At 39.3% G+C, this 57,671-nt stretch carries 58 protein-coding genes, 1 other RNA gene and 1 pseudogene; 35 read left to right on the forward strand and 25 right to left on the reverse strand.

Features of this window, described 5'->3' with window-relative positions; genetic code table 11:
* Positions 1–326: 326 nt before the first annotated feature.
* From M9R32_RS14615 to M9R32_RS14630, 4 genes are all read right to left on the reverse strand, one after another.
* Positions 327–1,733, reverse strand: coding sequence for a cryptochrome/photolyase family protein (locus M9R32_RS14615; protein WP_269927486.1), 1,407 nt, complete (start codon positions 1,731–1,733; stop codon positions 327–329).
* A gap of 5 nt (positions 1,734–1,738) precedes the next feature.
* The gene (locus tag M9R32_RS14620) at positions 1,739–2,320 is read right to left on the reverse strand and encodes a TetR/AcrR family transcriptional regulator (protein ID WP_269927487.1); all 582 of its coding nucleotides are present in this window, start codon (positions 2,318–2,320) and stop codon (positions 1,739–1,741) included.
* Between the two features lie 103 nt (positions 2,321–2,423).
* On the reverse strand, positions 2,424–2,912 hold the full coding sequence (locus tag M9R32_RS14625) for a universal stress protein (RefSeq protein WP_269927488.1): 489 nt from the start codon (positions 2,910–2,912) through the stop codon (positions 2,424–2,426).
* Between the two features lie 17 nt (positions 2,913–2,929).
* Positions 2,930–3,082 carry a hypothetical protein gene (locus M9R32_RS14630; protein ID WP_269927489.1) on the reverse strand — a complete coding sequence of 51 codons (153 nt, stop codon included), beginning with the start codon at positions 3,080–3,082 and terminating at the stop codon, positions 2,930–2,932.
* Between the two features lie 548 nt (positions 3,083–3,630).
* Between M9R32_RS14630 and M9R32_RS14635 the strand changes: the two genes are divergently transcribed.
* From M9R32_RS14635 to M9R32_RS14650, 4 genes are all read left to right on the forward strand, one after another.
* A complete protein-coding gene (locus M9R32_RS14635) occupies positions 3,631–5,373 on the forward strand; it encodes an ABC transporter ATP-binding protein (RefSeq protein ID WP_269927490.1) in 1,743 nt (580 codons plus the stop codon).
* On the forward strand, positions 5,370–7,127 hold the full coding sequence (locus M9R32_RS14640) for an ABC transporter ATP-binding protein (RefSeq protein WP_269927491.1): 1,758 nt from the start codon (positions 5,370–5,372) through the stop codon (positions 7,125–7,127). Before M9R32_RS14635 ends, M9R32_RS14640 begins: the two co-directional genes overlap by 4 nt.
* Before the next feature lie 324 nt (positions 7,128–7,451).
* Positions 7,452–8,705: an MFS transporter gene (locus M9R32_RS14645; RefSeq protein ID WP_269927492.1), complete on the forward strand. Its 1,254-nt coding sequence runs from the start codon at positions 7,452–7,454 to the stop codon at positions 8,703–8,705.
* A gap of 85 nt (positions 8,706–8,790) precedes the next feature.
* Entirely contained in the window at positions 8,791–9,033 is a 243-nt protein-coding gene (locus M9R32_RS14650; protein WP_418936254.1) for a metal-sensitive transcriptional regulator, read from the forward strand.
* A gap of 75 nt (positions 9,034–9,108) precedes the next feature.
* Here the strand turns inward: M9R32_RS14650 and M9R32_RS14655 are convergent, their stop codons facing one another.
* On the reverse strand, positions 9,109–9,315 hold the full coding sequence (locus tag M9R32_RS14655) for a YheE family protein (protein WP_269927494.1): 207 nt from the start codon (positions 9,313–9,315) through the stop codon (positions 9,109–9,111).
* A gap of 70 nt (positions 9,316–9,385) precedes the next feature.
* Here M9R32_RS14655 and M9R32_RS14660 point away from each other — a divergent pair, with 70 nt between their 5' ends.
* The 4 genes from M9R32_RS14660 to M9R32_RS14675 all read left to right on the forward strand — a co-directional run bounded on the left by M9R32_RS14660 (position 9,386) and on the right by M9R32_RS14675 (position 12,296).
* Positions 9,386–9,775, forward strand: coding sequence for a ferritin-like domain-containing protein (locus M9R32_RS14660; protein ID WP_269927495.1), 390 nt, complete (start codon positions 9,386–9,388; stop codon positions 9,773–9,775).
* A 77-nt stretch (positions 9,776–9,852) separates the two neighbouring features.
* Positions 9,853–11,001 (forward strand): DUF445 domain-containing protein, encoded by a 1,149-nt coding sequence (locus M9R32_RS14665; protein ID WP_269927496.1) that lies wholly within the window; start codon positions 9,853–9,855, stop codon positions 10,999–11,001.
* 10 nt (positions 11,002–11,011) lie between these two features.
* Entirely contained in the window at positions 11,012–11,359 is a 348-nt protein-coding gene (locus M9R32_RS14670) for a YlbF/YmcA family competence regulator (protein WP_269927497.1), read from the forward strand.
* Between the two features lie 214 nt (positions 11,360–11,573).
* The gene (locus tag M9R32_RS14675; RefSeq protein ID WP_269927543.1) at positions 11,574–12,296 is read left to right on the forward strand and encodes a hypothetical protein; all 723 of its coding nucleotides are present in this window, start codon (positions 11,574–11,576) and stop codon (positions 12,294–12,296) included.
* Between the two features lie 198 nt (positions 12,297–12,494).
* Here the strand turns inward: M9R32_RS14675 and cspC are convergent, their stop codons facing one another.
* Positions 12,495–12,695: a cold shock protein CspC gene (cspC, locus tag M9R32_RS14680; RefSeq protein WP_016429181.1), complete on the reverse strand. Its 201-nt coding sequence runs from the start codon at positions 12,693–12,695 to the stop codon at positions 12,495–12,497.
* Between the two features lie 569 nt (positions 12,696–13,264).
* On the opposite strand from cspC, the gene ssrS reads away from it, so the two are divergent.
* Positions 13,265–13,459: non-coding RNA, 6S RNA (gene ssrS / locus M9R32_RS14685), on the forward strand.
* A gap of 43 nt (positions 13,460–13,502) precedes the next feature.
* On the opposite strand, the gene M9R32_RS14690 is transcribed toward ssrS, so the two are convergent.
* A complete protein-coding gene (locus M9R32_RS14690; RefSeq protein ID WP_269927498.1) occupies positions 13,503–14,165 on the reverse strand; it encodes a CPBP family intramembrane glutamic endopeptidase in 663 nt (220 codons plus the stop codon).
* Positions 14,166–14,403: 238 nt separating this feature from the next.
* Between M9R32_RS14690 and M9R32_RS14695 the strand changes: the two genes are divergently transcribed.
* Entirely contained in the window at positions 14,404–15,186 is a 783-nt protein-coding gene (locus M9R32_RS14695; protein ID WP_269927499.1) for an enoyl-CoA hydratase, read from the forward strand.
* A gap of 43 nt (positions 15,187–15,229) precedes the next feature.
* Here the strand turns inward: M9R32_RS14695 and M9R32_RS14700 are convergent, their stop codons facing one another.
* Positions 15,230–15,415, reverse strand: a complete 186-nt coding sequence (locus tag M9R32_RS14700; RefSeq protein ID WP_269927500.1) for a YhzD family protein — start codon at positions 15,413–15,415, stop codon at positions 15,230–15,232.
* A gap of 226 nt (positions 15,416–15,641) precedes the next feature.
* Between M9R32_RS14700 and M9R32_RS14705 the strand changes: the two genes are divergently transcribed.
* The 5 genes from M9R32_RS14705 to yhaM all read left to right on the forward strand — a co-directional run bounded on the left by M9R32_RS14705 (position 15,642) and on the right by yhaM (position 23,038).
* Entirely contained in the window at positions 15,642–16,541 is a 900-nt protein-coding gene (locus tag M9R32_RS14705) for an ABC transporter ATP-binding protein (RefSeq protein ID WP_269927501.1), read from the forward strand.
* A complete protein-coding gene (locus M9R32_RS14710) occupies positions 16,534–17,802 on the forward strand; it encodes an ABC transporter permease (RefSeq protein ID WP_269927502.1) in 1,269 nt (422 codons plus the stop codon). The genes M9R32_RS14705 and M9R32_RS14710 overlap by 8 nt, the downstream gene beginning before the upstream one ends.
* A 167-nt stretch (positions 17,803–17,969) precedes the next feature.
* A complete protein-coding gene (locus tag M9R32_RS14715) occupies positions 17,970–19,190 on the forward strand; it encodes a metallophosphoesterase family protein (protein WP_269927503.1) in 1,221 nt (406 codons plus the stop codon).
* Between the two features lie 9 nt (positions 19,191–19,199).
* Positions 19,200–22,097 carry an ATP-binding protein gene (locus tag M9R32_RS14720; protein WP_269927504.1) on the forward strand — a complete coding sequence of 966 codons (2,898 nt, stop codon included), beginning with the start codon at positions 19,200–19,202 and terminating at the stop codon, positions 22,095–22,097.
* A complete protein-coding gene (yhaM, locus tag M9R32_RS14725; protein ID WP_269927505.1) occupies positions 22,094–23,038 on the forward strand; it encodes a 3'-5' exoribonuclease YhaM in 945 nt (314 codons plus the stop codon). The genes M9R32_RS14720 and yhaM overlap by 4 nt, the downstream gene beginning before the upstream one ends.
* Before the next feature lie 70 nt (positions 23,039–23,108).
* On the opposite strand, the gene M9R32_RS14730 is transcribed toward yhaM, so the two are convergent.
* Positions 23,109–24,002 (reverse strand): peptidylprolyl isomerase, encoded by an 894-nt coding sequence (locus M9R32_RS14730; protein ID WP_269927506.1) that lies wholly within the window; start codon positions 24,000–24,002, stop codon positions 23,109–23,111.
* Positions 24,003–24,132: 130 nt separating this feature from the next.
* On the opposite strand from M9R32_RS14730, the gene M9R32_RS14735 reads away from it, so the two are divergent.
* A complete protein-coding gene (locus M9R32_RS14735; RefSeq protein ID WP_269927507.1) occupies positions 24,133–24,234 on the forward strand; it encodes a YjcZ family sporulation protein in 102 nt (33 codons plus the stop codon).
* Positions 24,235–24,447: 213 nt separating this feature from the next.
* Here the strand turns inward: M9R32_RS14735 and M9R32_RS14740 are convergent, their stop codons facing one another.
* From M9R32_RS14740 to M9R32_RS14765, 6 genes are all read right to left on the reverse strand, one after another.
* On the reverse strand, positions 24,448–24,633 hold the full coding sequence (locus M9R32_RS14740) for a hypothetical protein (protein WP_269927508.1): 186 nt from the start codon (positions 24,631–24,633) through the stop codon (positions 24,448–24,450).
* A 68-nt stretch (positions 24,634–24,701) separates the two neighbouring features.
* On the reverse strand, positions 24,702–25,247 hold the full coding sequence (locus tag M9R32_RS14745; protein WP_269927509.1) for a DUF3267 domain-containing protein: 546 nt from the start codon (positions 25,245–25,247) through the stop codon (positions 24,702–24,704).
* 113 nt (positions 25,248–25,360) lie between these two features.
* Positions 25,361–25,933 carry an HTH-type transcriptional regulator Hpr gene (locus tag M9R32_RS14750; protein ID WP_269927510.1) on the reverse strand — a complete coding sequence of 191 codons (573 nt, stop codon included), beginning with the start codon at positions 25,931–25,933 and terminating at the stop codon, positions 25,361–25,363.
* A 173-nt stretch (positions 25,934–26,106) separates the two neighbouring features.
* On the reverse strand, positions 26,107–26,490 hold the full coding sequence (locus M9R32_RS14755; protein ID WP_269927511.1) for a YtxH domain-containing protein: 384 nt from the start codon (positions 26,488–26,490) through the stop codon (positions 26,107–26,109).
* 169 nt (positions 26,491–26,659) lie between these two features.
* On the reverse strand, positions 26,660–27,184 hold the full coding sequence (locus M9R32_RS14760; protein WP_269927512.1) for a tryptophan transporter: 525 nt from the start codon (positions 27,182–27,184) through the stop codon (positions 26,660–26,662).
* Between the two features lie 116 nt (positions 27,185–27,300).
* On the reverse strand, positions 27,301–27,726 hold the full coding sequence (locus M9R32_RS14765) for an HIT family protein (protein ID WP_269927513.1): 426 nt from the start codon (positions 27,724–27,726) through the stop codon (positions 27,301–27,303).
* A gap of 114 nt (positions 27,727–27,840) precedes the next feature.
* Between M9R32_RS14765 and M9R32_RS14770 the strand changes: the two genes are divergently transcribed.
* The gene (locus M9R32_RS14770) at positions 27,841–28,581 is read left to right on the forward strand and encodes an ABC transporter ATP-binding protein (protein WP_269927514.1); all 741 of its coding nucleotides are present in this window, start codon (positions 27,841–27,843) and stop codon (positions 28,579–28,581) included.
* Positions 28,574–29,767, forward strand: coding sequence for an ABC transporter permease (locus M9R32_RS14775; protein WP_269927515.1), 1,194 nt, complete (start codon positions 28,574–28,576; stop codon positions 29,765–29,767). The genes M9R32_RS14770 and M9R32_RS14775 overlap by 8 nt, the downstream gene beginning before the upstream one ends.
* A gap of 277 nt (positions 29,768–30,044) precedes the next feature.
* Here M9R32_RS14775 and M9R32_RS14780 read toward each other — a convergent pair whose 3' ends face one another.
* From M9R32_RS14780 to M9R32_RS14790, 3 genes are all read right to left on the reverse strand, one after another.
* The gene (locus M9R32_RS14780; RefSeq protein ID WP_269927516.1) at positions 30,045–30,653 is read right to left on the reverse strand and encodes a DUF3298 and DUF4163 domain-containing protein; all 609 of its coding nucleotides are present in this window, start codon (positions 30,651–30,653) and stop codon (positions 30,045–30,047) included.
* A 26-nt stretch (positions 30,654–30,679) separates the two neighbouring features.
* Entirely contained in the window at positions 30,680–31,072 is a 393-nt protein-coding gene (locus M9R32_RS14785) for a hypothetical protein (RefSeq protein ID WP_269927517.1), read from the reverse strand.
* Between the two features lie 177 nt (positions 31,073–31,249).
* Positions 31,250–32,419 (reverse strand): M20 family metallopeptidase, encoded by a 1,170-nt coding sequence (locus M9R32_RS14790; protein ID WP_269927518.1) that lies wholly within the window; start codon positions 32,417–32,419, stop codon positions 31,250–31,252.
* Between the two features lie 341 nt (positions 32,420–32,760).
* Here M9R32_RS14790 and M9R32_RS14795 point away from each other — a divergent pair.
* The 3 genes and pseudogenes from M9R32_RS14795 (at position 32,761) to M9R32_RS14805 (ending at position 34,589) form a co-directional block, all read left to right on the forward strand.
* A pseudogene (locus M9R32_RS14795) lies at positions 32,761–33,227 on the forward strand (SRPBCC family protein).
* Positions 33,228–33,379: 152 nt separating this feature from the next.
* Entirely contained in the window at positions 33,380–33,613 is a 234-nt protein-coding gene (locus M9R32_RS14800; protein ID WP_269927519.1) for a YuzF family protein, read from the forward strand.
* 82 nt (positions 33,614–33,695) lie between these two features.
* Positions 33,696–34,589, forward strand: a complete 894-nt coding sequence (locus M9R32_RS14805; protein ID WP_269927520.1) for a manganese catalase family protein — start codon at positions 33,696–33,698, stop codon at positions 34,587–34,589.
* Between the two features lie 206 nt (positions 34,590–34,795).
* Here the strand turns inward: M9R32_RS14805 and M9R32_RS14810 are convergent, their stop codons facing one another.
* On the reverse strand, positions 34,796–35,317 hold the full coding sequence (locus M9R32_RS14810) for an antibiotic biosynthesis monooxygenase family protein (RefSeq protein WP_269927521.1): 522 nt from the start codon (positions 35,315–35,317) through the stop codon (positions 34,796–34,798).
* Between the two features lie 270 nt (positions 35,318–35,587).
* Between M9R32_RS14810 and hemE the strand changes: the two genes are divergently transcribed.
* The 5 genes from hemE (at position 35,588) to M9R32_RS14835 (ending at position 42,290) form a co-directional block, all read left to right on the forward strand.
* Positions 35,588–36,637, forward strand: a complete 1,050-nt coding sequence (hemE, locus tag M9R32_RS14815) for a uroporphyrinogen decarboxylase (RefSeq protein WP_269927522.1) — start codon at positions 35,588–35,590, stop codon at positions 36,635–36,637.
* Positions 36,638–36,710: 73 nt separating this feature from the next.
* Positions 36,711–37,646 (forward strand): ferrochelatase, encoded by a 936-nt coding sequence (gene hemH / locus M9R32_RS14820; RefSeq protein ID WP_269927523.1) that lies wholly within the window; start codon positions 36,711–36,713, stop codon positions 37,644–37,646.
* Positions 37,647–37,669: 23 nt separating this feature from the next.
* Positions 37,670–39,082, forward strand: coding sequence for a protoporphyrinogen oxidase (gene hemY / locus M9R32_RS14825; RefSeq protein ID WP_269927544.1), 1,413 nt, complete (start codon positions 37,670–37,672; stop codon positions 39,080–39,082).
* A gap of 385 nt (positions 39,083–39,467) precedes the next feature.
* Entirely contained in the window at positions 39,468–40,037 is a 570-nt protein-coding gene (locus M9R32_RS14830) for a TetR/AcrR family transcriptional regulator (RefSeq protein ID WP_269927524.1), read from the forward strand.
* Between the two features lie 66 nt (positions 40,038–40,103).
* Positions 40,104–42,290 (forward strand): YhgE/Pip domain-containing protein, encoded by a 2,187-nt coding sequence (locus M9R32_RS14835; RefSeq protein WP_269927525.1) that lies wholly within the window; start codon positions 40,104–40,106, stop codon positions 42,288–42,290.
* Between the two features lie 49 nt (positions 42,291–42,339).
* On the opposite strand, the gene yhfH is transcribed toward M9R32_RS14835, so the two are convergent.
* Positions 42,340–42,465 carry a protein YhfH gene (gene yhfH / locus M9R32_RS14840; protein ID WP_269927526.1) on the reverse strand — a complete coding sequence of 42 codons (126 nt, stop codon included), beginning with the start codon at positions 42,463–42,465 and terminating at the stop codon, positions 42,340–42,342.
* 138 nt (positions 42,466–42,603) lie between these two features.
* On the opposite strand from yhfH, the gene M9R32_RS14845 reads away from it, so the two are divergent.
* From M9R32_RS14845 to M9R32_RS14875, 7 genes are all read left to right on the forward strand, one after another.
* Positions 42,604–43,593 (forward strand): lipoate--protein ligase, encoded by a 990-nt coding sequence (locus tag M9R32_RS14845; RefSeq protein WP_269927527.1) that lies wholly within the window; start codon positions 42,604–42,606, stop codon positions 43,591–43,593.
* A 226-nt stretch (positions 43,594–43,819) separates the two neighbouring features.
* Entirely contained in the window at positions 43,820–44,527 is a 708-nt protein-coding gene (locus tag M9R32_RS14850; RefSeq protein ID WP_269927528.1) for a response regulator transcription factor, read from the forward strand.
* Positions 44,524–45,603 (forward strand): sensor histidine kinase, encoded by a 1,080-nt coding sequence (locus M9R32_RS14855; RefSeq protein WP_269927529.1) that lies wholly within the window; start codon positions 44,524–44,526, stop codon positions 45,601–45,603. The genes M9R32_RS14850 and M9R32_RS14855 overlap by 4 nt, the downstream gene beginning before the upstream one ends.
* Positions 45,536–46,309, forward strand: coding sequence for an ABC transporter ATP-binding protein (locus M9R32_RS14860; RefSeq protein ID WP_269927530.1), 774 nt, complete (start codon positions 45,536–45,538; stop codon positions 46,307–46,309). Before M9R32_RS14855 ends, M9R32_RS14860 begins: the two co-directional genes overlap by 68 nt.
* On the forward strand, positions 46,281–48,215 hold the full coding sequence (locus tag M9R32_RS14865; RefSeq protein ID WP_269927531.1) for an FtsX-like permease family protein: 1,935 nt from the start codon (positions 46,281–46,283) through the stop codon (positions 48,213–48,215). The genes M9R32_RS14860 and M9R32_RS14865 overlap by 29 nt, the downstream gene beginning before the upstream one ends.
* 129 nt (positions 48,216–48,344) lie before the next feature.
* On the forward strand, positions 48,345–49,898 hold the full coding sequence (locus M9R32_RS14870) for a fatty acid--CoA ligase family protein (protein ID WP_269927532.1): 1,554 nt from the start codon (positions 48,345–48,347) through the stop codon (positions 49,896–49,898).
* Positions 49,899–49,974: 76 nt separating this feature from the next.
* Positions 49,975–50,430: a GNAT family N-acetyltransferase gene (locus tag M9R32_RS14875; protein ID WP_269927533.1), complete on the forward strand. Its 456-nt coding sequence runs from the start codon at positions 49,975–49,977 to the stop codon at positions 50,428–50,430.
* A gap of 83 nt (positions 50,431–50,513) precedes the next feature.
* Here the strand turns inward: M9R32_RS14875 and nadA are convergent, their stop codons facing one another.
* The 3 genes from nadA to nadB are packed head-to-tail and all read right to left on the reverse strand — an operon-like array spanning position 50,514 to position 53,994.
* On the reverse strand, positions 50,514–51,608 hold the full coding sequence (nadA, locus tag M9R32_RS14880) for a quinolinate synthase NadA (RefSeq protein WP_269927534.1): 1,095 nt from the start codon (positions 51,606–51,608) through the stop codon (positions 50,514–50,516).
* Positions 51,605–52,459, reverse strand: coding sequence for a carboxylating nicotinate-nucleotide diphosphorylase (gene nadC, locus M9R32_RS14885; protein ID WP_269927535.1), 855 nt, complete (start codon positions 52,457–52,459; stop codon positions 51,605–51,607). The genes nadA and nadC overlap by 4 nt, the downstream gene beginning before the upstream one ends.
* A complete protein-coding gene (gene nadB / locus M9R32_RS14890) occupies positions 52,456–53,994 on the reverse strand; it encodes an L-aspartate oxidase (RefSeq protein WP_269927536.1) in 1,539 nt (512 codons plus the stop codon). Before nadB ends, nadC begins: the two co-directional genes overlap by 4 nt.
* A gap of 113 nt (positions 53,995–54,107) precedes the next feature.
* Between nadB and M9R32_RS14895 the strand changes: the two genes are divergently transcribed.
* Complete coding sequence (locus M9R32_RS14895) at positions 54,108–55,244, forward strand: IscS subfamily cysteine desulfurase (RefSeq protein ID WP_269927537.1); 1,137 nt, start codon at positions 54,108–54,110, stop codon at positions 55,242–55,244.
* Between the two features lie 333 nt (positions 55,245–55,577).
* On the opposite strand, the gene M9R32_RS14900 is transcribed toward M9R32_RS14895, so the two are convergent.
* Both M9R32_RS14900 and M9R32_RS14905 read right to left on the reverse strand, forming a co-directional pair.
* Positions 55,578–55,724, reverse strand: coding sequence for a hypothetical protein (locus tag M9R32_RS14900; RefSeq protein ID WP_269927538.1), 147 nt, complete (start codon positions 55,722–55,724; stop codon positions 55,578–55,580).
* Positions 55,724–57,013 carry a helix-turn-helix domain-containing protein gene (locus M9R32_RS14905; protein ID WP_269927539.1) on the reverse strand — a complete coding sequence of 430 codons (1,290 nt, stop codon included), beginning with the start codon at positions 57,011–57,013 and terminating at the stop codon, positions 55,724–55,726. Before M9R32_RS14905 ends, M9R32_RS14900 begins: the two co-directional genes overlap by 1 nt.
* A 256-nt stretch (positions 57,014–57,269) precedes the next feature.
* On the opposite strand from M9R32_RS14905, the gene M9R32_RS14910 reads away from it, so the two are divergent.
* The gene (locus tag M9R32_RS14910) at positions 57,270–57,566 is read left to right on the forward strand and encodes a DUF3006 domain-containing protein (RefSeq protein ID WP_269927540.1); all 297 of its coding nucleotides are present in this window, start codon (positions 57,270–57,272) and stop codon (positions 57,564–57,566) included.
* Positions 57,567–57,671 lie beyond the last annotated feature (105 nt).

Below are 57,671 nucleotides of genomic sequence, written 5' to 3' on the forward strand. Positions count from 1 at the left end.
TTCATATAGTCCTCCTGTATGTGAGTGAGTCAATTTAGACGTTGATACTCATGCATCATACAAGAGGTCTTTTTTTATTTCAAGAACCTGTTTGGTTTCATAACAGGAATGCTCCTCGTCGCAAGCGACTGCGGGGTCTCACCTGGACACGCTTTTCCCGCTGGAGTCGCCGCCTTCCACTGCAATCAATTAACTGTTCAAAAATTAACAGTCATATACAACGAGGCTTTAAAAATTTCGCCACCACTTATCTTAGGGAATTATTAGACAGGCTCTACTATTATTATTGCTATTCATCAAAAATAACTTCGTTTTGAAGAGAATTCTTAGTCCTTATTTTTTATCTCATCATATGCAAGCAATGCTCTGGCTCGTCCTGCTTTATGCGTCACAACTGGATATGGATAAGTTTCTCCGAGTACAACACCTGCTTTTTCAAGCGCTTCCTCAGAAGCTTGCTCTGGTTGGATGATATCTTTGTTGGAAAGACCGTTAAGCTCGGGAATCCATTTTCTGATGTAGATTGCTTCGCTATCGAATTTTGCACTTTGTAAATATGGATTGAAAATACGGAAGTAAGGTGCCGCATCCGCTCCGCTGCCAGAGGCCCATTGCCAACCGAAAATATTATTCGCAATGTCTGAGTCGATGAGCGTATCCCAGAACCATGCCATCCCTTTTGTGAAATCAACCAACAAGTGCTTCGTTAAATAACTTGCCACATTCATACGTACACGATTATGAATATATCCGGTTTGCCACAGTTCACGCATTCCCGCATCGATCAAGGGAATGCCGGTCTGGCCACGACACCATTTTGCGAAATGCTCTTTATTGTTCAACCAAGGGAATTTTAGGAAATTTTCATTCAGTGGTTGTCTTGCTGTTGAAGGATAATGCACGAGCATTTGATAAGCAAATTCACGCCATATCAACTGGCGAATAAAGGCTTCACTTACATCAGGTTTCATTTTCAACGCATAATGATAAACGCTTCGCACCGATAATGCACCGACAGCCAGATACGGGGAAATTCGTGATGTACCAGGCAAAGAAGGGAAATCTCTTTTGATTTTGTACGCGGCAATATCTTCGTCGATAAATTTTTTGACCAATTCAATCGCTGCGTCTTCGCCTGGTGTCCAAGTTGCATCAATCCCATCGGTCCATTTAATTTCCGGGACTAGCTCCAACGTTTGAATATCTGCAGATATACACTTCAGACTTGAGGGAACCCCCATGAATACAGCATCTCTGAATCGAGGAACCACTTGGGGGACGGATTTTGTCCGGAACTGTTTATAAAAAGGAGTAAAAACTTTATAAGGTTCTCCATTCTCTTTGACCGATTCCCACGGTGGCAAAAGCATAGTACCTTCAAAAGTCTTCACATTTAGGCCCTCATCAAACAACTGTTTGGCAAAATCCTCATCTCTTTCACGCTGATCGGGATGGTAAGAGCGATTGAAATAAACAGCTTCAATGGTCATTTCTTCACGAAGGGCACGAACAGTTTCAGGTAATGGGGAATGGGAAACATAAAGTTCACCACCAAGTTCGCGTATAGACGTTTGTAAGGTTTGCAAATTTCGATGAGTCCAATATTTGAATGCCGCTCCAAGATTATCTTCCAACACATAGATTGGTAAAACTTCTCCATCTAGTTGTGCTTGGGAGAGGGCGGGGTGATCGTGAAGCCGTAAATCATTCCGTAAAATGACTGCAATTTTCATCTTTGTCACGACTCCTTACGCGGTTTGACACCATTTTCAATAATGTCATTTAGCATGTCCGCCCAGCCCTGAATATTTTCATCATTTGCAGGGCGTGCCAAAATGGAATGAAAAAAGAACGACGCAACTAACTCGTTAGGTAAATCTTTACGGACTTCGCCTAACTCTTTTGCCTTATTTACTTGATTGGACAACATAAAGAACATTTTCCCGTGCAGTCCGTCCATTTGTTTTAAGCGATTCCGGGCAATTTCAGATTCCGATTGATCGAGTTGTCCCCGCATAGCAATCATGTGATGTACTTGATCGTACGTCATAAATGTTTTCAGCCACTCTTTCATTGTTTCCAATCCAGTCGTTCTAGATGCGATTATTTCCATTTCATCCATCACTTTTTTGACCAGGATATACATATAATCCGTTATGAGATCGTCTTTATGACTGTAATATTCATAAATGGTGCTACGCGCGATATCTAAGTTTGCGGACAATGCCTTAAAAGAAAAGCCTTCATACCCACGTTCAAGCAATAGCTTTTCAGTTTCTCTTAGCATTTCTGCTTCATCCATTTTTCTTTGACGCGCCATTTTCCTCACACCTTACTTATCTGATTGTTCTTTTCAGTATACGTGATATCCCATTAAAATCGAAATAAAAACGCGCTCCGTCTAAGATGGGAGCGCGTTTGCGTTATTTGACTACTATGACAGAGCATGGAGAATCTTTCACAATTTTTTCGCTAACTGAACCTACGAAAAATTTCTGGAAACCAGATTTCCCGCTATTGCCGACGATAATGGCATCTGCCTGTTCTCTTTCCGCCAAATCCGACAGTGCTTTTGCTGGAGGTCCGTCAATTGCAACGATTTGACCATCCACTTGATGGTTGTCCAATTGAACTTGTATAGACTCCGTCATTTGATTTGCATATTCAATCGCTAATTGTCGAGGCGAATCTGAATCTGGTGGAACCGGTGGTACTGTCGTCATGTCTGTCAAGATTGGAGCAGAACCCAAGGCCTGGCTCGAATAGGCGATATCTCCACCTACCACATCATCATTAACATAAGCTATTAACAGCGTGGTATTTGGTTTATGTTCCATCAAGTCTACGGCTTTCGCAAGAGCTGCTCGACTTCCTTCCGACCCATCGTATCCTACAATCATTTTGTTAAACATGGATGTGAACTCCTTTCTTAGCTGAACATAGGGAATACGTAATTAATGAGAAGCCATAATACTGCGAAAAAGATAATTAGATAGGCTGCATATTTAATAAACGTGGCACCAACCAATCCATTATCCGTTTTTTCCTCACGTCGAACTTCGATATTTTTTCTTTCTTCCATGATGAATCGCTCCATTCTATTTGGGTATGTTTTGTTATCATTTAAATACCCTACCTAAATATGCCTAAACTCAAGTGATTAACAGAATAATAATTTTTTTCTAAATGTATTGACAATCAAAAAATTGTCATGATAATCTTAATAAGTAAATAAACTATGAGAAAAGGAGGTACGTGTCATGATCATCAGAATTGAAATTGCTACAAACTACATAGTTCGTCCGTACCTGCCGGTCACTTCTCTTTGATTTTTTAATTAATCATGGAACAGGTGTGGACACCTGAACCTATTTTCATGCGCACACGCATCTGGAAACAGGGCGTGTGCTTTTTTGTGTTTTTTTACTACCAAATTTTGGTTGTTACAGCTTGGCTGTTTCAAATAGAAAATGCCGAAGACTTTGGGAGTTATGTCTGAGGTTACTAATCAAAAAACTATGAAAAGGAGTGCTGAAGATGAACATTCAGCTACAGAAGCAAATTTTGATCAAGGAATCTCTAGAAGGTGGCTAGTGTAAGCCCATCCTGAAAAAGAAAGAAGGAAATTATATGTTCTCAGTATTATTTAAACTTAAATGGTTTTTTGCAGAAAACTGGAAACGATACACAATCGCGATTTCATTATTGATGGTAACAAATGTAATTGAAGTTGTGCCCCCTTGGTTATTAGGGGAATCCATTGATGCCATTTATCAAAAAACATTAACATCACAGTTATTGATGATTTTCATACTCGCTTTACTTGGAGTAACGGTTCTCAATTACTTAAGTAACTTTGTATGGCAATACCAACTATTTGGCGGAGCCTATGTGATTGAAAAACAATTGCGTAGCCGCTTGATGAAACAATTTTTACGCATGACGCCTTCGTTTTATGAGAAGAACCGTACAGGAGATCTGATGGCGAGAGCGACAAATGATTTAAAAGCAGTTTCGACAACGGCAGGATTCGGTATCTTAACATTGATTGACTCATCCCTTTATATGCTTACGATTTTAGTGACGATGGGAATTCTCGTTAGTTGGAAACTGACATTAGTAGCTCTTCTTCCACTGCCTATCTTGGCGATCATCATGCAAATTCTCGGCAAGCGCATCCACGAGAAATATATGAAGGCACAAGATGCCTTTGGCGATATGAATGATGGCGTACTAGAAGCAGTAGCGGGGGTTCGAGTAATTCGAGCCTACGTGCAAGAACGTGCATCAGAAAAACAATTCGCTGAGATGACGGAAGATGTCTATGCGAAAAATATGGAAGTTGAAAAAATTGATGCATTGTTCAATCCCATAACGAAAGTTTTAACAGGGGTCAGTTACATGATCGGTTTAGGATATGGTGCTTACCTTGTTTCTCAGCAAGAAATGACACTGGGAGACTTGGTATCATTCAACGTATACCTGGGGATGATTATTTGGCCGATGTTTGCAATCGGGGAATTGATCAATGTCATGCAACGTGGGAATGCATCTCTTGATCGCGTTCAAGAAACGCTCGATTATGAAGAAGATGTCAAAGATGCTTCTTATCCAGTGACCGTATCTCAACCAGGACGCATTGGTTTCTCAGAGGTGAAATTCCAATATCCACAATCTTCTTCGATTAATCTAAGCAACATCAACTTGCAATTGGAGCAAGGACAGACGCTTGGAATTGTCGGGAAAACAGGAAGTGGAAAGACGACATTGATCAAGCAGTTATTGCGTGAATACCCAGCTGGAGAAGGAACAATTTCATTAGCCGGCATCGCAATTGAAGAGCAAACAAAAGACCAGGTTCGCAATTGGATTGGCTATGTTCCGCAAGACCATGTGTTATTCTCACGGACTGTCAGAGAAAACATTCTGTTCGGGCATCCGGAAGGTACGGAAGAAGACATTGAGACTGCCATTCGTTTATCCCATTTCCAAAAAGATTTGCAGTTATTGCCGCAAGGACTGGAAACGCTCGTTGGTGAAAAAGGAGTAGCTTTATCTGGTGGTCAAAAACAACGAATCTCGATTGCCCGGGCACTTATTAAAAATCCTGAAATCTTATTATTGGATGATTCATTATCTGCTGTAGATGCGAAAACAGAAGCACGGATTATTGAAAATATTCAACAGGAACGACATGGAAAAACAACGATTATTACAACACATCGTCTATCAGCCATTCAACATGCAGATTGGATTGTTGTATTGGATGATGGCGTGATAATTGAAGAAGGTACACATGAAGATTTGCTGAAGAATGAGGGCTGGTACAAAGAACAGTTCGACCGTCAGCAAATTGAGGAGGTGTCATCATGAGTACAGGAAAAAGATTATGGCTGTACGCCCTTCATTATAAAAAACTGTTAATCATGGGAATCGCCATGCTGACGGTTGCAGTTGCAGCCGATTTGGCAGGTCCTTTGATAGCGAAAAAAATTATTGACGAACATATTGCCGATACAACGGCAGGCTCTATTGACTTTGAACCGATTGTGATGCTGCTTAGTGTATTTTTTGCACTAACAGTTGTGGCTGCAGTTTTCCGTTATGGAGAATATTTATTGCTTCAAAAAGCAGCGAATCGTGTTATTCAAAAAATGCGAAATGATGTGTACCAACACATCCAAACATTGCCGATTCGTTACTTTGATAACTTGCCGGCAGGGAAAGTGGTTGCTCGTATCACGAACGATACGGAAGCAATACGAGAATTGTATGTAACGGTTCTTTCTCAATTTGCATCAAGTGCGATGTACATTACTGGAATTTATGTGGCACTGTTCATCCTGGATTGGAAAATGGCTTCAATCGCCTTGTTCGTTTTACCGATTTTGTTTGTATGGATGATTATGTACCGAAAATATGCATCGAAGTATAACCACATCGTCCGTGCAAAAGTAAGTGACATGAACGCGATGATCAATGAATCCATTCAAGGGATGACCATTATTCAGGCATTCCGTCGTGAAGCACAAATGCAAGAAGAATTCGAAGTGATGAACCGCGAACATTATAAATATCAAAATAAACTATTGTTCTTGGATGCGGGTACCTCCCACAACCTGGTTGGTGCAATCCGTTCGATTACATTTGTTTTATTCATTTGGTATTTCGGAGGGGCTTCATTAAATGCAACTGCTGCAATTTCAGTGGGTGTGTTATATGCGTTTGTTGATTACATCACCCGACTATTCCACCCGGTGACTGGTGTCGTAAATCAGTTAGCTAAATTAGAGCAGGCTCTAGTGGCAGCTGAACGTGTATTCCGATTACTGGATCGTTCTGGTGAAGATGTCAGCGACGAAAAAATTGCCCGTTACCGTGGCAATGTTCGTTTCGAAGACGTGTGGTTTGCTTATAAGGATGAAGAATATGTATTGAAAAACATATCATTTGAAGCGAAGCAAGGGGAAACGGTGGCATTAGTTGGTCATACCGGATCCGGAAAAAGTTCTATCATGAACTTATTGTTCCGTTTCTACGATGTATCCAAAGGCGCCATCACAATCGACGGAACGAATATTCAAGACTTATCACGACAAACTGTGCGTGACCATATGGGAATTGTTTTGCAAGATCCATATTTATTTACAGGTACGATCGAATCCAACGTCAGTCTGGGCGATGCAAGAATTTCCCGTGAAAAAGTGATTGCTTCTCTTGATGCAGTTGGTGGGGAGCGGGTACTGAAGCATTTGCCGAACGGAATTGATGAACCAGTGATTGAAAAAGGAAGCACGCTTTCTTCAGGACAGCGCCAATTAATTTCATTCGCCCGTGCATTGGCATTTGATCCGGCTATTTTAATTTTGGATGAAGCAACTTCCAATATTGATACAGAAACGGAAGAAATCATTCAGCATGCCATGGAAGTACTGAAAAAAGGACGTACGACTTTCATTATTGCGCATCGACTTTCTACTATTAAAAATGCAGATCGCATTTTAGTATTGGATCGAGGAGCAATCGTTGAACAAGGGACACATGATGAATTAGTAGCCCTAGGTGGACGCTATGAACAAATGTATCGCTTACAATCTGGAGTGGCTCTTAACCCGCAAGTGGGTTAAGGGGCACTCCCTTTTTTGAGGACTTTCATTCGACAATAGGTTTTCGTTACAAAATTTCAAGCTATGGTGCTCAGCTATCTTTGCCAGTTGAGCTTTTCTTGATGTCTAGCAAGAGTGACGCATTGCGCTTTTGAATGTCTAGCTCCTAGCGCCAGCTCGCACCTAAGCTTCAGTCTCTCATGCGAAAGCAGGCTTTCGAATCGAGCCTTCCAGCACCGGTGTCGAGCTTGAGTGGCGCTATACGCTTTTCAAGGCATTGCAACTTTATCACGAAAGTCTTATATTTAGAGAGGCGAAACAAAGGGGTAAGGGGATATAAGAATCATGGTCAACTGGATAACTGATTGGAAAATGAAAATTACGGGCTTTAATCGAAACATACGGATGTTCATGCTTGCGAATGTGTTGATTCAAATAGGCATGGGTGTTTTTATGGTCATGTACAATTTATATATAAAGGAACTCGGATTGTCCGAAGTAGTAAACGGAAAAGTTATCTCATACATGTCTTTAGCGACGGCTATTGTACTGATTCCTGCAGGCTTTTTAAGTGATCGAGTCGGAAGGAAATGGAGCATTGCGGTAGGTACATTGCTGACTGCAAGTACATTATTTTACCGGAGTGTTGTTGTAAGTGAAGAACCCATTGTCATCGCAGCATTCTTTACCGGACTATTTATGGCCATTGTTCAGGTGTCGGGCGTGCCATTTTTAGCGGAAAACTCGAAAGCCTCTGAGCGTATGCACTTATTCAGCATTCACTTTTCGGTTGTGACGATTGCAAGCGTAATCGGGAGTCTCGGTGGGGGCGTATTGGCAGATGTGCTCGAATTTGGTTTTGGAATGAATGCAGTAGATGCAATACGATGGGCTCTTTTGGCTGGAGCAACTATTTTTACAATTGGGATTGTACCTTTGTTGAAATTAAAACCCAAAATGGTTTCTGAAGATGCAAAAAGAGAGGCAGCGATAAATCTTCCCTCACAGGATAGTAGCTTTAAAATAAATGTCCGTATTATTGTATTGTTTGCCATTGCGCAATTATTGATAGGTATTGGCTCGGGTCTTGTTATTCCTTATTTAAATTTGTATTTTGCAAATCGTTTTGATGCTTCTTCTGCATTTATCGGTTTGGTACTTTCCCTCGGGTCGGCAATGACAGCTGTTGCGATGTTAATCGGACCAATGTTGGTCAAAAAAGTTGGCAAAGTAAATGCACTGGTACTATTTCAATTAGGATCTTTACCGTTTTTATTCTTAACAGCCTTTACAACGTCAGTGTGGCTGGCATCAGCCGGCTTTTTGATGAGGCAGGCTTTGATGAATGCGGGCAACCCTATTCAAAGCGCCATTGCGATGGAAGTTGTCCATGATAAATATAAAGGGTTGGCAAATTCAGTTAACCAAATGGTCTTTAATATTGGATGGGCTGTCATGGGGCCAGTATCTGCCTGGTTAGTGACCACATATGGTTCATATTGGGGCTATGCTTATGCCTTTTCAATTACCGGATTTTTATATATCCTTTCGTCCAGTTATTTTTATATAGCTTTTGGAAGAAGGAAGCACATATTGTAATGGATTTTTCTTGCTAAATCGGCTATCGTAGATGTAAGGAGATACACCAGTGAGGAGTGAGACGAACTTGCATTATGACAAAACCATGATCAATCGATTAAAACGACTTGAAGGACAAGTGCGAGGCGTCATCAGAATGATGGAAGAAGGAAAAGACTGCCGTGAAGTTGTAACCCAACTTTCCGCTGTACGTTCTGCATCGGATCGCACACTTGGATTGATCGTCGCAAAAAATTTAGAACACTGTATTATTGAAGCTACCGAAAAAGGCACTTCAACTGAAACTGCTATTCAGGAAGCTGTTAGCATGTTGGTGAAGAGTAGATAAATGATAGAAAGCTGGAAACGCGATATAAATGCGTTTCCAGCTATTTTTATTAATAAAATCGTTTATGTAATTAACTCAGTCGTACACATGAAATAGCATCAGTTCATGAATCATTTTTTTGACGGTTTCTTCTTCAGGAGGATGAGAGCCGCCTGTCCATTTAATAGATCCATCTGGTAAGTATTCTCCAGAGTAACGGGCTTGCTTGTAGAAGAAAGAAAATGTCCAGCCAGGTAATTGTTTATTTTCAAACATTGGTTTAAAGCTAAAATGTTGTAGCATCAGTGTGCTCCTTTCATAGGTAGAGACACACCCGCATACGCTAGTAAAAAAGGCGTAAAGGAGTGGCCTATTGTTTAATGAACAATTAAAACAAGCCATAGAAGACGAGTATCAAGATTTTTATTTTTATAAATCCATGTTGAAGCTGACCAATGATCCATATTGGCAATCATTTATCAAGCATGCAATGGAAGACGAAAAAAGTCATTATGAAATGTTCCAACAACTCCATTATATGCTGACCGGTGAATTTGTACAAAATCCTCCTAAACCAAAACCACCAACGAACCTAAAACAAGCCGCAAAAGAGTCGCTTGAACATGAATTGGCAGGAACAGATTTTTATAAAGAAATGCTACTCACTGTTCCCATCCCCGAAGCCTACAATCCCTTTTTCATTGCCATGCATGACGAAATGGAACACGCGATTAGATTTTCAACGATGTACAATGCACTTTAAGTAAGAGGTTCACATTTTTATCAATCTGCCTTTGTCTGTTATAATAAAAGGCAGATTGACAGAAAAAGGTGAACAACTTGAACTTTATATGGACATTACTTTTCATGGCATTAATTGGTGCCTTAATCGGAGGGTATACGAATCACCTCGCGATTAAAATGCTTTTTCGCCCACATGAAGCGAAATATATAGGCAAATGGCGCGTGCCCTTTACGCCTGGACTTATTCCAAAACGACGGGATGAACTGGCTAAACAACTTGGTCGGACAGTCGTTGAACATTTATTAACACCTGAAACCTTTAAACGACGTTTCTTTTCAGATGACATGAGAAGAAAAGCAGAATTATGGATTCAAGGGCAACTGACGAAGCATTTGTTTGAATCAAACCTGACTTTACAGCAGTGGCTTACTAAAGCAGGGATTGAAAATATTCCGTCACTTGTCGAAGATAAAATCGATTCTGTGATTGATGAGCAAATCGAATCTCTTGAATCTCGATTTGCATCAAAAACAGTGAAGGAACTCGCACCTGAACAATGGCAACAACAAGCTGACGAACGTATTCCTGAAATCGTTTCGTATATGATTGCAAAAGGGGAAACTTACTTTGCTTCAGAAGAAGGACGGAAAACGGTTAAGAGACTGATTGACGATTTTCTTTCTTCAAAAGGTACATTTGGCAATATGATTCAAATGTTTATGGGAGAGTCTTCTACTATTGTGGATCGGGTGCAACCAGAAATTCAAAAATTCCTTCACGCACCTGGAACATTTGAACTTCTTGCCAATGTTATACGCGGTGAATGGGAGAAATTAAAAGATCGTCCTTTAAATGAATTGATTGGTGGATTTGATTTACAGCCTGTCATTAAGGTCGTAAAGTCATATGTAAAACAGGAGTTGGCACTTGAAAAACGTCTGGATGCTACGTTACAATCGTACTGGCCGGATGGTGCTGACTGGACAGCACATAACCTAACACCAAAAATGACTGATTTTATCTTTGCTCAAGGCGAAATTAAGCTTGAAGAAACGATTCAACGATTGAAGTTAGAAGAAATGGTTGAAGAACAAGTGGACTCTTTCCCTGTGCAGCGACTTGAAGAATTGGTTTTAGGTATTTCCAGAAAAGAATTTAAAATGATTACAGTGCTTGGTGCTATACTTGGAGGCTTAATTGGCTTAGTTCAAGGCGGTATCGTATATGTACTGAATATGATGTAGGAGTGATCACATGACAATTAACATTTATGATGATATCAATCGATTAGAAACGACTTTCAGAAAAACGACTGAATATGCAGCAGTAGAAAAAGCAGTAACAGAGGTTAAAGCGGATGAACAAGCATTAGCACTGTTTAAAAGCTTCCGTGATTTACAAATGACATTGCAACAAAAGCAAATGCAAGGTGAAGAAATCTCAGGTGAAGAACTTGAATATGCTCAAAAAACTGCACAGCTTGCACAGTCAAACCCTAAAATTGAACAAATGCTTCAAGCTGAAATGGCACTAAGTGGATTGATTGAAGAAGTTAACCGTGTGTTAATGAAGCCTGTACAGTCATTATACGAAGGAATTTAAACCGGCTTTCTCCGGTTTTGTTTTTCTATAAATAGTATTTGAAGGACACCTGGGACATAATGTTCCAGGTGTTTTTTTGATGGTAAGGGTCGACGTAGGAAAAATGGGAAAACTGAGTTGACGTAGGAATAGTCTTGTCTCCGAAAATAATTTATAGGAAAGAGGGTATAAATGAAAGAGAGATAAAAAGAAAGGAAAGATAAAATTGATTTTAATGACCTTTTTACTGACAGTAGGCTTAATATTCGTCCATATTTTTTCAAAAAGACTCTATATTCTGAGTGAGGTTCACCGTCACCGATTTCTTTCGCTATCATCAGGTATAGCAGCTTCTTATGTTTTTGTATTTTTACTGCCAGAGTTAAACAACTACCAAAAAATGCTGGAAAGTAGTTTAGATAACAAAATTTTAATTTTACTTGAAGATCATATTTATATGGTGGCTTTGCTCGGTCTAGTTGTTTTTTACGGATTGGAAATACTGGTAAGAAAGATAAAAGACGTAGATGATTGTTCAGAAGATGCGGAAGCGGCGATGACCATTTTTAACATACATATCGGTTCGTTTTTTATTTATAATGCAATTATTGGCTACCTGATGATTAGAGGAGAGTACGAAGGTTTTTTAGGTCACATCATTTACTTCATCGCTATGAGCGTGCATTTTATAACAAATGATTGGAGTCTAAGAGCCTCCCATAAAGATGTATATGATCGTTATGGTAGATGGCTTCTTTCATTTGCAGTGCTAATTGGTTGGGCAGTTGGTGCATTTTTGGATATTCGAGAAGTGGTCGTTTCCTTATTGGCTGCGTTTATCGCAGGAGGAATTATCTTAAATGTTATGAAAGAGGAGCTCCCTGAAAATCGAAAGAGTAATTTACCAGCTTTTCTTTTTGGAGTTGTCAGTTATACGGCACTCATCTTATTTTTATAAACCTCTGGAGAAAATATGATTGAAATGCATTGCATCGAAAAGAGTGTATGCTATAATCTAAGAATCCTTTAAATTGTGTTACTTTGCTTGGAAAATGACCTCTGCCCACATTGTAGGCAGAGGTTTTTTGGTGTGATTGATTAATTTTAGACAAATAAAAAACAGACTCTACAATGTAGAGTCTGTTGAAAGGTTAAATTATGCTTTTTGAACGTTTGAAGCTTGAGCTCCACGAGCGCCTTGCTCAACGTCGAAAGTAACTTTTTGACCTTCGTCTAAAGATTTGAAGCCTTCACTTTGGATTGCTGAGAAATGTACGAATACATCGTCCCCATTTTCACGCTCGATAAAACCAAAACCTTTTTCTGCATTAAACCATTTTACTGTACCTTGTTCCATTTTTGTTGCCTCCTAGTGTGAAATTCACACAATGTAATACTATCCCTGCCCAAAGTGATCATTAAGACGATAAGTTTGAAACGTATACTAATCTTTTACACCGACAAAAATAATTCTTCTTTATCATAGCACCATTCTTTTGGATTAGCAACTGATTTGATTTACTCCACAAAAAACATAGTCTAAATGAATAGGCTCTTTCATAATCATTCACTTAACAATCCTTGTACAGTGCAGTTTCACTGGTAATTGAAATACTTTTGTTTAAGACATTATTTTTTGGAAAAATGATTCCTAAAATAATTCATGTAAAGATGAAAAGCATTTGCCCGAAAAAAATGAACCAATGCCACTGAATGCATAGACGACGAGTGTTTTCCGAAATTTGATTATATAATCCATTTTAGTGTTCCTTCCATAAAACATATTCTTCAGTTTGAGTTCCTTTATTATCAATCCCTCTCTACACACTTTTAAAGGGAGTAACTATTATCTGATTCTAATCGGTGCTGGTTCGTAAGGACAAAATTCCCATTGAAAGTTCAGAGTTGTTCGTGTTAATATACCAATACAAGCTGCATTGTTCGTAACAATATTAAGTTTTAACCTTTAAGCTGTTGTAGGGAGTTTTTATAGAAACAGGAATGACATACCACATTCACTTCGGTCAATGAGGACAGGCAGGATAGTTTCCGCGAACACCCACTTTGAGGAGTGGTGGTCTAAAACTTTCTTATTTTATTTACGGCAAAGGCGGCTTTTAAACTGACTTATATAGCCCAGTTCCTTTATAGGAACTGGGCTTTTTTATGTCTTTAAATACACAATATAAAAAAGAATAATACCTATATCAGCTAGCATATGGCTAATGGTAGAAGCGGAAATAGAAGCAAAAACCATTCTGAAACTACCCCAAAGTAAACCTGCAACCAGGACAGGTATGGTTGCGATTAAACTTAAAGGCATATCAACGAGAGGTATCAGTACCAACAAATGATAGATCGCATAAAAAAATGAAGTGACAATGACACTTCCTAGCGTTCCTAATTTATCGAGATATCGCGTGTACATAAATTCTCGCCAGTACCATTCTTCCAAAAATGGATTGATGAAAATCAATATAAATATGTAGAACCACACAACAGAACCACTAAATTTCCACGCCACAAGAATTTTTGACACTTCTTCGATTTCAAATAAGCTTCCGATAGCTAATGACATCGAACTGAAGATTATGATGGCACACAACAGTCCGCTGATCAGACCGGTCATAAAGGATGCTAATGTTCTTTCTTTCTTGATGGATTCATAAAATGAAGATTTGAGTGTTGGGTTTCTATAATAAGAAAGAAGAGGGATTAAAAAAAGCCAGCTATAAAATAACACAAAAGTGATGGGTATGGACTCAAAAGTATTGATTCCTAGGAAAATCATTATGGTAGGACCAAATAAGTATATTACATTTTTCATATTGCCTCCTGAAAGATGGACTGACAAAATCTTCTCGTCTTTAGTATTGAAATTAAACCGTTGGAATATTCGTCTACTCAGCAAAAATAGAATTAACTGGAATCCGCACTATTTGACAGATATAGTGAATGCCTAACAGTCTTATTGAAGAATTTATTGATCATTTAAAGGATTTTCATTTTGTTTCTCGAATTAGTATTAATATGAATGACTATTCACTCGGAGAGAGGTGTCTACTTTGACATATGAAACAGTAAGTGTAGAAAAAAATGGACGCTTAGCGACATTGACGTTAAATCGTCCTCAAAGCATGAATGCTATGAATGCTTTAATGATGAAAGAAATTGCTGAGGCGCTAGAGTGGTTACACGAAGAGAAAGATGTGCAAGTGTTATTGATTAAAGGAGAAGGACGTGCTTTTTCAGCAGGTGGTGATATTAAAGCCATGCTGGATCCAGAAAGTCCGATGGATATTGATACAGTAATGGGCGATGTTTCTCGTCTAGCGAAGGCGCTATATACACTTCCAATGGTTACGATTGCTTCTGTTCATGGAGCGGCTGCAGGGCTGGGGCTAAGTTTAGTTCTTGGATGTGATGTTGTCATTGCAGAAGAAAACAGTAAACTTGCGATGAACTTTATTGGTATAGGGTTAATTCCTGATGGGGCGGGACATTTCTTCTTGAAAGAAAGAGTCGGTATTCCTAAAGCGAAGCAATTGATTTGGTCAGGGAAAGTGTTAAATGGTCACGAAGCTTTGTCTCTTGGATTAATTGATGAAGTGACTGCGGAAGGTAGGGCATATGAACAAGCGGAACTTTCAGCTGCAAAATTCTTGTCTGCTCCTTTGAAAGCGATGATTGCATCCAAACAAATTTTACATACACAACATGTACATGAATTGGAACGAGTGCTGGCACTTGAAAGTTCATCTCAATCAGCTATGCGCCGTACGAAGGATCACTTGGAAGGGATTCAAGCATTTGTTGAAAAACGAAAACCAAGTTTTAAAGGTGTATAAAAGAAAAGTCTGCCTGGAGCGAAATCGCTTCAAGCAGACTTTTTTAGACGTGGAATAATATAAGTTTTCCTGCATTATTGACCAATCGATGTGTCTTTTCGGTAAAGTCTTTTTCATCGATTAAATCTTGTCCTTTTGCTTTCGCTTCCTCATCGGTAGCAAACTCCCAAGTTTCTTCGATGATTAATTTTCCGGTTTTTTCAAACGCAGTAAATTTGTAAGGTTTCATAAATATCCAACCTTTCTGAAATGAATGTAGATTCATTATACAAGTTTTCAAAACAAAAAAATAGTTTAAGTGAACTTGACTTTAATTTGGTAAATTTAGTAATGTTTTTAGTGAATAATATTTACTATATTTCTTATTACGCGAATTTTTCGAGTGAAAATTATTCATGTTATAGTGCCCGATACGAGTAGAATAGGTGTGATGAAAAATAGCAAGGAGTGTGAGTATGACTTTACAAATAGAGCAGGTGACAAAGAAGTTTGGTGATTTCTCAGCAGTAAAAGATTTGTCCATGACTGTTAAACAGGGAAGCATGTATGGGTTTTTAGGAGCTAATGGAGCTGGCAAAACGACTACTTTCCGTATGATTCTTGGATTACTGGATCCAACGGAAGGGACCATTACTTGGAATGGCCAGCCAATCAGCTATGCCAATAGTACACATATCGGATATTTACCTGAAGAACGTGGGTTGTATCCGAAGATGAAAGTAGAAGATCAACTGGTCTATTTGGGTCAGCTGCGTGGCATGAAAAAGAATGATGCAAAAATATCAGCACACAATTGGCTTGAGCGTTTTGAAGTGCCTCATTATGCAAACAAAAAAGTGGAAGAGCTTTCTAAAGGTAATCAACAAAAAATACAAGTGATTGCTTCTGTGATACATAAACCATCATTAATTATTTTAGACGAACCGTTCAGCGGACTCGATCCAGTCAATGTTGAAATGTTGAAAAAAGCCATCATGGATATTCAAAAAGATGGAGCTACTATCGTCTTTTCCAGTCATCGCATGGATCATGTGGAAGAATTGTGCGAGCAACTATGTATCATGCACCATGGGGAGGCAATTGTACGAGGATCTTTACGTGAAGTGAAAAGAGGGTTTGGACGTCAAAATGTTCGATTGAAAGCGGATTTCGATCTGTCATTTCTCAGTCAAATTGAAGGTGTCGATTCATTCAAGCCTTCAATTGAAGGAGGAGTATTTCAAATTTCGGAAGAACGTACTGCTCATGAACTATTGCGGACTGCATTGACGAAAGGTGAAATTCGTTATTTTGCTATTGAAGAACCATCCCTTCAGGACATCTTCATTGAAAAGGTGGGCAAAGAACATGCGTGATTTCTGGACTATTTTTAAACAATCATTTTTGACAAAAGCCAAAACAAAATCTTTTGTCATCACGACGCTTATTGTGGTGGCTGGCATATTCCTAATGGCTAATATTGCCACGATCATAACTAAAATCCAAGACGCTGGTGTGTTTGGGGGAGGACCGGAGAAAGATACAATTTATGTAGTTGAAGAAAATGGCCAACTACTCGATCCACTTCAACAGCAATTAAATGCGTCTGAAAGTGGGATTACTTTAAAAGCTACTACCAAAACGGTGGATGAACTGGAACAGCAAATCACAGATGAAAAAATTGCCAGTTTCTTAGTTTTGGAGTTAGATGAAACAGAAACTATACAAGCAACTTATACATCTGAAAATGCCAATGCTTTTGAACAACCAATGAAAGTTCGTGAGGCACTTCAAACTGTGCAAACGAATATAAAAGCAAATTCATTAGAACTTTCAGCAGATGAAGTCGTTCAGTTATTTTCGCCGATTCAGTTCGAACAGGATGCAGTCAGTGCCTCTTCTAAATCAGAAGAAGAATTGAGTCAGGCACGTGGTTTGGTGTATGTATTGATTTTTGTTATTTATTTTGCCGTATTCTATTATTCCAATATGATTGCAACGGAAGTCGCTACAGAGAAATCTTCGAGGGTAATGGAAATCATTATTTCGAGTGTGTCACCTGTTAAACACATGTTTGCAAAAATTGCGGGTGTAGGAACACTTGGCTTGCTCCAAATCGCTTTATTCGGCGTTGCCGGATTTATTGCATTAAAAACAAGCTCATCAGACTTGACCACAGGCGTGTTCTCATTTTTCGGGTTTTCAAATGTTAGTATCAGCACAATGATTTTTGCAGTTTTATTCTTCCTGCTCGGTTATTTCTTGTATGCGACACTTGCAGCTCTTCTCGGTTCACTTGTAAGCCGTACTGAAGATGTGCAACAGCTGTTGTTGCCTATGACTTTCTTAATTATAATCGCTTCATTCATCGCTTTCTCTGGACTTGGGAATCCGGAAGCATCGTACGTTCAAATCGCTTCGTACTTCCCATTCTTTACACCGCTGGTCATGTTCCTGCGTGTCGGGATGCTTGATTTGCCTATTTGGGAGCCAATATTAGGTATAGGCATTTTGCTAGTCTCAATTTTCATTTTAGGCTGGTTTGGTTCTCGTGTTTATCGTGGTGGCGTATTGATGTACGGCGCGTCACAGTCATTAAAAGATATTAAGAAGGCCATGGATTTAGGGAGAAAATAAATAGAATTACTCGAAAAAGTGGGGCATAACATGTCCTGCTTTTTTCTTTTGTAAAAGATATTGCTTGTTTCAATGAATCCTGGCACTGTCTTTCTAGCAAGTAGCAATTAATACGTGTGAATGATAAAATAAGAACAAATATTCTATTTTTAAAAAGGAGGAAACTTATGACATCCATTCGGTTTTTTCACGCAGCTGACCTACACCTGGATAGTCCTTTTAAAGGTGTCACATCCATGCCGGATCATCAGTTAAAGACACTTCGTGAAAGCACGTTTAAAGCTTTTCAAACACTTATTCAAACTGCCGTTCAAGAAAAGCCGGATTTTGTTTTAATTGTCGGGGATATTTATGATGGAGAAGATCGCAGTTTACGTGCACAGCATAAGTTTCAGGAAGGAATGGAAACACTGAACCTCCATCAAATTCCTGTATTTATTTGTTATGGCAATCATGATCACCTTTCAGGAAAATGGACGCGTTTTCAACTTCCGAAAAATGTCCATGTATTTCCTGAGCAAGTAGAGAAGGTGAAGCTTCAAATCCGCCAACACGATGTATACATAAATGGTTTCAGTTATAAAGAACGCCATGTAAAAGATTCTATGATTGCTAGATATGAAGATGCAGTTGAAAAAGATTCGTATAACATAGGTATGCTTCACGGCAGTTTGGCAGGTGATACCACACATGCTGTTTACTCGCCCTTCACTAAAGATCAACTTATCAGCAAAAACTATGATTACTGGGCGCTCGGTCATATTCATAAACGTCAAATTCTTAACCTCGAACCCCCTATTGTTTATCCAGGGAATATTCAAAGTCGTCATCGGAACGAAAAAGGTACAAAAGGGTTCTACGATGTAACACTTGAAAAAGGGAATACACAATTAACTTTTATACCGACCTCAACCATCACCTATGATCAAATAACTTGTTCGTGCAATGAAGTTGTTCATGCAAATGAGTGGTTTGAAATCATTGATTCTGCTATAGAAAATTTCCGCAATGAAAATGGAGCCGGCGTAGTGGAAATCCATTTAACTGATGTGGATGCCGATACGCTCTCAATGCTCGAAGCCACCCCGATGGAGGAATGGCTATCTATGGTGCGAGAGACGCAAGAACTGAAGGATCCATATATTTGGATACACTCGATCACAATGGATGTTTCAGAAGCTCTTGAAATGGAATCGAGTGGACTGACTGAGCATGTCATTTCTGTCATGGACACATGGGATACAAAACAATGGAAAGAAATTGTCAGTGATGTCTATCAACATCCTAGACTAAGCCGTTATATGGAAAATTTAACGGATGACGATTATGAGTCCATACACTTAGAGGCTCGTTCATTGATCCAAAAAGAACTGATAGGAAAGGAGTGAGTACTTTCCATGCAAATTCAAAAACTAGTGATTTATGGCTTCGGACAGCATGAAGATGTCACGATCGAGTTGAAAGATGGAATTAATGTATTTTATGGATGGAATGAAGCAGGAAAAACAACTATCCAACAATTCATTTTATCAATTCTTTTCGGCTTTCCACTTCGTAATCAAACCCAAATGAGATATGAACCAAAAGGTGGGGGAAGATATGGGGGACAAGTTTACATCAAACATGGTGAGTTTGGAGACGTAGTAATTGAACGAGTAAAAGGGAAATCTGCAGGTGATGTAACGGTTTACTTTGAAGATGGCTCGAGAGGTCAAGAAGAATCATTAAAAAAAGTCCTTTACCGCTATGATCGGAACTCGTTTGAATCTATTTTTTCGTTCTCTATTCATCAATTACAAAACTTTGACAAGATGACCGAAGAAGAACTTAGCAGGACACTCCTTTCTTCAGGAACAACGGGAGTCGACTCTTTGGCTAGACTTGAACAACGAGCGACTAAAGAGTTGAATAGCTTATTTAAAAAATCGGGAAAAAATCCCGAAATGAATGTCAAAATAGAAGAAATTCGCTTGCTGGATCAGTCGCTTAAAGAAGCACTAACGAAATTTGATCAATATGAACCATCCATTTTACGCATTGCTGAAATAGATAGAGAGCTTGAAACATTAAACAGTGAAGAGATGAAACTCAAATATCAAAATGAACAGTTTGCCAAACATCGTCAGGCCAGACCATTAATGGACAAACAGCAACATTTGCAGTCAGAACTGGCGGTTATTCAGCAATCGGCTTTCCCTGTAGATGGTATTCGTCGATATGAAACAATTAAGGACCGCATGCAGGAAGTGCGAATTCAATTGGAACGACTTCAACAGTCGATTCAACAACAGCAACAGCAAGCCGATGAATTATGGTCAGTCGAGCGCACAAGAAGATTGGAAGAACTATTGGCTAATGAGTCTGAGTGGCACCACTGGATGCTTCGTAAGCAACAGTTGGTAAGTGAACTCAATCAAGCCAAGCTGGATATAGCACAACAAGGACGCTTGTTGGGAATTAAGGACAAATACCATTTTTCTCAAGTGTTGGAAATGGATGTGTCACTTCAAAACGAAGAATTTTTCCAACAAGTGATGCAACGCTTACAGCAAGCTGAAGAAAACATTCGTTTTGAACTGCAGAGCTGTGATCGAATAAAAATCGAAAAAGAAGAGACTGAACGGAGAATAGAACAACTCCGTGCGACAGCTCCTACTGAAAAAGAACAGCACAATAGTGAAAATGTGCAAAAACTGTTAAGAGAAGTATCGGAATTGAAAGCCCGTCAGAACTTTGAAAAGCAACCAGCTAAAATGGATACAAACATCCCATACATCATAACGGCCCTAATCTTTATTGCCGGAATTATCGGAGCTATCATTTCAGGAAATTGGATAGTTGCGATTGGAGGCATAGTGTTAGCAGGACTCATCTTTGTCCTGCTGAAGAAAATGAATGTGAATGTGTCACCAGAAAGGGAGATAGTCGATTATTCTTCACAAATTGCAGCAATGGAAGAGGAATTGTCCAAAGCTGAGCATTTAGCTAATCAGGTGAGACTGTATAAAGAACGTTTGGATCAGCTTAAACAAAAATACCAAGATCAACAACGTGTAATAATGAATATTGAACATAGCCTAAATATGGAAGAAGAAAAACAAAAAGAAACGAAAGAAGCATTATCTGATTTCCTGAAGATTCATGGGTTTACAGAGTTACTGAATCCACGATTGTTCCCGGAACTCTTTAAACGCATTCGTCAAATTCAGGAACTCCAGCAAATGATTTCACAAAAGACTACTGAAGTTCAATCGTTGGAAGAAAATATCAAGGTAAGACTTGAAGAAATGTCTGATGCAACGGGTGAAGCGCTTTCCAAAGAGCATGCCTATCACCGTTTGCGAGAACTCTTTAACGCTGTTAAAGGAAAACGAAGAGACCATGAAATTTATCAAGAGAAAATGAAAGATTGGAAAGTACAGCTAACAGAAAAAGAGAAATTGCTTCATGCACATTCAGAAGAAATACAAAAGTTATGGAACGAGGCTCATGTTGAATCCGAACATGATTTTTATCAAGCGGATGTTGCATTCCGTCTCAAACAATCCCTGATACAGGAACTTAAATCGGTTCAAGCCCAACTTCAAGCAATCGGTGAAATTTCCACATCTTTTGGAGAAGATCAGGAACAAGAAACCTATATGGCTCAAATGATCGAACTAGCGGACAAGCTTTCCAGTTCCCGACATGATTTATTGGAGGAAAAAGCCTTGCTCCGTCAGCAAACCACTTCAATGCTAAGTGATGAGCATTATGGAGATACACTACAGAAACTGGAACAGAAGAAAACCGAACTTGCTGAACTAGCATATAAATGGTCAGTCAACAAAGCTGTTTCAGAGGCCATCAGACAAACAATAAGCAACTTGAAAGAAAATCGACTCCCTAGTGTACTTGAAAAGGCACAGCAATTTTTCAGACACCTAACAAATGGACGATATGAGACTTTAGAAGTGAACGAAGCGGGAACTTTCGAAGTAGTTCATGAAAAAGGCATGCGATATCAAATTGTTGAACTGAGCCAGGCAACTAAAGAACAAGCGTATATTGCCATGCGATTTGCATTGGCAGAATCATTACTTGATTCAGTGCCTTTTCCTTTAGTAATGGATGATCCTTTTGTTCATTTCGATCGTTTCCGTGTGAAACAAATGGTACAATTAATGACAGATTTAGATAAACAGCATCAATTTTTATATTTCACATGTCATGAAGAGATGACAACAATTTGGTCTCAAGCACACATCATTGATGTGGCATCGTTGCAAAAGGAAAGGAGAGTGTCGTCGGTATGAAAGGTAAAGGCATTACAAGCTTAGCGGTTGGCGAAACTGTCGATCACTATCTATTAATCAAGCAATCTACGAAAGCTTTCACAACAACCGGAAATCCTTTTATGACCCTGATTCTTCAAGACAGAAGTGGGGATATTGAAGCAAAGCTCTGGGATACAAATGAAGAGCACGAAACGTTGTACCATGCGGAAGCAATTGTTCGGGTTGGTGGAGAAATTCAGCACTATCGTGGGAAAAATCAATTGCGAATTAAAAGCATTCGAGCAGTAAAAGAAGATGAAGGCATTTCTTTAAGTGACCTCGTTCCATCTGCCGAAAAAGCAAAAGAAGTATTATTTGAGGAGCTCATGCAGTTCTTCTTCGAAATGAAGAACCCTCAAATTCAACGGATAACACGTCATTTGCTGAAAAAACATCAAGCAGCAATCATGACTTATCCTGCAGCAACAAAAAATCATCACGATTATGTCTCGGGATTAATTGATCATGTCGTGTCCATGTTAAAGCTAGGTAAATCCTTATGTGATTTGTATCCTTCATTGAATAAAGATTTACTATATGCTGGCATTATTTTGCATGATGTTGGAAAAGTGACTGAATTATCTGGTCCAATCGCTACCTCTTATACGATTGAAGGGAATTTATTAGGCCATATCACGATTATGGTTAATGAAATCTCTAAAGCCGCAGAAGAATTGAAAATTGAAGGGGAAGAAGTAATGCTCCTTCAACATATGGTCTTGTCACACCATGGAAAAGAAGAGTGGGGCAGTCCAAAAAAACCAATGCTTCGTGAGGCGGAAATCCTTCACTATATTGATAATATCGATGCGAAGATGAATATGCTGGATCGAGCATTAAAGAAAACAAACCCTGGAGAGTTTTCCGAGCGTTTATTCCCACTCGACAATCGATCATTCTATAAACCGACGTTCGAATAAGAAAAGCGGTAAGAAAAATAGATATAACAAAAAGGCGCTTCCTCAAGTGGGAAGCGCCTTTCATGTATCTTTATTCAGCAGCAGGTTCTGCTTCTTTAGGATTTAAAAGTTGATCAATTGCACCTTTTAAGTCCTCATCCTTGATTTCAATATCTGCTTCTTTCATTAACTTAGAAACTTTAGGAAGCAATTTTGTTTGATCAGCTTTTTGCATTTTTAGCGTCTTCGTAATTTCGGCTTTGTTATCTTCGAATGAGCCAATATCAGCTTCACGCTTGTCCGTTACTTGAATAATGTGAAAACCGAATTCAGATTTAACGGGCTCACTGATTTTGTTTACTTCCAATGCTAAGGCTGCATCAGAAAACTCTTTTACCATTTTGTCTGGCGTAAACCATCCAAGTTCCCCGCCTGATTGCTGTGCTGCTTGCTCAGTTGAATATTCTTTTGCTACTGCAGCAAAGTCAGCTCCGCCATCTAGCTTCGCTTTTACTTCTTTTGCAGTTGCTTCGTCAGCAACTAATACGTGACGCGCATTAATTTCAGTTTTCATGTTCTCATATTGAGCTTTTACTTCTTCATCAGTAACTTTTACATCTTCAGTCATCGCTTTTTCTTGTAATAAGTTTAAGCGAATGTATTTTTTATAGCTCTTTTCAGTTTGACCTTGTTGTTCAAGGTATTGATCAAAACTTTCGCCCATTTCTTTTTTCTCTTTGTCAAACTGAGCGTTTACTTCTTTGTCCGTCACTTCATATTCTGAAGCTAATACCTTTTCAATAATTAAAACTTGAAGTGCTTGTTTACCTACGGATTCTTTCATTTCTTCGTAAAGTTCATTTTTTGTAATATCGCCAGCTTTCGACGTCACGATTGCTTTGTCGTCTGCTGCTGAGTCACCATTACAAGCTGATAAAGCCAATACAGATGCTGCTAAAGTCAATGTTAATACGGTTTTTTTCATGGGAATTCTCTCCTAACTATCTTCTTGATGCCGTAGTTACTATACCATAAACGATGAAAAAACAAAAATGGTTCCCACATTTGCCTACGTTTGATGAACACAAGTGCATACGATAACAAAGAGGAAGGGGGTGTGCGAAGTGAGTGGTGGATATCCGCAACAATCCAGCTTTGCTTTAATCGTTGTATTATTTATTCTTTTAATCATCGTAGGTGCAGCATTCTTATGCTAATTTAGCAAAATCAGAACAAGCAGATAAAGACTGATTCTGACGTTACACCTGCTTAAGTGAACTAGATTTTATTTTAAGTGTTGAAACGGCGGTTCGGACTTACGCTTGAAGCTGAACTGAGAGACTCTCTTAACTTGTGAGTTTCTTGAAAAAGTATGCTTTATTTTTCAAAAGAAAAAGTCCATTTGCCTGAAGCCAGGCGAATGGACTTTTTTATGCGGTTAATAAAATTTCTACATAAAAGGAAATCAGTAAAATCGTTACCAACACATTTATGGTACGAAAAATCTTATTTTGTTTTTCTTCAGGAATTTCTCGTTGCGCACATAATGCGTAAGTCATGCGATTAATCTGGAATAAATACACAATCGAGAACAGTACAACTACTGCGATAATCACGTTTATTCCTCCCCTCTGCCAATCTCAATAATCATAACAAAATCACGGTAAAAAGAACAGCAATCTGACTAAATGGTAGCAGGAGGAACAAGAATTTCATATCCTGTTTCCGTTTCTTCAATCAGCGCTTTTTTTGGTGATCGGGCAAGATTTTTAATATATAACAAATCAATCAGACAGAGACCACAATGGTAAGCTAGCAACATCGTAAAATAGTGACCGAATTCAGGGAACATAAATGCTCCAGCGATAAGCAAGCTGTTCAATATAAAGAATGGAGCTAGTAAAGCGAATAAGAAACGCTTTTTCGGTACAGGCTCTTTTATTCGAAGTGATAATATCGGCATGAAATTAAATTGTGTCTTTACTGAGAAGTGAATGCGGTTGCGATAGCCGATCAATGGTAAAAAGTGAAGACTTTTATGAACCGGATACAACAACATAAAGCTGAGTAAAAAAACAGCAAATCTATCATCCGAAAGGCGATCGTCGTGTAAGATTTCAAGCATTACATAAAAAAGTGAAAAGACGGCAACGACGAGTAGTGACGACAACATGAAAATACGGTCAAATCCGTATTGTTTTTTTACATTAATGGTTTTCCAGCAGTGCACTGTATGCATCTCCTATTGTAAAATAATATGCTTGCAGATACATACATTACGATGTTTTGATAAAAAAAGCAAGCCTACAATTGTTACAAATTCGATAGCGTTTTCAAACGTTGCTATTGCTGACTTTTACTTGAAACAGTCGGTTTAATATTTCCAATCTTCTCATCAAATGATTGATCGATATTTTTAAATGAATGCTCAAAGATTTCCATGAAATCATCGCCATAAATATTTCGAATGACAGCCATGACTTCCATGAACTCGGGAAAACGCCCGTATAAATCTTTTAGGGGCATTGATCCTTCAATAACAGAGTGAGGGGAATCATGGTAATGTTCGATCATATTCATTAACAACTCTTCACCTTGTTCAGTGAGTTCGACATATGTATTTCGCTTGTCGTCTTCACGTTTAGAAAATGACAATAGCCCTCGTTCTTCCAATTTTTTTGAAAAGTTGAAGGCAGTTGAAACATGCATAACACCAAACTTTGCAACATCTGAAATGGACGCTCCTTTTAAATGATATGAAATCCACAAGATATGATGCTCATTAATATTCAAGTCATAAGGTTTTATCCATTGCTGCCAATCTTTTTCCACTGCTTTCCACAGTGCTTTCGACAGCTGGGCAATTCGCTGGCTGTATAGCATAGCCTCTTTCATTGTGTACATTTGTTCAGACATGTCGTCACCTTCTCCCTAAAAAAATCAATTTCTATCATTATAGCAATAAAGTAAAGGTCTGCATAGTTAGAATGTTGGAAATATTATGATTTGAATAGCATTTAGATGACTTGAAGTCGTGACTTCGAACAATAAAAAAAGCCCTGCAAATATGAGCAGGGCAACTTGCATACTTATGAATTGGCAGGTGAAGAATCTTTTTGATGCTTAGCAATTGATTTTTCAAGTTCTTCCATTGCCAATTGGATTGAAGCAATTTCATTTTGTAGACTTTCCTGAATCGGAGCAGTTTCGGACTGCCATTGTTGTACAGATTGTTTTAATTCATTAATCGTTTGAGGAACATCAGTCTTTGCAGTTTTAGTTAAACCAGCTATCGATTGTTTTAAATCGCTTATTTGAAATTTAACTTCAGATAATTTCTCTTTCCAATCAGAAGATGCCGTTTTGACATTCGAACGTAAATCGCTACCAGATTGAGGAGTAGAGAATAAGACCGCTGCTGATCCTGCCACAACACCTGAAACTAGACCAACAAAAAAAGTAGAAGCTTTCATTATAGACGCACTCCCTTCATATATATGTATACTATTCCTTCATTTCAATTAATTAAAACATGTAGGACAAGCCAAAACAATATGAAATGCGAAAAGCACCAAGATAGACAAGCGCCGTAGCTGAAAAACGCAAAAAATGGCCTGCCAATATAGGCAGACCATTGAAAGTTTAATTTGAAAAAGCAGTATCGAATTTCGAACGTTTAACCAATTTGGTTACAATCGGGAAAATAAAGAAGAATGCAATAGCATTCAGTGCTACAGTCGGTAAAACGACTCCTATCACTAATCCGCTAAATGGCACATTCACACCTAATACAAAAATGGCAACAGAAAGGAAGATGATTCCTGACAGAAGTGTACCTATTCCTGCAAGTGCGATTGCTACGGGAAGTTTCTTTGTAAAATGCTTCAATGCAACAACGACTGCAAAAAATACAAAAGCTGTTACAAACTTATCCACGATGTTTGGTAAAAAACCAGCTGGAAAAGTTGAAAACAATCCAGATATCACGCCCGTTGTCAGTGCTAGTAAAAATACATGTGATGCTTTAGGGAATAATAAAATTCCAATAAACATCATCGTTAACATAAAGTCAGGTTTCATCCCACCGCCGAAACCTGGAATGATTAAGTACAATGCGGCACCTACACCAACCAGAAGGGCCATTAAAACTAAATTTTTCGTATTCATTTGCTCATCTCTCCTCAACTATTCTAAACTATTTTTTAGTGCCTCCTGGCGTATCCTGTGATCGACAGCGAGAAACATACTCAAGATTCTACAAGCTAAAGCGGGTTATTGCAAGTTTACTTGCTTATATTCGACTTTATTAGTTCGGCATACTCAGCGAACATTTCATTTGTATATTGTTTTTCTTTTGTTTGCCAAGTAGCTTTAAAACCATCCGTTTGATCATATCTAGGGATGAAATGAAGATGGAAGTGGAAGATACTTTGACCGGCAGGAGCCCCGTTATTATTTAACAAATTCATGCCTGCTGGGTGAAAAGAAGCTTTTATTGATTCAGCAATTTTCGGAGCAACAGAGAATAATTGACCAGCCTCTTCAGAAGACATGTCATACACATTTTCATGGTGTTTTTTGGGAATTAATAGCGTATGTCCTTTTGTCAGTGGCATAATATCCATAAAGGCTAATACATGCTCGTCTTCATACACTTTTGTACTAGGAATTGAACCGTCTACAATTTTGCAAAATAAACACTCACTCATTATGGGTCACGTCCTTTCAAGATATGGTCATAAGTTTATCATACAAAGAAGTGACAAGTGAAAAGCCATGTAGCAATTTTTTTGATAAGATAAAGAATAAAAGGGGTGCATCTGATGAACGTATTGGAAGTAAATGCAGTAACAGGTGGATATACACGAAAACCGGTCATTCATGATTTATCCTTTTCAATTGCACCTGGAGAATTAGTGGGTCTGATTGGATTGAATGGGGCAGGGAAAAGTACAACCATCAAACATATTATCGGCTTAATGAATCCTAAAGACGGAGAAATCCGTTTGAACGAAGTGACTATGCAGGAAAATATGGATGCCTATCGTTCAGCATTTTCATATATTCCGGAAACACCCGTGTTGTATGACGAACTGACATTAAAGGAACATCTGGAACTCACTGCCATGGCCTACGGGTTAGATGAAGCAACTTTAGCAGCTCGTTCAGAAGTATTGCTGAAGGAATTCCGAATGGAAAAACGCTTAAATTGGTTCCCATCACATTTTTCAAAAGGAATGCGCCAAAAAGTCATGATTATGTGTGCCTTTTTAGTAAATCCTTCATTATATATAATCGATGAACCTTTCGTTGGACTAGACCCACTGGGCATTCAATCGTTGCTTGATCAAATGAATGAAAAAAAACAAACTGGGGCATCTGTCCTCATGTCTACGCATATTTTATCGACAGCTGAACGATATTGCGATCGTATATTGTTATTGCACAACGGACGCATGCGTGCACAAGGCACGATGAATGATTTAAGAGCAGCCTTCAATATGCCACTGGCTACTCTTGATGATCTGTACATCGCAATGACGAAGGAGCAAGACCATGAATAACCTGCATGATGTATGGAGAATACGATTTCTTCATTACATAAACGAACTTCAGAAATACATGAAATATGTGTTTACAGGGCATTTGGCTATTGTATTTGTTTTTGTCCTTGGAGCGGGTGGTTATCAATATAGTGAATGGCTGAAGACTGCACCGGAAGATTTTCCTGCAACGTGGTTAGTGGCTGTTGTTATTGGGATTTTACTTGCTTTCAGTTTGCCAACAACTTTGATTCGTGAACCGGATCAAGTCTATTTGTTGCCTCTCGAATCGAAGCTAATGAGTTATATGAGAAAAGCTTTATCTTGGACTTTTTGGTCTCAACTTTTTATCGTTGTCCTGCCATTTGTTGTTGCTATTCCTTTACTGCGTCAAGTTAGCGATGTTCCACCTTTGCTACTTGGTGTTTTGTTTATCGCTATCTTGTTATTGAAATGGTGGAATGTTCATGTGGAGTTTGCATTCAGATGGGCGAATCGGGGACAAGGGATATGGGGAGATCGATTTTTACGTGCTTTAATTTCGAGTGCTGTCCTTGCAGCAGTCTTTCATACGAATCCTATCTATATAGTGTTACTGCTTATTCCTGTCATCTTTTACTTTATGGCATGGAATCGTCAACTGAATGGACAACCTTTTCCTTATGAACACTTTGTGAAAATGGAACAAAATCGTATGTTACGTTTTTATCGCTTTGCAAATTATTTCACGGATGTTCCTCATATACGGGGAAGCATCCATCGTCGACCTTGGATGGATTGGTTGTATCGTATGATTCCATTCCAACAAGAAAATGGACAAAATTATTTAGTGTTTCGTACTTTTGTACGCACAGATGATACGTTCTATTTATGGCTTCGCTTAACGGGACTGTCTGCTTTAGGTGCGGCATTCATCGGTATTCCAGTTGTAGTGATGATTTTCGTAGGTGCGCTGGCTTTCGCTTCCGCTATTCAAATCAAACAAGCTCTTTCTTCATCAAGTGAATTCCGTATGGATATGCTCTTTCCATTGGCCAAGAGTGCCCGTAAAAAGTCTGTAGAGAAATTAGTAAGAGTAGTACAAGTTCTGCAAGCAATCATCGTTCTGATTGCTGTAATTATGGCAGGAATGGAGCAAGGAATATTATTTGTCTTGCCACTAATTATCGTAGTAGTTAGTGAGATTACGTTACGAATGAGTAAATAGAAAATAAAGAAGGTCTCATATCCCGCTATTAAGGGGATATGAGACCTTTTTTACTTATAAATGGCTGTCGAGCATAGCGAACAGCCCTATTTGATGGTTAAAAAACATTTAAATGTGAAAGAGGAGATGCCATTTGGTTACGTGTGGAGGCTCAGTCTGACTTTTAGACATTCACGTCTGAAAAAATGGAGAGGACGTCTGAAAAATGAAGCATCACGTCTGAAAAAACGACATTGACGTCTGAAAACACCCAAATTGGTTTTAATTAGATACTCGTTCAGAACGGCAATAATTTTTCGAGAGGACCATCTGGCTGAATGATATCTTGAATGTCGAGTATTGGAATAGGGAAGTATGGGAAGCCCCAAGCGTAAGGGGTGATTTCGTAGAGTTGGAAGTAAATGACCATTGAATGGTCTGCAAAGTAGAAATCTTGGTCTGACCTGATTTTAGTAAATGGTTCTAGAAGTTGAATTTCCCAATCTTTTATTTTCTGTTCAATGATTTTCGATAACACCGTAACATAATCACTATCAGGTTTGAATAAATCTTTTAATTCATATTGAGTGCCTGTAGTCACATCAAATGACAACGCTTTAACAATCGTCATGCCATGAGCACCGCCAGTAAATGCATAAACGGTTAAAGTGAGACTTAGTATATTTCGTTCGTTAGTTTTGATTTCAAATTCTCCAACCATTTCTTGTAGACTCGGTTCATGATATCCAAGCTCGACCATTATTTGATTCATTGTTAAGACAATGGCGGAGTTTATTTTTAATTCCGCTTGAGGATTAGCGAGACCAATTACAAAAGGATAGTATACGTTAATTTTGGGTGTTTGCTTTTGAAGAATTTTGTGTCCGATCGCAACCGGTAAATCCATACATTCATCCTTTCTCAAAAAGTAGCTTAATCTTTATCTTCGACAACAGTTACATCAAAATTTCCGAGACCAATTGAAGTGGAAAGTTGGTTTGTAAGATCTTGTATGTAATTTTCTGCTTTTCTTCTGCTCGTATCAATTCCATGCAGAACGACCGTTAATTCTTTTTTATCCATACTGAAAATCGTGTAGGCAATGCTTCCCGTAGGTTTATATCCTTCATTTTTAAGTGCAGTAATCAGTTCTTGCTGAAAGTTCGTTTCGATCATTTTACTGGTGACAGCCTCAACTTCTTTCACGTCACGCAAATAAAGGTCCTGATCTGATTCTCCGGTAAAAGACGAGAGGATAATAATGACGACAACCAGACTGATAAATAACAAACCAAGCAGCAGTATTCCGTTATTTGACCTTCTCATCGTAACCTCCAATTAGACATGGTCTTACAATAATATGCCTAATCCTGGTGAATATTCGATGTTTGGCCGATAAGCGCAATTCAGACACTAGAAAAAAGCTACTTCGCTTTAGAAGTAGCTTGTTGGTGAAAGTATATTAATAGCATTTCGCCTCATTATTCATGAGATCGGTCATTTTTATTTGTCTTGATAATCTACTACTGCTGCACCTAAAGTTTTTGCGGCGATTAACATGGCATTTTCATCGAAATCAAATTTCGGATGATGATGAGGGAATACTTCTCCTTTAGGCTGGGCTCCGGTAAAGAAAAATGTACCCGGAACTTTTTCCAAATAGTAACCGAAATCTTCGCCACCCATATGCTGTTCAGTTTCACGCACTTCAGTTACACCCGGTACAAGTTCAGCCAGCTCTTTCAGGAAATGAGTTTCATTAGCATGGTTAATGACAGCATTGTAACCACGTTCATATAAAAATTCGTAAGTACAATCATTTGAATGGCATGTTCCTTGAATGACACGTTCCATTTCTTTTTCAACGAGATCCCGGATTTCAGGATTGAATGTACGCACAGTTCCGATTAGTTTTGCAGAATCCGCTATAACATTGAATGCATTTTCCGCTACGAAAGAGCCCACTGATAAAACGGCCGATTCTACAGGACTTACACGACGTGAAACGATTTGTTGAAGGTTGGTAACGAGTTGCGCACCGATGACAATGGCATCTTTTGTTTGGTGAGGACTGGCTCCGTGCCCTCCACGACCTTGAATCGTAATCTCGAATCGGTCCGCAGCTGCCATTACAGGTCCGACTCTGTACTCAATTGTTCCTGCAGGAGTTAATGACCATAAGTGTGTTCCGAAGATTGCATCAACACCTTCTAAGCAACCCGCTTCAATCATTGGTTGCGCTCCACCCGGTGCATATTCTTCTGCATGTTGGTGAATAAGTACGTATTCGCCGGCAAGTTGTTCGCGCATTTGATGCAACGTTTTTCCAAGGACTAATAACGTAGCAGTATGACCATCGTGACCGCAGGCATGCATGACGCCAGGTACTGTCGATTTGTAAGATACCTCTTTTTCATCCTGGATAGGCAGTGCATCAAAATCGGCACGTAAGGCAACCGTTTTGCCTGGCAAAGCACCTATTACTCTAGCTACTACGCCATTCCCGCCAACATTTGCTGTGAACTCAATTCCTAAATTTGCATAAAAGTCTTGAATGTATTTTGCTGTATTTGTCTCCTGAAACGAAACTTCAGGATGCATATGTAAATGTCTGCGGATGACGAGCATTTCTTCAAATGCTGCATCCAGTTTTTCAAATAATTGATTCTTCACAAAAATTCTCCTTTCGAATGTCGAAATAGTTTGAATGTTTGTTATTATATCATTGGGGATACTTCTAAACAATTGAAGTTTCATAAATTCAACAAACAGCATAAATTCCGTCTTAAGACGGAGAAAACATCCCGTCAGCGAGAGAAAACGTAAATGTAAATCGATATAAGATAGATAGTTGTGAACCAAATAAAGCGATTATTTTTCATTCATATTTTTTCTTTGGAATCGGTGAGATTTTACTTAGACCATATGAACACAAGCAGTTGTTTTAGCCAGTGTTGATGAAATTTTACTCGGTAAAGATAAAAACTGTTTTCCACAAAAAGGAGTGTCTTAGAATGCCGGTTTTCGAACACATTACTTACATAAAAGCACCGATTGATGTGTGTTTCGATCTTGCCAGAAGCGTTGAAGTGCACATGCAAACGACTTCTCAAACAAAAGAAGTGGCAGTTGATGGCGTGAAAACAGGATTGTTGGAAAAAGGAGATTGTGTTACATGGAAGCCACTCATTTTGGAGTGAAACAAAGGCTAACTGCCAAAATTACAGAGATGGTCAGACCCGATTTTTTTATTGATATTCAAGTCAATGGAGCTTTTCAATCGTTTACTCATACGCACGAATTTACGGAAATCAATTACGGTACTATGATGAAAGATACCTTTTCTTACGAGGCCCCATTCGGCATTATTGGAAGAGTGGCAGACAAATTGTTTTTGGAAAACTACATGAAGAAATTTATTGTTTCCCGTTCAGATGAACTAAAGATATTAGCCGAACTGCAGATGCGAGACACTGTTTAAACAAACAACTGGTGGAGATATTCACACCTTTTCTGATTGTTTATTAAAGTTTTACTTTCAGATTGCCACAAACAGAGGAAAGAAATTACTTAGCACCTTTGCTCCACGACCTCCATACAATATGGGTATTGATTGAAAGGAGTGTGGATTGAATGAATGATCAACAGCCGTCTGTAGAATTTGTGAGCAGTTTTGATCCTTACGTATACCAGACGTTAGCGTCAGTTGTAGGTGGAAGAATTGTCGTCCAATTATCAAATAATAGTGTAGTAAAAGGTGTTCTTAAAGAAGTAATGCCAGATCACGTAGTTGTGGAAACGAATGGTACGCCATTTTACGTCCGAATTCAGCAAATTATCTGGGTGTCTCCGGCTTCTCATAAATAGAAAATGAACATATTCACTTGCTGACAGTCATAAACATAATCAGAAAGTGTCGAATTCATAAAATGTGAGAGAAGGAGATTCCATGTTTAAACGCGTAAACAGGCTACAAATTGAACTGCCGGTACCGGAATATGGGGATGCCAACGCGGCTGCAGCCGTTCAAGAATTATTGGGCGGAAAATTTGGAGAAATGTCGACCTTGAATAATTATATGTATCAGTCTTTCAATTTTCGGCAAAAAACGAAATTCAAACCGTTTTATGATTTGGTAGCCAGTATTACGGCTGAAGAATTTGGTCATGTTGAATTGGTATCGAACACCATCAATATCTTGCAAAAAGGAACCTCTTTTGCTGGTGATCCGGATTTGACGCCATTGCAGAATGGTAAGGATCAACGCAATACCTATGCCCTCATAGCAACCGCACAGACTTCCATGGCTGGCGATTCTATGGGTAATCCTTGGCGTGGTGACCATGTATTTTCTAGTGGAAACTTAGTGTTGGACCTGTTGCATAACTTCTTCCTCGAGTGCGGCGCAAGAACACATAAGATGCGTGTGTATGAGATGACGAATCATGAAACGGCGCGGGAAATGATTGGTTATTTACTTGTACGCGGCGGAACGCACGTGCTTGCATATGCGAAAGCCATTGAAATGGCAACGGGAGTCGACATAACGAAAATGCTTCCGATTCCGAATTTGGATAATCGGAAATTTGATCATGCGAGAAAATTCGAAGATCAAGGTTTAGGGAATATTCTCTTTACGTGGAATGATGAAGGGCAGTATAAAGATATTCGTTCCATCTGGAAAGGTGATAATCCACTGAACGGACAGCCACTTGTTGTTCAAGATGGTATTCCTAAAGGTGGGCCAATTCCGGATCTTGACGATTTACCGGAAGAGTTTGCACCAGGTATCGGACCGGATGAATATCAACAAATCGCCAAACGATTACTGGCGAATATGTAGTGCATTTATTGAGCGTCTCATGAAGTTTACTTGCTTGTGAAACGTGTTTGAGCGATAAATTGTTGCATTTGAGCGATAAATCGTCAGTTTGAGCGATAAATCTCCAGACTGATCGATAAATCCTTTCATATGAGCGATAAATATTTCACAAACTTTTTCATAAAAAAAGCGCCGATTCCCCGAGGAATGGCGCTTTTTGTGTGAGATTAAAGAGCTTCGTCAGCTTTTTTTATGGCTTTATAAGTCGTTACATAAGAAGAGCTTGAGAAAATGTTAGGACGTTTGTCGATCCCTTCCTCTGTTCCACGTTTCTCGTGTGCCTTGCTATAAGCTTGTGAATTTTGCCATGCTTCAAATGAACCGGCTCCTGTCCATTCCGTCAAAATAATGTATGTGTCTGAATCCAGTGGACGCATCACGCGGATCGCAATAAAACCTGGTTCGTCCTCTATGGCACGAGGACGATTGGTGAAGCGGTGTTCAAAAATTGGACGACCTTCATCTGTAACCGGGATATTGTTGAATACGAAGTAGCCTTGCTCACTCAGCTCACCAGAAGAGTCGATGACTTCATATTTACGTGGAGTTTGGAAAACTGTTTTGCCACTTGTTTCATGTAACAGGACAGCATTACCTTCTCCATGTAGGACTATCATATTTTCTCCTGCATGTTTTTCCTTCAAAGAATCCATGAATTCAGGTGTACCTGATGTTAAGTAAATGTTCATTCAAAATCCCTCCGTATCTATATGTACATTATAATCTTCCCCACTCAAAAGTGCTCGAAACAACACTTTGTCAAAAGAATGTCTACGAATCAAGGCATTTCTATGACAATTGCATCTGAAATCTATACAATAGTCTAGAGAACGTCTATATTTAGAACGAATATAACGAAAAGCGTAGAGTGCATGAGGTCCTGAAGCTTAGATGTAAGCTGGCACTCAGAGCTAGATATAAAAAACAAAAACACTTTGTGAGGGGCAGGCATAAATTTCATGAGACAGATTAACGACACGTTTTTACGCGCAGCAAGAGGCGAGAAAGTGGATTACACTCCAGTATGGTATATGCGTCAAGCAGGACGTTCACAACCGGAATACCGTAAAATTAAAGAGAAGTATTCATTAGAAGAAATTACACATCAACCAGAACTATGTGCATACGTCACGCGCTTACCGGTTGAAAATTATGATGTGGATGCTGCTATTTTATACAAGGATATTGTGACACCACTTCCAGGAATCGGTGTGGATGTGAAAATTAAAGCAGGCGTAGGTCCTGTTATTTCAAACCCTATACGTACAGTTCAGGATGTTGAAAAGCTTGGGGAACTTTCACCACATGATCACATTCCGTTCGTACTTGAAACAATCAAGATTTTGACTGAAGAACAACTGAATGTGCCTTTAATCGGCTTCTCTGGAGCTCCTTTCACACTTGCGAGTTACATGATCGAAGGCGGACCATCAAAAAATTACAACAAAACGAAAGCGTTCATGGTATCGGAACCGAAAGCTTGGTTTGCGTTAATGGACAAGCTTGCTGATATGATCATCGTTTATACAAAAGCACAAATCGATGCTGGCGCAAAAGCGATTCAAATTTTCGACTCATGGGTTGGCGCATTGAATATTGAAGATTACCGTATTTTCATTAAACCAGTAATGACACGTATTTTTACAGCTATTCAAGAGCAAGGTGTACCAGTGACAACATTCGGTGTTGGAGCAAGCCACTTGGCAAAAGAATGGCATGACCTGCCAGTTGATGTAGTTGGTTTGGACTGGCGTTTATCCATTAAAGAAGCGCGTGCAATGGGCTTGACGAAAACGCTTCAAGGCAACTTAGATCCATCCCTATTATTGGCGGATTGGTCAGTTATTGAAGAACGTGCAAAAGAAATCATCGATCAAGGAATCGCTCATCCTTCACATATCTTTAATTTAGGTCACGGCGTATTCCCTGAAGTAAATCCAGATACGTTGAAACGATTAACATCATTTGTCCATGAATACAGCCGTGCACAGATGAAAGCACATTCATAAGGCGTATAAGTTCGCTCGAAGGTTATGAACGTGGCAAAATGAAGAATGTAAATTAATGAATGAGGTGATCAAGTTGACTAAAAAAACAATGGGACTGCTTGTGATGGCTTACGGTACGCCCTATAAAGAAGAAGACTTAGAGCGTTATTATACACATATCCGCCATGGCCGTCCGCCAAGCCCTGAAGCACTGACTGATCTTAGAGATCGTTATCGTGCAATTGGGGGGATTTCTCCTTTGGCAAAAATTACAGATGATCAAGCTGCTGCACTTCGTGATCGTTTGAATGCCGTTCAAGATGAAATTGAATTTAAATTGTACATTGGCTTAAAGCATATAGAACCATTTGTGGAAGATGCAGTGGAGCAAATGCACAAAGATGGGATAACGGAAGCGGTATCGATTGTACTTGCACCTCATTTTTCAACGTTTTCAATTAAATCGTATAACGGACGTGCAAAAGAGACAGCTGAAAAATTAGGCGGTCCTCATATTACTTCTGTAGAGAGTTGGTATGATGAACCTAAATTTATTCAGTATTGGTCTGAAAAGGTTTCTGAGACGTTCAATTCGATGTCGGAAGAACAACGTGCGAAAGCATGTCTGATTGTTTCAGCGCATTCATTGCCAGAGAAAATTATTGCAAATGGCGATCCATATCCAAACCAGTTAAAAGAGACGGCGGACTTAATCGCGCAGTCAGCTGGTGTTGAGAACTACGAAGTTGGTTGGCAAAGCGCCGGTCAAACGCCGGAACCTTGGATTGGACCGGATGTTCAAGACTTGACACGTGAATTGCATGAACAAAAAGGCTATTCCACATTTGTCTACACGCCAGTCGGGTTTGTAGCAGATCATTTGGAAGTGCTATTTGATAATGATTATGAGTGTAAAGTGGTAACGGATGAAATCGGAGCTACTTACTACCGACCTGAAATGCCGAACACGCAACCATTGTTTATTGATGCGATGTCAGATGTTGTACTAAAGCATTTAGATAAAAAATAAGGAAACTGAAATCGAAAGTGATGATGACTGTGTCTCAAGGAAAACGTAAAGTAGCGATTATTGGTGGCGGAATTACTGGGTTGGCAGCTGCTTTTTACTTGCAGAAGGAAGCGAAAGAAAAAGGGTATCCCCTTGAAGTAGTTTTGATAGAAGCTTCCCATCGTCTTGGAGGAAAAATCCAGACAGTTCGTAAAGATGGATTTGTTATCGAACGGGGACCTGACTCGTTTTTGGCTCGTAAGAAAAGCTTTGGTATTCTGGCCGAGGATCTTGGCATTAGTGATCAACTTGTCAGCAATGCAACTGGACAGGCATATATACTCGTCAATGATGGTCTGCATCCGATTCCTGGAGGGTCTGTTATGGGCATTCCTACGCAAATATCGCCTTTCATCACCTCGGGATTGTTCTCATGGAGCGGGAAATTCCGCGCAGCTGGAGATTTTGTTTTACCTAAGTCTGCAGTTAATGAAGATCAGTCGGTTGGACAATTTTTACGCAGACGTTTCGGCGGAGAAGTGGTCGAAAATCTAATTGAACCGCTATTATCAGGTATCTATTCTGGGGATATTGATAAAATGAGTCTCCAGGCAACTTTTCCCCAGTTTTATAAGCTGGAACAGGAACATCGCAGCCTGATTATCGGTTCAAAAAAAACGACCCCTAAACAGCCTGTTGTTAAGTCTAAAGAGGGCATTTTCCGTACATTTAGGAATGGATTGGAAACGATTGTGGAAGCAATTGAAGCGCAACTCGAACCTGGTTCTGTTATGAAGGGTGTCCGTGTAGAACGTTTCGAACGAGTCGGGAATCAAGTGAATCTTTTCCTGAACAACGATTCGGAAATGCTTCTCGATCAATTAATTGTAGCAACACCTCATCTTGCAGCTTTGCCATTATTTGAAGACCATGGATTAATGACTGATTTCGAGGAGATGCCTGCTACCTCGGTTGCGACTGTTGCACTGGCTTTTAAAGAAGAAGCAGTCAAACAAGATAAAGAAGGCACGGGATTCTTAGTATCGAGGAACAGTGATTATTCCATTACTGCTTGTACGTGGACTCATCGTAAGTGGCCAACAACCACGCCTGATGGACATGTACTGCTTCGCGGTTTTGTAGGTCGTGCAGGTGATGAGTCTGCAGTGGAATTGTCTGATAGCGAACTTGAAAAAATCGTTCTTGCTGATTTACGTAAAACGATTAAAATTGATCAAGAACCTCTATTTTCAGTAGTCACACGATGGAAAAATGCATCTCCTCAATATGTTGTAGGGCATAAAGAACGCGTGGCAAAAGCGAAAAAAGAAATTAAAGAGCAATTCCCAATGATTAAGCTGGCCGGAAGTTCTTATGAAGGTCTAGGATTGCCCGATTGTGTGGATCAAGGGAAAGCCGCAGTAAGTGAAGTATTGGAAGATTTGTTTGTCAAATAATGGTGTAAGGGCAACTCCTCGGAGTAGCTCTTTTTTTTTACTTTAGTGTATAGTTATTTGAATAATAGAATCGAAGAGAAAAGTGGGTAAACTATGTACGCTATCATGAAATTTTTGATTTTTATCATTTTAATCTACGGATTTGATTTTCTGTTGAAGATTATGATCTTTTCTCCTATTGGAGCTGACGGTATTATGAGTTTGTTTATTCGCTCCATTATCGCAACTGTTTTAGCAATAATATCATCCTATTATATTTTAAGATTTATAGAGAATTTATGATTTTCTTTATTGGAAGCTTGAAAAATCAGGAGAATTAGTTTATGATAATGACTAAATGACCGTTATGGTTTTTTAGTCATTTTTATTGGGTGAGGTGAATATAGTGGATAGAAGACACGAAATATTAGAAGCAGCAACTAAATCATTTTCTTTGTTCGGTTATAAGGCGACGACAATGGATCAAGTAGCAAAGCTGGCAAACGTAGGAAAAGGGACAATTTATACGTTTTTTTCAAATAAAGAAGAATTGTTTCACGCAATTGTGTTTGCGATGATTAATGAAATGAAAGCAGAGAAGGATGCCATTATTTCTGATCGACGCTCTTTTCAGGAAAATGCTCATCTTGTTTTAATGAAAATGTTGGAATTCAGAGAAAGACATGCTTTACTTTCTAAGTTGATAGCTGAAGAAAAAGAGATGCAAACGCCAATCGTCCAAGCAGTTCTTGTGAAAGTCGAGCAAGAAATTGTCCACTATATTGCAGAACATATCGAGCGGGCGATTTCCAATAAGGAAATAAGAGATGTAGATGTCGAATTAGTAGCCTACTTGATTTTTAAAGCATATATGGCTTTTGCTGTGGATTGGCAAATGACGCATGAACAAGCACTGCCAGAAGAGAAAATCGTCGGTGTGTTTCGCGATACAATATTTCGAAGTCTCATTACTTGAGACTCTTTTTTTGGAACAAATTGACCAAATGAACAATTCGGTCAATAAGTATTAGGAGGAAATCAAATGATAAAACAAGAATTTTTAAACATAGTTAAGAATCGTAAACTACTTATCCCGATTCTTGCGGTTTTATTTATTCCAGTACTATATGCGGGCATGTTTTTGTGGGCATTTTGGGATCCCTATGAACAGTTAAATGAGCTTCCTGTAGCGATTGTAAATGAGGATGTTGGAGCTGAACTTGATGGCGAACACATAACGGTCGGGAAGGATGTCACGGAGAAACTTGTAGATAGCCAACAATTTCATTTTGTGGAAGTGTCAAAAAAACAGGGTGAAGAAGCTCTGGAAAATCAGGATTATTACATGGTGATCGAAATTCCATCGAATTTTTCTCAACATGCGACGACACTCCTTGATGAGCAACCTGAAAAATTATTGATTGAATACAAACCGAACGAAGGATTTAATTTCTTATCAGCGCAGATAGGTGATACAGCAGTTGAACGTATTCGTGCAGAAGTAAATAAACAAGTCGTAGCTAGCTATTCCGAAAAGCTTTTTGCTTCCATTACTAAAATGGGTACTGGTTACGGAGAGGCCGCCGACGGAGCTGAGAAATTATCTGCTGGAGCAGACAAGCTTTCTTCCGGAGCGACGGATTTGCAAGGATATCTGGAACAATTGGCAAGCGGATCAGTACAACTCGCCGATGGGTCAACAGCACTTGCTTCAGGGACAGTGAAAGCATCAAACGGTGCAACAGAATTGTATACTGGACTTGGAAAACTTACAGAAGGAGCGAGTCAGTTACAACAAGGTGCTGGCAAAGCAGCAGGTGGAGCGGGGCAATTGCAAGACGGGGTTGCTTCTTATACGCAAGGTGTTGCAAAAGTATCAACTGGACTAGCGAAGGCTAATGATAATGAACAGCAGCTTGTAGAAGCGCTGAGACAACTGCAACAAGGTGCCACCATGACGAATCAATCGGTTGGTAAATTGGCAGGAGGGTCGATTCAAGTTACCGCTGGTTTGGAGTCTTTATCCGAACAAATGGCTCCGATTCTCGCTTCACTTCCGAAAGAACAACAGACTGCTTTGAAAGTGGCGATCGAGCAACTTAAACAAGGAAGTTCACAGGTTTCTCAAGGTTTAGGTGAGTTGCAAGGTGGAACAGAGCAGCTAAGCGGCGGAATGAACCAGGCTACATCTGGTGCAGAAAATTTAGCAGCAGGACATCAGGAACTTGCGAAAGGATTATCTACCTTAACTCAATCCTCAGAGACTTTGAATACAGGGGCTGCATCTTTAGCAACCGGAACTGACACCCTTTCGACTAAGTTAGGGGATTTGAAAAATGGTCTCACAAGTGCCTCGACAGGTAGCAAAGAGTTATCAAGCGGGTTGCAACAACTCGTTCAGGGTTCAAACAAGTTAACTTCAGGTACCTCCCAGCTTGCGTCAAAATCTGGAGAACTTGCAGCCGGATCCACGCAGCTCGTGGAGGGGACAGCAAAACTAGCTGAAGGTACGTCTACTTTACAGGGGAAATTGGCAGCAGCTTCAACTGAAGCAAGCGAAGTTAATGCCAACGACGACACGATTGATATGGCTTCTTCTCCTGTAGGTGTGACGAAATCTGCAGTCAATCATGTTCCGAACTATGGAACCGGATTTGCGCCATACTTCTTATCACTTGGATTATTTGTGGGAGCATTGTTAATTTCAATTGTTTTCCCTCTGGTACAAACAGCAATCCCACCTACAAGTGGTTTTGCATGGGCAACAAGTAAAATGACCGTTCTCGGAATCGTAGGTGTTATTCAAGCATTGGTTGCAGTGGCCATATTAATTTTCGGTTTGGGATTGGAACCAGTGAATCTCGGGTGGTTTATTGCGACGGCCATCATGACAAGTTTCACTTACCTAGCCATCGTTCAATTGCTCGTTTCGGTTCTTGGTGACAGCGGAAGATTTGTTGCAATCATTATTCTGATTTTACAATTGACGACAAGTGCAGGAACCTTCCCGCTTGAATTAATTCCAAAACCATTGCAAATATTTAACCAATGGTTACCGATGACCTATTCCGTACAAGGCTTTAAAGCAGCGATTTCATCAACAGATATTGGTTTTATTCAGTGGAATAACGGGATCTTACTGGCATTCTTTATGGTGTCAATCGTATGCACCGTGTCTTATTTCGTCATATTGTTCAACAGACGCTACTCAAAATTAAAGACAGCATAAAAAAAACAGCCGTTCAGGAGAAAGATCCTGAGCGGCTGTTTTTTATGAATTAAATCGTATTGCATTTTTCACATGTATTGCCATAGCATTCATGCTGTTCTTCAATTTTTTCTCCACATTGTGCACATTGTTTAGGTGGAAGGTTTTTGAAAAACTCCACTACATTTTCAATCATATCGACGACCTCCTTTTCTTCTCTGTACTAGTACTGTTATTGTTTATAGTATTGTATTATAACAGTCAATCGAATGTCAACACAAACGGCGGATATTCCTATATAATATGAATAACATTTAAAAGGAGCGATACCCTCATGTATTTTATTGATAACAAAGGAATTACTGATCCTCGCATAAATTTGGCGATTGAAGAATATGCACTTAAAACGATGGACGTTGATAAAGATTCTTTCTTTCTGTTCTATATCAATGAACCAGCCATTATTATCGGCAAGAACCAAAATACGATTGAAGAAATCGATACGGATTATGTAGACATAAATGGAGTTCATGTCGTACGCAGACTTTCAGGCGGCGGAGCTGTTTACCATGATCTTGGTAATTTGAATTTTAGTTTCATCACGAAGGATGACGGCGATAGCTTCAGAAACTTCAAGAAATTTACGCAACCAATTGTCGATGCACTAAAAGAAATGGGCGTTGACGCAGAATTATCTGGACGCAATGACATATTAGCTGAAGGGCGTAAAATTTCCGGAAATGCACAATTCACAACTAAAGGGCGTATGTTTAGCCATGGTACATTAATGTTTGATACTGAGATTGATGCTGTGGTTTCTGCATTAAAAGTACGTAAGGACAAAATCGAGTCAAAAGGAATTAAATCAATTCGCAGTCGTGTGGCAAACATTACGGAGTTTTTGGACAAGCCGATTACAATTGAAGAGTTTCGTGTGAAGTTGCTTCACTCCATTTTTGGTGGAGAAGAAGTGAAAACAGTTGAATTGACTGAAGAGGACTGGGCGAATATTAAAGCTCTTTCTAAAGAGCGTTATGGTAACTGGGAATGGAATTATGGTAAATCTCCAGCATTCAACATGTCCCATTCAGAACGTTTCCCTACGGGTGGAATTGATGTGAGATTGCAAGTGAAAAACGGAGTTATTGAAGATGCCAATATCTATGGTGACTTCTTCGGAGTAGGCGACGTAGCCGATATCGAGAAACGTATTATCGGAGTAACTTACGATAAATCTGCGATTTCTGACGCACTTGGTGATATGGAAGTTTCGACATACCTTGGTGGAATTACAAAAGAACAATTTCTTCAGTTGATTTATTAATAGTAACTACGAGAGCCTGACTTCGGTCAGGTTCTTTTTTTGTTACTTGGACTAAATATTATTTTGTGCAACCTGGGAAGCCCTTCTGTCAACCTGGAAAGCGATTCTGTCTACCTGGAAAAGTAAACTGTCTACCTAGAGCAGTCTTCACTGTATTTCCGACTATAGTAGCACTTCACCCTTTTCTTAAGTACAATTAAGAAAAAGAGATTAGGGGGAGGATTAGATGTCGACACATCGTATTTATATCGTAGAAGATGATCGGAAAATCGCCTCACTGCTTGCTGATACGTTACGTAAATATCATTATGAAGTGCAAACGGTTCAAGACTTCGATTTGATCTTGGAAGAATTTGAAGCATTTGATCCGCACCTCATTTTGCTTGATATAAATTTACCTTCTTATGACGGCTATTATTGGTGTCGTCAGTTCCGTACGAAGACAACGTGCCCGATTATATTTATTTCCGCACGTTCAGGGGACATGGACCAAGTTTTTGCGCTTGAAAATGGTGGGGATGATTTCATCACGAAACCTTTCCATTATGAAATCGTCCTAGCCAAAATAAGAAGTCATTTACGTAGAACATATGGTGAGTATGCCGCGAAACAGGAAGAACGTACGATTAAACTAGGGAAACTGTGCTTATATTTGGAACGCATGGAGCTTCATACCGGCTCGCAAGAAATCCCACTTCAAAAGCGGGAGTGTACGATTCTAGAGCTATTAATGACCCATGTACCAAAAGTGGTCACACGGGAACAATTGCTCGAAGAACTTTGGGATGACCAGGCTTTTGTTGATGAAAACACACTGAACGTCAATATGACGCGTGTGCGTAAGAAGTTACAGGATTACGGAATTTCTTCAACTATTGAAACCGTACGGGGGGCAGGCTACCGTTTTGTACTAAGTGCGGAGGAGTCATCATGAAATTAAGACTGTTCGTGAAAGAACATGCAGCCTACTTGATTTTCCAACTAATTATGGTTCTCTTTATCATGTTGCTTTATTGGCTCGACGGCTTCCGTAATGCAGATACAGCCATCTATTCCGTTGTCATTAGCACTTTATTAATTTTATCTTTTTTATTTGGACGCTTCGTGAAACGATATGCGTTTTATCAAAAACTTTTGTCAACACCAAAAGAAATGGAAGCAGCATTACAACATGATGCGAAATCACCGGAACAACAACAGGTAGAAGAGTATTTACAAGGCCTATATAAGTTGTACCAAAACGAAGTTCAAGCACTTTATGCCAATCAGCATCGTCATCTCCAATTCATGAATCAATGGGTTCATCAAATGAAAACGCCGCTATCTGTTGTGGAATTACTCCTGCAGGAAGATGGGAATGTCGACAAGAGAAGTATGCAGGAAGAGATTGACCGTTTGAAGCGTGGGCTTGATTCCGTTTTGATGAATGCCAGATTAGATACGTTTGAACAGGATATGCAAATTGAACAAGTACATTTAAAGACATTGGTTTCTGAAGTAGTGTCTGAACATAAACGCTTGTTCATTACCCATCATGTGTACCCGGTGATTTCAATTGACGAAAAGTATATCGTACCGACTGATGCAAAATGGATGAAGTTTGTAATTGGTCAATTTATCACGAATGCCGTTAAATACACATTTGAAGAAGGCAAGAAAATACATATTCAAGTAGACTGCCTGGAAGGACAAGTGTTGCTGACAGTTCGAGATGAAGGAATCGGTATTCCATCAACGGATCTTCCGCGTGTGATGAAAGCCTTTTTCACTGGGGAAAATGGTCGGAAAACAGGGGAAAGTACTGGAATGGGCTTGTATTTAGCCAATGAGATTTGTGGAAAACTCGGTCATGAAATGAGCGTAGTGTCCGAGCAAGGCATAGGCACAACCGTCTCGGTTTTATTCCATAACCATGAAGGTGCAAAGCGAGGTGAGACAGAAGATGAGCATATTGAAAATGGACGAAGTGACGAAAGTGTACGAAGGGAAAGTGACACATCGTGCAATTAATCAATTAAGTTTTGAAGTGGGGAAAGGTGAGTTTGTAGCTGTCATGGGTCCTTCCGGAAGCGGCAAAACGACCTTGCTCAATCTCATTTCAACCATTGATTCGGCTACTTCAGGTACCATCACGATTGATGGGTTGCGCCCGGAAGAAATGACGAAAACCGAACTCGCACTTTTTCGGCGAAGACAGCTTGGTTTTGTCTTTCAGGACTTTAACTTATTGCAGATGCTGACTGTAGAAGAAAACTTGGTTCTCCCCTTAACACTGGATGGACTTCCACTCGATGAAATGAAAAAACGTATAGCGGATTTAGCGAAGAAACTGGACTTGGGACAAATACTTGAAAAGAGACCAAATGAAATATCTGGCGGCCAAGCCCAAAGGACCGCAATAGGACGGGCGCTTATTCATCAGCCCGCCTTTATATTAGCGGATGAGCCGACCGGGAACTTGGATTCGAAGGCATCCAAGGATGTACTAGAGCTTCTAGCAAGAGTCAATCAGGAACAAAAAACGACGATCCTGATGGTCACACATGATCCGATAGCTGCAAGTTACTGCGACCGTGTCATTTTCATTAAAGATGGCGAGTTTTTTAATGAAATTTACAGCGATGATCGAAGACAAACATTTTTCCAACGTATTTTAAACGTGCTGTCTTTACTAGGAGGCAATGTCAATGACCTTTCGACAATTCGCCTATCGTAATGTGGTTCGGAATCGTCGAATCTATGCCGCATTTTTTATGGCCAGTATGTTTTCGGTAATGGTCTTCTTCATGTATTCCATGTTATTGTTTCATCCGAAAATCGAAGATGAGTTTTTAAGGGAATTCGCAGCCTCTGGGATGATCGTAGCTGAAATTATATTGTACATATTTACACTGTTTTTCTTGTTCTATTCAATGAGTGCTTTTTTACAAGCCCGTTCAAAAGAGTTCGGGTTGCTGCTTCAGCTTGGTATGGAAAAAAAGCAATTAAATAAATTGATTTTCCTTGAAACGATGTTAATTGGTGCGGTATCAGTAGCAACAGGAATCTTTTTTGGTTATGCCTTTTCCAAATTCTTTTTTATGATCGTTCGAGAATTGCTGCAGTTGGAAAGTTTGCCTCTATATGTTTCAATTAAACCTTTTGCCCTGACAATGGGAGCGTTCTTCAGTCTTTTTGTCATCATCGCAATGACGAGCGTCGTATTCATACGGGAGCAAAAAATCATCGAATTGATACGTGGCTATTGGAAGACCGATGAACTACAAAGCTATTCAACAGTGAAAGCAATACTTGGAATCGCGATGTTAGTGTTTGCCTATGGAGCGGCTGCGTTTACATCGACGACCGTGGTACTGGCATTATCCATTGTTTTACCTCCGCTTGCTGCACTCGGAACGTACTTCTTTTTTACACATAGTGTATTATTTTTACTTCATCAAGTACGAAAGCGTAAATCACTTTACTGGCATCCATATCGTTTAATCGCCATTTCGGAAGTGGCCGTGAAATTGCGTGAAAATGCACGGATGTATTTTATTGTTACAATCGTTTCCACAGTTGCCTTTTTATCAGTTGGAACGTTAACTTCACTGTCTTCTTATACAGGACAATTTCGAGAAATAAATCCGCTGTCACTCATTTATTCTAGTGAAATGTCCAATCCGTATGAATCAGACCACATTTCATTATTGCGTAATGAACTTGAAGAGCAAGGCTTGTCCTATACGCTTGTTCCATTTTTAATCAAACAGCAAACATCGTCTTTTTCACAGAACTCGGTCGATATTTTAAGGATGTCGGATGTAAATAGTTTAGCGCTTGCGCTCGGGTTGCCACTGATTGAATTGCCTCCTGGAGAAGCAATGTTCATTCCATACTCGGAGGATTCAATTGGCACTTTAAAAAGTAAAGAAATTCAAACTGTGTTGGAAGAGAGCAATGTCCCAATCAGAATTCGTGGTGTATATCCGAAGATGTTATTTCCCTCAATGATTATTGGATCAAACATTGTCGTAGTCAGTGATTCCGACTATCGATTAATTAACGAACCGTTTTCCGGAAGATCACTGATTGACTCCTCGTATAAATTCTTTGCTTTTCATGTAGCTGAGTGGGAACGTACAAAATCAATTGGACTGGATATAGATTCCCAAGTGACGGACGCGATTTATGACGGAGGTTTTACTACGCTGCCATTTTACTTTGAAAATCCAGGATTGAACTACAGTGTGATCCGGGCAACGTTTTCATTGTTATTGTTTACCGGATTAATGGTTGCGGCTGTTTTATTATTGGCTGCCGGAAGCTTCGTCTACTTCAAACTATATACAGGATTGGAGCGGGACAAACGCCAATTCGACGTCCTAAAAAGAATGGGCTTAACAGAACAGGAAATTATTAAAATCGTCAATCGTCAACTTGTTCCTCAGTTTTTCCTCCCTTGGGGAATAGCCATGCTGCATAGTGCCTTTTCATTTTTATCCTTGCAAGTCATTTGGAGCAATTTGGCGGAAGTATCCATTTTAAGTGAAATGATTTTAGTATTAGTCGGCTTTACATTGATCCAAATCGTCTATTATTTTTTAATACGCTGGCGTTACATAGACCATGTCCGCGCGTGATATGTGACGACTAACCCCATTAAGCATCGTGAAAATTCACGGTGCTTATTGTATTGACTGAACATTTCTTATATAATGAAGATATTGAATAATGAATGAGTATTCATTCAATACAAAGGGGACTGTCAGATGAATTTAGTAGCTCGCGTTCGTGAAACGGCTTTACAACAACCATCTAAAACGGCTTATCATTTTATGGGGAAAGATACATCATATGCAGAATTCGACCAAACGATTGCTCGTTTTGCTTCGGCCTTACGTGAACAAGGTGTGGAAAAAGGGGACCATGTCGCATTCTTACTTGGAAATACACCACACTTCTTGATTTCTCTTTATGCAACGATGCGCTTAGGAGCAACTGCGATTCCAATTAATCCAATCTATACACCAGATGAGATTTCCTACATCCTTAAAAATAGTGACGCAAAAGCAGTCATTGCACTTGATATGCTTTTACCACTTGTTGAGAAGGCAGCAGGTGCGTTTCCATCCGTCCATACATATGTAATTTGCGAAACATCTTCAGACACAGGTGAAAAGTTGGCAGCTCTACCTGAAGGTTTACGTGGAAAAGTGAAATCGTTTACACAGTTGGTTATGGCCGCTTCACCCGACGTTTTGCCTGTTGAGATTGACCTGGATGACAATGCCGTTATTTTATATACATCTGGAACAACTGGACGTCCTAAAGGGGCGATGTTGACGCACGGTAATTTATTTTCAAATGCACGGGATACAGCGGACTATTTAGGCTTTGCTGCATCTGATAAAGTTCTTGCTACGTTACCAGTGTTCCATGTGTTTGCACTAACGGTTGTCGTGAATGCACCTCTATTAAAAGGAGCAACGATTCTACTTGTTCCGCGTTTCAGCCCGCAAGATGTTTTCGATATGGCAAAGGAACAACAAGCTACTGTCTTTGCAGGGGTCCCAACGATGTATAATTTCCTGTATCAATATCCGCAGACAAATGTCGAAGACTTCTCGACAATCCGTCTGGCGATTTCAGGAGGTTCTTCTCTTCCAGTTGCATTACTTCATAACTTTGAAGAGAAGTTTAATGTCCGTATTTCGGAAGGGTACGGTTTATCTGAGGCGTCACCTGTTACATGCTTCAATCCATTAGATCGAGATCGTAAAGCAGGCTCAATTGGAACTTCAATCATCAATGTTGAGAATCGTGTAGTGAATGAACTTGGCGAAGATGTAGAAGTTGGAGAAGTGGGGGAGCTTATTGTCCGTGGACCTAACGTGATGAAAGGCTACTACAAAATGCCAGAAGAAACTGCAGCGACCATTCGAGACGGGTGGTTGTACACAGGTGATTTAGCGAGAATCGATGAAGAAGGGTATTTCTATATCGTGGACCGTAAGAAAGATTTAGTCATTGTGGGTGGTTTCAATGTGTACCCACGTGAAGTAGAAGAAGTATTATTCGCTCATCCAAGTGTTGTAGAAGCAGCTGTCATTGGTTTACCTGATGCCAACTTCGGAGAAACAGTACATGCCTATGTAGTGGTAAAAGATGAAGGTCTCGACACGGAAGCATTATCTAACTATTGCGGCGAACATCTAGCAAAATATAAAATTCCTCGTAGCTTCGAGTTTTTGACAGAACTGCCTAAAAACACGACAGGAAAAATTTTGCGTCGATCTTTAAAAGATCAGGCACTTGCAAAATAACTGTTAAAATAGACATTTGGAAACCATTTCGTTTTAACGAATGGTTTCTTTTTTTAGGAATGAAAGGGGAAAATGAATGAGCTTAGAGAAGGTAAAACTAGTAGAAGTAAATGCGGAGAATTGGTATGAATGTTGCCAATTGGAAGTGTCAGAAAATCAATTAGGGTATATTGAACCGAATGCGATTTCAATCGTCCAATCGAAATTTGAGGAAACATTAAAACCATATGCAATATATGTTGATGAAAAAGTAGCTGGCTTTTTAATGTTTAATTCCAAATCAGAAGAACTCGATGGTCATTGGGTATATCGGATAATGATTGATCAGGAATTTCAGGGGAAGGGCATAGGGAAAACCGCAACCGTGTTAATGATTTCTGAGATGTCTAAGTTGCCAGACGTGAAAAAAATCGTCGTAGGTTATCATCCCGAAAATATGGCGGCGCACCATTTGTACGCTAGTTTAGGATTTGTAGACCATGGGGATAGATTTGGTAAAGAGATGGCAGTTATCAAACATATTAATGAGTAATAGCCTTATTAACTGATAACATAATTGCAAATAGAAAAGGGAACTTCCAATAAACTGGAGTTCCCTTTTTATGTTCTTTCATCCTATAGCATTTTCTCCAAAGCCATGATGGCTTCTTCTGCTGTCTTTTCATCAACGGAAATTTGATTGATGATTCGACCTTCCACAAGTTCCTCCAAAGCCCACGTTAAGTGAGGCAAGTCAATGCGATTCATAGTCAAACAAGGACACATAAACGGATTCAAGGACACGATATCACGGTCAGGGTAGGTAGCGATTAAACGGTTAACTAAGTTCATTTCCGTGCCAATCGCCCATTTCGAGCCGACTTCCGACGCTGCAATCATGTCGATAATGTATTTTGTGGAACCGGCATAATCAGAAGCGGCAACCACTTCATACGTACACTCAGGATGAACTAAAATTTTACGATCCGGTTCTTTTTCACGCAAATTTGCAACGTGTTTAGGCAAGAAATTCATGTGTACAGAGCAATGTCCTTTCCACAAAATCACCCGTACATCTTCCAAAGCACATTCCAATTCCAACTTGTGTTTGATTGGATCCCAAATTGCCATCGTTTCCAAAGGAATTCCCAGTTTCACAGCGGTGTTACGTCCTAAGTGTTGATCTGGCAAAAACAGCATCCGCTCTTTTTGAGAAAGTGCCCATGCCACCATTTCTTCTGCATTGGATGAGGTCACAGTTGCACCACCATTACGACCTACAAAAGCTTTGATAGCAGCTGTAGAGTTGACATACGTCAACGGAATTATGGTATCACCAAAGTAGCTTTGCAATTCAACCCAGGCACGTTCGGTTTGGTCAATGTTGGCCATATCCGCCATCGAGCAACCTGCTCTCATGTCAGGCAGAATCACCGCTTGATTTGGCGTAGTTAATATATCCGCTGTTTCAGCCATGAAGTGAACACCGCAAAAGATAATATAATCCGCCGTTTGTTTTGCCGCGATTTGCGATAACTGCAGCGAATCGCCAGTGACGTCTGCAAAGGCAATGACTTCATCCTTTTGGTAATGATGGCCTAGAATATACAAACGTTCACCCAATAGCTTCTTCGCTCGCTGAGCACGTTCGTGCAGTTCATTCGAAGGGGTGTTTAAATAATGGGCAGGAATTGTATCAGTCATCTGTAATTCTTCCAATAATGATGTCATGCGAAAATGGCCTCCTTGCTGGATACAGATAAATTCATGCTAATATCGATGTTTGAAACACTATGCGTCAATGCACCAATAGAAATGACATCGACACCAGTGTGACGGTATGCTGCCAGTTTAGCTAAATCAATACCACCAGAAGCTTCTGTACGAATGGAAGATGGGACAAGTTTCGCCCATCTTGTCATCGTCTCAGGTGTTTGGTTATCAAACATGATGACATGTGGCTTTGCTTCAATTGCTTCAAGCAATTGACCTTCCGTTTCGACTTCCACTTCTATCATGACCATATGACCTAGGGAAGCACGGACTTTCTCCACGGCTTGTGTAATAGAACCAGCAGCCGCTATATGGTTGTCTTTCAACATAACCGCATCATAAAGACCAATCCGATGATTGAAGCCACCTCCGACGCGGACAGCATACTTTTCAAACATTCTAAGCCCAGGTGTGGTTTTACGTGTATCTACAATGCGTGTATGCGATGATCCTAACTCATCAACACATTTAGCTGTCAAAGTTGCAATGGCGCTCATTCGCTGAACTAAGTTTAATAGCACACGTTCTCCTGAAAGTAGGGATGCTACTGGACCTTTTAAGTGAACAATGGCTTCACCAGCTTTCACGTGATCTCCATCCACTTTTAATAGTTCCACTTCAACCGCGTCATCCAATAAACCGTAGCCCCATTTAAAGCATTGAAGGCCAGCAACTACACCATCTTCTTTAATCCGTACAATTGCTTCTCCGATGTCCGAGTCCTGGAAAAGAACAGCTGATACGTCACGATCTCCTATATCTTCAATCAAGAAATGTTTTAATGCTTCTTCTACTTTCAATCGATTCATTTTACTGTCTCCTTACGTTCAATTTTACGTGTACTGATTGATATCCCATTTATGGATTGTTCAATAATTTTTCCTGTCCATTCCTCAGTAACTGCCGGGTAGTCTTGACGGTAGTGGCTACCACGACTTTCTGTACGAAGGAATGCTGAATGAGCAATTAAACTGCTTGCTGTGTATCGATGAATTTGTTGAACTTCATCAATAGAGTATTCTTCAAGAATTCTCGGATGAAGAGGGAATTCCTGAATGAAATCAGATAAACCGTCTCCAGTTCGAATGATGCCTATGTGTTCAGTCATACGTCGCTGCATATGGGCTGAAGAGAATTGAATGAATGATGAATCTAGTTCAGTATCAAAAGGAGTTCCTGACCGAATCACATTTTCTTCCACTCTCTTAGCTAGTCGTTCCGCAAACACGAGACCTTCGAGTAACGAATTACTGGCTAAGCGATTCGCACCATGAACACCAGTGGAAGCTACTTCGCCAATCGCATACAGTTGCGGAATGGATGTTTCCCCAACATCATTCGTTTGTACACCACCCATATGAAAGTGGGCACCAGGACGCACAGGCATTAAATCATGAATTGGATTTATGCCATGTCTCATGCAGTTGGCGTATATGGATGGGAATTTCATTTCGAAACGATGGATATAACGAGCATCCAAATAGATCGGATCATTTTTTTGCCAGTGCCATTCAATGACACGTGCCACAATATCCCGTGGCGCTAACTCCATTAAAGGATGTACGTCTTTCATCACACGAATTCCGTCCTGATTGACGAGGAATGCACCTTCACCTCGTACGGCTTCAGAAATAAGGCCACACGACTTTCCGTTCAACGTAAAAATGGTGGGATGAAACTGAACAAACTCCAAATCTTCCAGAATAGCTCCGGCATGGTAGGCGAGCGATAATCCATCACCCGTGGCTATAGGAGAATTGGATGTCTGACTGTATAGTTGGCCGATTCCGCCCGTTGCTAGAACAACATGATTGGCTTTAATGAGCTGTTTATGACCATGTTGATCACTAACTATGGCTCCTGTGCATCTTCCTTCCTCCATTTTTAATTTCAAAACGGCGTGAAAAGGGAGGAGGGTTACTTTTTCTTGTGTTTGTTTAAGCAAATAATGCATCAACATTTTGCCGGTCTGATCTCCACCTGCATGTAAAATTCTCCGTTGTGTGTGTGCAGCTTCTTGACCAAGTTCGGGTAAACCAAGCGAATTCGCATCAAAAGGAAGTCCTTGTGACATCAACTTTTCGATGAGCAATTTCCCTTCGTTTACCAGCATTTCTACACGCTCATGGTGAGCATGATCTGCCGTGGCAAGCATTGTATCGATGGCATGTGTCGCAGGAGAATCATAAGGAGCGAGTGATGCTGCAATTCCGCCTTGAGCAAGTGCAGTATTACTAGTGAATGGATCTTCTTTTGTGAGGATGGCAATGGACATGGAAGCGGGGAGAGAATGAGCGAGCATTAGCCCAGCGACACCACCACCGATGATACAAATATCAAACATTCTTTACACCAACTTTACGAAAAGTTTACAGCTGTCTTGACACTATTAATGACATAAAGATACAGTGATTACAAGAAGAAATTCGTTTTTGGAAGGAAAATGGGGGAGTTATAATGATTTACTTAGATACAGCTGCCACATCACCGATGAGAAAAGAAGCCATAACCGCCTATGTAGATGCGGCAACTAAAGCTTTTGGAAATACTCAAAGTCTACATGATGCCGGTTCAACCGCTGCAGACTATTTAGCATCCTGTAAGCAAATGTGGGGGGAATTCTTGAATGGACGGGCTGATGGGGTTTTCTTTACAGCAAATGCTTCAGAAGGGAATCAATTGACAATTCGCTCGCTATTAAGAGGGAGACCACCTGAATATCAGGATATCGTCACAACCAAACTAGAGCACGCCTCCGTACTAACAACTCTGAACGAGTTAGAAAAAGAAGGCTATCATATTCATTACATTCCGGTTGATCATTATGGCGTTATAGATATGCATGCATTTGAGCAAGCCGTGAGCCATAGAACTGCTTTAGTTATTATGCAACTTGTAAATTCTGAAATGGGTGCCATTCAACCTGTAGCTGAATGTGCTGCCTATTCGAAGAAATACGGGGTGCCAATCCAATGCGATATCGTTCAAGGGTTTGGGAAATTACCGGTGGATGTTCGTTCATTAAATGTAACTTCAGCAGTTTGTTCGGCACATAAAATTGGAGGACCTAAAGGGGTGGGAATTGTTTTTATAGATCCTTCCGTTCACTGGGAATCGGTTTATGAAGGCACAACTCATCAGAATGGATTTCGTGCAGGTACAGTCGATGTGCCAGCAATCGTGGCTGCGACGATTGCTGCAAAATATGCATTGGCAGAACAGGAAGATTCCTTTTTAAAGGCAAAGCAAATACAAGATTTTCTATTGACCCATTTACCAGAAAGGGTTCAATTAGTAGGAAATACAAAAACAAAGTCTCCTTTTATACAGGGATTAATTTTGCCACACGTAGAAGGGCAATGGCTGATGCTCGAATGCAATCGGAAGCAAATTGCCATCTCCACTGGAACGGCTTGTAAAATCGGCTATGGAGAAGCAATTTCTGCGATGAGTGCAATGGGCTATGACACAGATATGGCCAGAAGATTCGTAAGAATTTCTCTTAACTACCAAACAACTGTCGAAGACATTCAAGCATTCTTGCAAGTTGTACAATCTTCTCTTATAGATAACAAAACGAAAGCCACTCCGTAAAAGGAGCGGCTTTTAAAATTCAGGAATATGAAAATAAATTATTATTAAATGAAACAAAAAATTGAGATATAGCGTATTCTAGATAATAGTAGAATTTCAAAGAAAGGGGGCAACAGGTACCATGGGTGATTTATTTTTTGTCGCTATCATAGTTTTCATCATTCCGTTGCTCATCATAGGCCTCTTAATTTATATGTTCATGTCCATGAAGAGTAGGAAAGATCAACTCAACCAATTGAAAAACTCCTTATCAGAAGGTGTATCAAAAAAACAAATCAAGTAAAAAAGCAGAAACTGTCTGGAATAAATATTCCAGTAGTCTCTGCTTTTTTATTAGTTGTTTAATGCAACGTATGTTCCACCAATTGGTTGAATGCTTGTGATTTTAGGGATTTGTGCATCTGCATGAGTGCGATCTTGCGTAGAAAATCCTAAAACAATTACAGCTGCAAACAAAGTGATAACTAATTTTTTCTTCATTATAATTCCTCCAAGTAAGTTATTGATTTTTGTAAAAACTGATATTCTATTGCTTTTTGGTAAGTTAGAGCAGAATTTTTATACTTTCTATTACTACTATATAAATTAGCTAATTTAATAGCGTATTTATTTGCATATCGATAATCTTTTGTGTTTTCGAAATGTTCAATTGAAGATTTATAGAGATTTTCGTCTTTAATATCATTTTCATGCATAATACTGTAAATCATAAAGTGATAATAATATGAATGAGTTTTATCAGATGGATTAGCTTCCAATAATTCAAAACCTTTTTTACACCATTCAAGAATTTTTTCAATTTTATTTTGCTTAGAATATTCTTTTACAATTGAAAAAATAGTTAATAGGTAACCTTCGGTATCTTTCATACTATTCAAACTCTCAATATAATATTCTATTGCTTTGTCGTGATTATTCTTTTGAGCATAACAAAAACCTAAATTTTGGGTGATTATACCCTCATATTCCTTGAAATTCAAATCGTTAGTAAGTTTCTTTGCCAATAAATAACTTTCTTCTGCACTTTTATACTTTGCGGTCAATGTTTGGGCAATACCGATTACAATATAGCAATCAATCGCTCTCTTAAAGATTAAATTGTCTTTATAAAAATTAAGAGCTTTAGTTGAATACTCAATAGTATTTAAAAAATGATTGTTAGAGAGATAAGAAATGCTTAGGGCATTATAGAAGTCTGCTATTTCCCATTCATCAAGATGAAAAGCAGTAATTAAATCTAGACCATTTTCAAAATACTGGAGTGAAACTTTGAATTGTTGTTCTACATGTAGTAATATTCCACTATTTAAATTAAACAAAAAATATTGACGATCATCGAATTTCTCATTCATCTGATCCAAAGCTTCCTTCAAATTTAACAAGATTTCAGTTTCTGTTTCTGTGATTAGAAATAATCTAAACAGATAAAGATTATAAGTGAAGAAATTAGACTCATCTTTAAAGAGAAAATTTCTTTCCTTATAAGAATTCAATTTCACTAAGATATCTTCTTTGTTCCGATTGATAATGGCATCTTTATAAAGAAGATATAGCTCAGATAGGAATTCCGTTTCCTGTTCCATGGAGAGATCTTCATAATCCAGATTTAATCTATCCAATAAAAGCTGCAACACATCTTCACTTGGAATGGTCTGGTTATTTTCAATCTTACTCAAATAGGACGTTGAACAAATTCCTTTTGCTAATGTAACTTGTTTCATATTCTGTTGTATGCGGGACATTTTAATGAGCAATCCGATATTATTCATATATCCACCTTTTATACTACTAGAGTAATTGAGTAATATCTACTAGATACTGTTGGGAAACAAAACTTAAATACCTATAAAAAAACGCGTGTTTTGGAAAAAAGTTTCCCAACCTGTTTTTCTTTCTAATTCTATCTTAACGAATTATGATTAAATTGTAACTAGTTAATCTATTAGTATTACCTCAAATTCTACGTTTATTACGAATATTTAGCAATTTTCAAGCGAAACCATCATTTAAAAGGAGCTGTTCAGTATGTTTACAGGAAGAATGTATAAATTGGATCGATTTGAAGATGATTTAGCAGTTCTTTTGGAATTTCCTAACGAGTCAAATGTATTGGTCGTTCCAACAGATGATTTAACGCATGATATGAAAGTTGGCGACGTTTTATTAGTAGATATTCAAGAAGAAGGATTTCACATTTCAAAAGTAAACAAGCGTGTGGCCAATAAACAGAAGGTTACTGACTCGGTTTCTTCTTCTCATAAGATAAACAGTTACTACATTGATTACGAACAAGGTTGTTTAGTGTATACAACAGCCAGCTAATATTTGCGTTCAAAGGCACTGCCGCCAGTGTCTCTGACATATAGAAAAAAGCCTGTAACTATTTCCCCCGACCTCGGGAAATAGTTACAGGCTTTTTGATTTACA

The organism is Paenisporosarcina quisquiliarum (assembly GCF_027563315.1).
GTDB classification, from domain to species: domain Bacteria; phylum Bacillota; class Bacilli; order Bacillales_A; family Planococcaceae; genus Paenisporosarcina; species Paenisporosarcina quisquiliarum.

Excerpts from the sequence above, each read along its gene's own strand:
- nadB (WP_269927536.1), bottom strand. The coding sequence starts at position 53,994 with ATGTTTGATATTTGTATCATCGGTGGTGGTGTCGCTGGGCTAATGCTC.
- M9R32_RS14895 (WP_269927537.1), top strand. The coding sequence starts at position 54,108 with ATGATTTACTTAGATACAGCTGCCACATCACCGATGAGAAAAGAAGCC.
- M9R32_RS14650 (WP_418936254.1), top strand. The coding sequence starts at position 8,791 with ATGATCAATCGATTAAAACGACTTGAAGGACAAGTGCGAGGCGTCATC.
- M9R32_RS14855 (WP_269927529.1), top strand. The coding sequence starts at position 44,524 with ATGAAATTAAGACTGTTCGTGAAAGAACATGCAGCCTACTTGATTTTC.
- M9R32_RS14835 (WP_269927525.1), top strand. The coding sequence starts at position 40,104 with ATGATAAAACAAGAATTTTTAAACATAGTTAAGAATCGTAAACTACTT.
- M9R32_RS14770 (WP_269927514.1), top strand. The coding sequence starts at position 27,841 with ATGAACGTATTGGAAGTAAATGCAGTAACAGGTGGATATACACGAAAA.
- M9R32_RS14805 (WP_269927520.1), top strand. The coding sequence starts at position 33,696 with ATGTTTAAACGCGTAAACAGGCTACAAATTGAACTGCCGGTACCGGAA.
- M9R32_RS14900 (WP_269927538.1), bottom strand. The coding sequence starts at position 55,724 with ATGAAGAAAAAATTAGTTATCACTTTGTTTGCAGCTGTAATTGTTTTA.
- M9R32_RS14800 (WP_269927519.1), top strand. The coding sequence starts at position 33,380 with ATGAATGATCAACAGCCGTCTGTAGAATTTGTGAGCAGTTTTGATCCT.
- yhaM (WP_269927505.1), top strand. The coding sequence starts at position 22,094 with ATGAAAGGTAAAGGCATTACAAGCTTAGCGGTTGGCGAAACTGTCGAT.
- M9R32_RS14625 (WP_269927488.1), bottom strand. The coding sequence starts at position 2,912 with ATGTTTAACAAAATGATTGTAGGATACGATGGGTCGGAAGGAAGTCGA.
- M9R32_RS14870 (WP_269927532.1), top strand. The coding sequence starts at position 48,345 with ATGAATTTAGTAGCTCGCGTTCGTGAAACGGCTTTACAACAACCATCT.
- M9R32_RS14715 (WP_269927503.1), top strand. The coding sequence starts at position 17,970 with ATGACATCCATTCGGTTTTTTCACGCAGCTGACCTACACCTGGATAGT.
- M9R32_RS14865 (WP_269927531.1), top strand. The coding sequence starts at position 46,281 with ATGACCTTTCGACAATTCGCCTATCGTAATGTGGTTCGGAATCGTCGA.
- M9R32_RS14635 (WP_269927490.1), top strand. The coding sequence starts at position 3,631 with ATGTTCTCAGTATTATTTAAACTTAAATGGTTTTTTGCAGAAAACTGG.
- M9R32_RS14810 (WP_269927521.1), bottom strand. The coding sequence starts at position 35,317 with ATGAACATTTACTTAACATCAGGTACACCTGAATTCATGGATTCTTTG.
- M9R32_RS14785 (WP_269927517.1), bottom strand. The coding sequence starts at position 31,072 with ATGAGAAGGTCAAATAACGGAATACTGCTGCTTGGTTTGTTATTTATC.
- M9R32_RS14910 (WP_269927540.1), top strand. The coding sequence starts at position 57,270 with ATGTTTACAGGAAGAATGTATAAATTGGATCGATTTGAAGATGATTTA.
- M9R32_RS14905 (WP_269927539.1), bottom strand. The coding sequence starts at position 57,013 with ATGAATAATATCGGATTGCTCATTAAAATGTCCCGCATACAACAGAAT.
- M9R32_RS14710 (WP_269927502.1), top strand. The coding sequence starts at position 16,534 with ATGCGTGATTTCTGGACTATTTTTAAACAATCATTTTTGACAAAAGCC.
- M9R32_RS14630 (WP_269927489.1), bottom strand. The coding sequence starts at position 3,082 with ATGGAAGAAAGAAAAAATATCGAAGTTCGACGTGAGGAAAAAACGGAT.
- cspC (WP_016429181.1), bottom strand. The coding sequence starts at position 12,695 with ATGGAACAAGGTACAGTAAAATGGTTTAATGCAGAAAAAGGTTTTGGT.
- M9R32_RS14645 (WP_269927492.1), top strand. The coding sequence starts at position 7,452 with ATGGTCAACTGGATAACTGATTGGAAAATGAAAATTACGGGCTTTAAT.
- M9R32_RS14675 (WP_269927543.1), top strand. The coding sequence starts at position 11,574 with ATGACCTTTTTACTGACAGTAGGCTTAATATTCGTCCATATTTTTTCA.
- nadC (WP_269927535.1), bottom strand. The coding sequence starts at position 52,459 with ATGAATCGATTGAAAGTAGAAGAAGCATTAAAACATTTCTTGATTGAA.
- M9R32_RS14845 (WP_269927527.1), top strand. The coding sequence starts at position 42,604 with ATGTATTTTATTGATAACAAAGGAATTACTGATCCTCGCATAAATTTG.
- M9R32_RS14875 (WP_269927533.1), top strand. The coding sequence starts at position 49,975 with ATGAGCTTAGAGAAGGTAAAACTAGTAGAAGTAAATGCGGAGAATTGG.
- M9R32_RS14775 (WP_269927515.1), top strand. The coding sequence starts at position 28,574 with ATGAATAACCTGCATGATGTATGGAGAATACGATTTCTTCATTACATA.
- hemE (WP_269927522.1), top strand. The coding sequence starts at position 35,588 with ATGAGACAGATTAACGACACGTTTTTACGCGCAGCAAGAGGCGAGAAA.
- M9R32_RS14700 (WP_269927500.1), bottom strand. The coding sequence starts at position 15,415 with ATGAAACCTTACAAATTTACTGCGTTTGAAAAAACCGGAAAATTAATC.
- M9R32_RS14705 (WP_269927501.1), top strand. The coding sequence starts at position 15,642 with ATGACTTTACAAATAGAGCAGGTGACAAAGAAGTTTGGTGATTTCTCA.
- M9R32_RS14765 (WP_269927513.1), bottom strand. The coding sequence starts at position 27,726 with ATGAGTGAGTGTTTATTTTGCAAAATTGTAGACGGTTCAATTCCTAGT.
- M9R32_RS14780 (WP_269927516.1), bottom strand. The coding sequence starts at position 30,653 with ATGGATTTACCGGTTGCGATCGGACACAAAATTCTTCAAAAGCAAACA.
- M9R32_RS14760 (WP_269927512.1), bottom strand. The coding sequence starts at position 27,184 with ATGAATACGAAAAATTTAGTTTTAATGGCCCTTCTGGTTGGTGTAGGT.
- M9R32_RS14640 (WP_269927491.1), top strand. The coding sequence starts at position 5,370 with ATGAGTACAGGAAAAAGATTATGGCTGTACGCCCTTCATTATAAAAAA.
- M9R32_RS14860 (WP_269927530.1), top strand. The coding sequence starts at position 45,536 with ATGAGCATATTGAAAATGGACGAAGTGACGAAAGTGTACGAAGGGAAA.
- M9R32_RS14655 (WP_269927494.1), bottom strand. The coding sequence starts at position 9,315 with ATGCTACAACATTTTAGCTTTAAACCAATGTTTGAAAATAAACAATTA.
- hemY (WP_269927544.1), top strand. The coding sequence starts at position 37,670 with ATGACTGTGTCTCAAGGAAAACGTAAAGTAGCGATTATTGGTGGCGGA.
- M9R32_RS14750 (WP_269927510.1), bottom strand. The coding sequence starts at position 25,933 with ATGTCTGAACAAATGTACACAATGAAAGAGGCTATGCTATACAGCCAG.
- M9R32_RS14620 (WP_269927487.1), bottom strand. The coding sequence starts at position 2,320 with ATGGCGCGTCAAAGAAAAATGGATGAAGCAGAAATGCTAAGAGAAACT.
- nadA (WP_269927534.1), bottom strand. The coding sequence starts at position 51,608 with ATGACATCATTATTGGAAGAATTACAGATGACTGATACAATTCCTGCC.
- M9R32_RS14615 (WP_269927486.1), bottom strand. The coding sequence starts at position 1,733 with ATGAAAATTGCAGTCATTTTACGGAATGATTTACGGCTTCACGATCAC.
- M9R32_RS14690 (WP_269927498.1), bottom strand. The coding sequence starts at position 14,165 with ATGAAAAATGTAATATACTTATTTGGTCCTACCATAATGATTTTCCTA.
- yhfH (WP_269927526.1), bottom strand. The coding sequence starts at position 42,465 with ATGATTGAAAATGTAGTGGAGTTTTTCAAAAACCTTCCACCTAAACAA.
- M9R32_RS14850 (WP_269927528.1), top strand. The coding sequence starts at position 43,820 with ATGTCGACACATCGTATTTATATCGTAGAAGATGATCGGAAAATCGCC.
- M9R32_RS14670 (WP_269927497.1), top strand. The coding sequence starts at position 11,012 with ATGACAATTAACATTTATGATGATATCAATCGATTAGAAACGACTTTC.
- M9R32_RS14730 (WP_269927506.1), bottom strand. The coding sequence starts at position 24,002 with ATGAAAAAAACCGTATTAACATTGACTTTAGCAGCATCTGTATTGGCT.
- M9R32_RS14755 (WP_269927511.1), bottom strand. The coding sequence starts at position 26,490 with ATGAAAGCTTCTACTTTTTTTGTTGGTCTAGTTTCAGGTGTTGTGGCA.
- M9R32_RS14720 (WP_269927504.1), top strand. The coding sequence starts at position 19,200 with ATGCAAATTCAAAAACTAGTGATTTATGGCTTCGGACAGCATGAAGAT.